We start from the raw sequence: 52694 nt of genomic DNA, 5'->3' as shown, positions 1-52694 counted from the left end.
GCTTAGCTAAGTGTCCAGTCTGACTGGAGCAGATCATAACGTGTTCGATACGCTGCTTTATTTCTTTCCCCGTTAAACCCAACGCACCTTGCCAATAAGTATCAAATATTTCTTTCAAGTACGGAAACTGACAACCTTTGTTTTTGGCACGTCCAGTCGGCTTTGGGCTTATCAAAAAAGCTCCAGCTTCACGAAGTGGCTTAGTATGGAAGCTATGACACTGCCTTCCTATAAAGCTGGAAACACCGCCAGATAAAGTAGGATCTTTTTTAACGTAAATTTTAAACCCAACTTTTGACAACTCCAAAAAAGATGATGAGACGTGATATTCCGGCTCTAGATGGTAAATGCTCTTTTCGTAATCAACTTGATTGAAAAGCAATTTCGAAACATCGGCTTCCAAGATATAGCCTTCCTGAGCGACAACATTCTGGATCTTTATGTGGTCCAAAGGGACGTTGAACTTAGGCTCTATAGTAGCTGCTTGCTTACATACCGCATACTTCAGCTTTACGCCAGTAAACTTAACAACGGAAAGTTTATTTTTAAGGGCCACCTTATGAGACTCATCAACTTCAAAAACGTACTTCGATACAGGTACTGACCTGCATAGGTTCACATCGTCTTCGCCATCAAACAGAAATACTCCTTTAAACGTATTAACCGAAACTTCGTGAGAAGCCGCAAGCTTCTTTAGATCATCAGGATTTAGTTCCAGAAGTTCAACATCACAAAGTTTGGTCGATGAATACAACTCAGATGTATTTATGCGTGGAGCCTCGAATGGATCGAATTCTTGGCCCCAAAAAAAATACCTATTTAGCTGTAATTTCTTAAGTAAAGCGCTTTCACTCAGAACTACATCGGCTTCGGTAAGTTGCTCAAGTTTTGGATCAATAGCCCATACATTGCAGCCATCAGGTACCTTCACGAAAACAGAAATGCCCAAATCATGGCATTTATTTAGTTTATCAGCGATAGCTCTATCAGAGTCTACATCACCCAACATGTAAAACTTTTTGTTCGATAGCCTCATCTAACTACTCCACTTGTCGCTATAAGTCGCTATTAATAGCAGAAATAGCAGCTACTAAATGTTTTCCGGTTCATAGAAATACAATACCCCGTAGGAGAAGGTCTCAATACTCATAATGATCAACACCACAGGAAAGTTGATGATTGAACTGTAACTTACCATCAAGCTAACCACGATGTTGGAGTTTAGGGCTATTAAGACGCAACATATACGCCCTTTAGAAATCATTTATATCGGACACAAATTCATCTACTGCTTGTCGGATATTTAAAGCAAAGACTTCAGCAAGCTTTGACATTGGTTTGTGAGCAGGTGTGAGTATTGCGTGATCATAAGCTATAGCAGGAGCAAATGGACGAAATACAACGTTCCCTTGATTTCCTTTATATAGTTTATAACTAGCGGCACTGATAGGGTCACAGATACAAGCACATAACTGTTGTTCGACAAACTCAAAACCAGAGATGTAGTTTTGAAGCTCAAACCTAGGTCGATAAGTGGCGTTGTATTCTTCAAATAACAGCCTTGTGTGCTCACTTGCTGAATGACGAGTAAACAGCGCTGCTAGGGGGACATTATCTAAGTCTTGTGGAGTAATGAGCGGTTTACTCGCTAAAGGATGATCCTTGTGTAGTGCACATACTCCCTCAAGCTGGATAGGTTCTACATGAAATGAATCTCTGTCCTTAGGCAGCTCTGAATAACCTATATCGTACTGCTGAGATGCAATCCAGTCTTGAACAATAGTAGAACTTCGCATCATCATGGATACTTCAACTTCAGGTCTGTCCTTTACATATTCAGCTATAACATGCGGCATAAAAAATAATGCTGCAGCAGGCATACAAGCAATACGTAACTTCCCTCTAGTCAGGTTTTTCACTTCTGCCATTAACTGAGTTGAACGGGTTAAACGTTCTAAAATCGCATCAGTTTCTTCTAACAAAAAATATGCTTCAGGGTTGGGGATTAAACGCCCCTTTTGTCGTTCAAAAAGTGTCAAACCTAGCTCCTTCTCAAGACCTACGATCATAGAGCTCACTGCTGGTTGAGTTCGGCATAAGGTTTTTGCAGCCACAGTCACCGATCCCGAACGCATTACGGCACGGAACGTTTCTAATTGTTTTATCGAAAGATTGCTCATGACACCCTATAAGTTAAATTTATGACTTTAGAGTAATTTTAAATTTGTTTTTATTGATTGTCACCAATAAAATAACCAAATAATTACAAATACAACAATAAGGAAACATACAGTGGAGCAAAAATTTCGATACTTGCTCACGGCCTTGATTGCATCTGTAGCTCTAATGCAATTTATTCAGGTTGTGACACGATATATTTTTGAGATCCCAATTATGGGACTCGAAGAATCAATGGTCATTCCTACAATCTGGCTATATATGCTTGGGGCCGTTAATGCTTCAAGAGAAAACTCTCAGATACGAGCAAATGTCTTAGAAATTTTCATAAAAAGTGAACGCGGGCACACAATTTTGGCACTAGTCGGAGAAGTAATAAGTTTTATTATTTCAAGCTGGCTTACTTATTGGGCGTGGGACTATGTCAAGTACGCTTGGCGCGTATGGAAAGAAAGCCCTACCCTCTATATCCCTACTTTTTATCATGAATGCTCCGTATTCATCGGACTTCTTCTGATCACTCTTTTTATTGCCATACATATCATAAAGTTGGTTAACCAGCTTAGAACTCCATCGTCTTTCGTAAATAAGGTGAAACAATGATTGAAGTTGCTCTATTAGCCGTCGCAGTTTTGGTCATACTACTAACTATCGGCGTACCCCTTCCATTTTGTTTCGGCGGCGCGTTGATGGTAATGAGTATTGCCAGTGACATGTCGATGAAAGGCAATATGATGTGGGGAGCCGGGCAGTTGATGAACCCCGTATTGTTGGCCATTCCTTTATTTGTTTTAGCTGGGACCATTATGAGTAGGAGCGGGATCGCTGCTAGTTTGTTAGGTTTTGTGAACGTATTTGTCGGTCATATACGTGGTGGGCTAGGTATCGTAGCTTCCGTTAGTTGCGCGATTATCGGGGCAATTTCTGGAAGCGGATTAACCGGTATTGCAGCTATCGGGCCACTACTTATCCCCGAGATGGAAAAACGAGGCTACCCGCGAGCCTATGCGACAGCACTCATTGCTAACTCGTCAATATTAGGTCTACTCATTCCGCCAAGCGTGACAATGATTGTTTATGGTTGGGTTACTGACACATCAATTCTGGCTTGTTTCCTCGCGACACTTGGTCCTGGATTGTTGGTTACGTTCAACTTTGCCGCAATCAATATGTTTATGGCTCGTAAGTTCCCACTTGTTTTAGATGACAAGCTGAGCTTACCAGAGATGTTTAAGAAAGCTTCTAGCCAAACATTTAACGCAGTGCCTGCTTTATTGATGCCAGTAATTATCCTTGGTGGTATTTATGGCGGCATTATGACTCCAACAGAAGCTGCGGCAGTTGCTGTTATCTATGCTGTTCCAGTCGGCTTTATGATCTATAAAGGATTGAGTTGGAAGACATTATTAGAATCCGGCAAAGAATCTGCAACAGCGGTTGGATCTATCATGTTTATGATTTTATTCAGTCTAATTCTTAGCCAAATGTTTGTTGTAGAAGGAATCCCCCAACAATTAGTTGAAGCTATCTTCAATATTACTGATGACAAATTTTTATTACTAATTTTTATTAATCTGTTGTTGTTTGTCGTTGGTATGGTCGTGAACGATTTGACTGCAATCATTCTTATAGCGCCTTTGCTTTTGCCACTAATGACGGCAATTGGCATCAGCCCAATTCAATTTGCTGCAATCATGGGAGTCAATACCGCGATGGGCGGAGTAACCCCACCATATGCGTCAATCCTATACCTTGGTGCTCGCATCGGTAACGTAAAATTCTCTGAAGTTGTTGGGCCTGCAATGCTACTCATTTTATTTGGGTATCTACCTGTCGTAATTCTTACGTCTTTTTGGTCAGAATTATCTCTGTACCTCCCTACTATGTTTGGTTATTAAAAGGAAATTAACAATGTTAAAAACAAGTAAGTTAAAACCATTAAAAACAATAAAAAATGTCACTATGTTGGCATCACTTATGGCCGCCGCCCTAAGTACTTTCCCTGCACATGCTACAACGCTAAAAATCAGTCATGTACGCCCACAAGGTACCGTAGTTGATAATGACATCAAGCAGTTAAGCAACGATCTAAAAGCCTCGACAGATGGCGACCTTAAACTAAGAGTCTATGCTGCTAACGCTTTAGGTGATTACACGTTAGTACAGGAACGAATTTCAATTGGTGCAATTGATATGGCATTGCAACCAGCCTCCACATCTACCGACCGTAGAATGCAAATTGGTTTATTACCTTTCTTAGCAAACGATTGGCAAGAAGCTCAAAGTATCTACGGTTCGAATGCACCAGTACGTGAAGCAATGGAAGAGCTATTTGCTAAACAAGATATAACATTGCTCGCAGCCTACCCTGTTTACTTTGGAGGAATTTCGTTAAACCGTAATGCAGTTGGTGCTGGTGATCCCGATATAACCAAAGGTATTAAGCTTCGTGTACCACCGATCAAGAGTTTCCAGTTATTAGCAGATAACGTCGGCTATATTGGTTCACCCCTACCTTTTTCAGAAGCTTTTACGGCAGTACAAACTGGTGTAGTTGATGGTGTTATTGGTTCTGGAGCTGAAGGCTATTATGCTTCATTCCGTGATGTAACAAAAACCTATATTCCTCTCAATACCCACTTCGAAATCTGGTACCTGATGATCAATTCTGAGCGCTTAGAAGATCTCGATGAAGCAGAGAGAGCAGCTCTCAAAACAGCCGCAGCTCAATTTGAAAACCGTCGTTGGGGCGCTGCACAACTAGACCAGAAAGCCAATGAACAAAAACTGGTAGAAGCTGGTGCAACAATCATAGAAATGACTCCAAGTCAGTTGAGCAAAACAGCTAACAAAGTACGCGCTACAGTATGGCCTCAAATTATTGACGATATCGGTTCTGATTGGAGCCAGCCAATCTTAGACAAAGCGCTTAATTAAGAAACACCAACCAAAGGGGGCACCCCTGCCCCCTCAACGAAAGCATAAGAGAATGTTATGAAACCGGAATATATTGTTGTCGGTGGCGGAATTGTGGGTTGCGCACTAGCTTATGGCCTTCTTAAAGCGGGTCATCAGGTAACAGTACTGGATGGCGGCGACCTCGATCATCGTGCATCTCGTGGCAATTTTGGCTTGGTTTGGTTGTCGAGTAAAGGGCTCGACGCACCTCACTATGCAGCATGGACTCGCCGATCTGTAAAGTTATGGAAAGAGCTCGCAGAAGAATTAGAAAACGTTACCGGACATAAGCTTAACCTAGTGCAAGAAGGGGGATACGATTTCCACTTCTGTGAAGAAGAATTAATGGCTAAAGCTAAGCAGTATGAGCACCTACGTAAGCAATTGAATAGCGACCATCCATATGAAATTTGGGATCGCAAACGCCTAATACAGGAGGAGCCCGAAATTGGCCCTGACGTCGTCGGTGCAATTTACGGAGCAGAAGATGGTCATGTCAATCCATTGAAGTTACTCAATGCGTATACTGCCGCGATCCGAAAGCTCGGTGCTAATTTAATTACTGGAACGAATGTGTCTGATATTAACCAAGATAAGTCGGGAACGTTTCAAGTCACGTTAGAAGATGGGAGGATTTATTCTAGCGACAAAGTTGTTTTGTCTGCAGGTTTAGGAGCAGCTCAATTAGGCCCAAAACTCAACTTCAAAGCATTAGTCTCTCCTCAAAAAGGGCAAGTTTTAATCACTGAAAAGCTCCCCAAAAAGGTGAAGCGCCCCTCCGGTATTATTCGCCAGGTAGATGAAGGTGGTATCCAGATAGGAGACTCTAAGGAGAATGCTGGATTTGACAACAATGACACCATCGAAACTACAGCTGCTATAGCTGAGCGAGCGATTGCTGTTTATCCATTTTTAGAGCACACCAGGCTAATTCGAAGTTGGGGTGCGACTCGGATCGTTTCACCTGATGGCCTACCAATATATCAACAATCAAAAACACATCCAGGAGCTTACCTAGTGAGTTGCCACAGCGGTATTACACTAGCCGCAGTCCATAGTTATTTGTTACCGCATTGGCTTGAGCAATCTACTAACGCACCAGATTTGGAGGTATTCAGTGAAGACAGATTCTAGATTCCAACGACTTGCCTCGGATAAAGAGAAAACATCAATTCAGTTTGAATGGGAAGGTCAATATTACAAGGCGTATGACGGAGATACCATAGCTGCAGCATTGCTAGCAGCAACGGTAGATCATACTCGTACAACGCCTCAATCCGGCTCACCAAGAGCACCGTTTTGTATGATGGGTAGTTGCTTTGAGTGCCGCGTTGAAGTCGATGGAGAACCTAACATTCAAGCTTGCATGAATTTGATTAAAGACGGCATGAAAATTCGCCGACAAACAATGTAATAGGAGGTTTCATGCTGGAACAATCAAACATGAATTTTGATGTGTGTGTGATCGGAGCTGGGCCTGCAGGAATGTCAGCAGCAGTTCAATGCTCTATGGCGGGAGCAAATGTCATGGTTATCGACGAACAAGCTCGTCCAGGAGGCCAAATTTATAGAGCCATACAAGAATCAGGTCACCCACACGGACATATATTTGGGCCAGATTATTTAAGAGGTGCCGAACTCGTTAAAACTTTTAACCAAGCTAACATCTCTTATTTCTCTGGCGCTACGCTATGGCGAATTGATTCAGACAACGCGGTTTATTGGAGTCGCGATGGGAAAGCTCAAAAAGCGACCGCGAAGAAAATCATCATAGCAACGGGGGCGATTGAGAGACCATTCCCATTCTCAGGTTGGACACTACCAGGGGTGATGACTGCAGGGGCTTGCCAAATCATGATGAAAACATCAGGCATTGTCCCTAAAGATGCAATCTTGGTTGGAACAGGTCCCCTTCTCTACCTACTCGCCGTACAGATGAGCGATGCCGGCGCTACACCGAAGGCCATTGTCGATACTCAGCAAAGCGCAAGTTACTTTAAAGCAGCCGGATATTGGTTGAATGCATGGCAAGGACGCAATTACATAGCCAAAGGCTTAACGCTCCTTTCCAAAATTCATAAGCTTGGGATCAAGCGTCATACATCTGCTACTCACATTGAAGCACTAGGTAACCAACATTTAGAAGGTTTAACCTTTCAAAGTTCAGGAAGAACCGTCGAACTTAAAGGTGAAACTGTCTTAGCACATATTGGAGTGATTCCTAACGTCCAACTCACTCGCGCTATGGGGTTGGAACATGTTTGGGATTCATTACAAGTTTGCTGGAAGCCTAAGTTAGACAGTAACAACATGAGTTCACGTTACGGTGTGTTTGTTGCTGGCGACAGCGGGGGCATTGGAGGAGCACTCGTTGCAGAATTACAAGGGGAACTCGTCGCACAAAATACTCTGCAAGATCTTGAGCTTAACGGTAATCCCATAACTAAAAATAACGATAACCCCATAAAAACAATAATAAACAAAGAGCTATCGGTACGACCGTTTCTTGATGCGCTGTACACCCCACCTAAGCAAGCCCTCACCCCCAGCGACCAAACGATCGTTTGTCGGTGTGAAGAAGTAACAGCAAAACAAATCCGCGATCACGTAGATCAGGGAGCCTGTGGGATTAATCAAATAAAAACGTTCACTCGTTGTGGCATGGGCCCGTGTCAAGGACGCCATTGCGGCTCAACGGTGGCCCATATTATTAGTGACAAAGTCGGCATTTCAATGGAAAAAGTAGGCTACTACCGACTACGCAACCCTATTAAACCATTGAAACTTGGAGAGCTAGCAAGTCTCACCCCCGCAAAGAGTTCATTTATTAAAAAGTATAACAAAGGAAATACTAAATATGAGCAAGATACAGAGACTGCATACTAATCAACGTATGAGCAAAATTGTAACCCATAACGACATAGTATATTTATGTGGTCAAGTCGGAGTCCGTGGCACAAGCGTTACGGAGCAAACAAGAGAAGCGCTTACAAGAGTAGAAAGCCTTCTTGTTGAAGCAGGAAGTGATTGTCAGCATGTTTTACAGGTCACAGTATGGCTAGCTGATATGAGCGATTTCAATGAAATGAATGCAGTATGGGATGAATGGTTTGATGAAGGGTTCGCACCTGCGCGCGCTTGTGGCGAAGCGAAACTCGCTAGCCCTGAACTCAAGGTCGAGCTACTTGTGACTGCAGCACGCAAAACCAAAATTTAAAATTTGTAGCGATTATCCACCGGGAGGCCCATGTGTTAACGGTCTAGTTCAATAACTAGACCGTTAACAGAACCATAAATTACATTTTGAAATATATAAGGGCTTATCTAAAACTCTCCCATTAAACGTTTGTACTCCACGTCATCTTCATACATCACTGTTTAAAACGACTTTTAGTTGAGCTTTAAACTTGCCAAGAAATTGTTGATTACTCATTACAGCTCAAGGTATTCCACTAGAGCTTCTGGTAATTTCATCGATTCCTGTATCCAGAGCTGTATGTAATGAAGCTAACCCAACTCAATGCTTTTAAAGCCATTGTTGAATGTCAAACCGTCACTGCCGCGGCAGAGCGCTTATCGCTTAGTCAATCCGCCGTCAGTCGACTATTAGCCAATTTAGAACAAAGAATTGGCTTTCAACTTTTTACTCGTAAACGAAATCGCTTGGAGCTTAGTAATGAGGGAGAAGCCTTCTATATTGAAGTATCCAAAGTCTTTGATGCTGTATCAAGTCTCGATCACGCTGCGCATTCAATTCGCTCGCGCCATTTCGGGACACTGAATATTGCTGCGATGCCTCTTCTCTCAAACGCCTTTTTGCCAAGAATCTTGGCGGTCTTTTTAAAGCAAGCGCCTAAAGTCAAAGTCGGGTTTAAAACATATCGTTCCGAAGAGGTGATTCAGCGGGTTCAAAGTCAAACAACAGACATTGGCTTTGCGTTTATTGATGATCACCTCGCGGGTGTAAAAGCACAAAAAGTAGAATGCGAATGCGTTTGTCTTATCCCCTCCGATTCGCCACTGGCCAAACGCTCGGTCATAGACATCTACGATATTGCGGGTCAAGTGCTCATCCGCCACGAAAAGGATATTACTCAGAGAAGAGTTGATGCATTGTTACGTCGCTATGACCTATCAACGATTGAGCAAATCGAAGTCTCACTGGCAAGCACCGCTGCAACCTTAGTTCGAGAAGGTGTCGGGATCGCGATCACTGACCCATTTACCGCTTACATGGAAAGCGAGCACCCAAAGGTCGTAATGAAACCACTTGTATTCGGCCTGCCGTTTGAATTTGATATCCTCTACCCTTCGTTAAAGCCCATTCACCGAAATGCGGAACAGTTCATTGAGCAATTCATGTTACAAGCTGACGCGATGAATATTCAGCTCAAAATTGGGCCAATGCGAAACCTCAGTGAATATGATTCTGAGTAAGTTCACAATTACAGAGATGCCAGACTACTTTGGTGAAATCAATTTATACTAATAAAGTCAATACCTTGAGATAACACCAGCCTCTCATCATTCCTTTTTTGCATACTAGTCTCCAGCTTAGTCATTGGCGACGAATATGCCTTCTTCCTTAAGCTCTCAACCAGAAAAACAAAAATCAATAAGGAAGAAATTATGAAAACGCGCGTCTCTGTGATTGGCTCCGGTAATGCTGGATTAACAGCGGCCTATCACTTTACCCTACAAGGTGCTGATGTCTGCCTCTATGGCTCGCCAGGTTTTGACCATCCTCTGGCAGACATAGAACAACGAGGAGGGATCTGTGCACTTGAAAGCTTTAATGACGTTGAACTGACTTACAGTGGCTTTCAGGCGTGTGACAAAATCAGCCGCGATTTGGCAGAGACAGTCTCATATGCCGACTTACTCGTCTTACCGGTCCCATCATTTGCGCAAGAGCCACTCTTTACTCAAATGCTGCCTCATTTACGTGATGGCCAAATCATCATGCTTATGCCAGGGAATTATGGCTCATTAGCGCTAAATCAAATTAAAAATGAACAAGGGTTTGCCCATTTAGATATCACTTTTGTTGACGCAATTTCGATTCCCTGGGCAACTCGAATTGTTGGGCCTGCAGAGATCGCTATTTTAGGTATGAAAGAGCACCTTCCTGTCGCCGCTTATCCTGCAGATCGCACGGAAGAGGCTATTGCAGCCTTACAAGCTGTGATGCCTTTACCTCTAACAAGGCTTAGTAATGTCATTGAAGCCGGATTAGAAAACATCAACTTTGGCGGACATCCATTACTAACAACACTCAATATTGGCTTACTAGAAAACTTCGATGGCCAATTCAATTACTACAAAGATTGCTGCTCAGTTTCAACAGCAAAAGCGGCAGCAGTAATGGAGTCAGAGCGTCAATCCATAGGCAAAGCGCTAGGATTACAACTGTTGCCTGAGCTTCAAGCAATGAATGCCCTTTACGGTATGAAATGTGAAAGTGTTTATGAGGTTAACCGCACTTCAGAAACCCACGGCAAACTGAACAGCGCACCCAACTCAGCCAGCAACCGATACATCACGGAAGATGCCGCTTACCTTCTCGTCCCTTGTTACGAGCTCGGTAAACTGGTCGGTATTGACACACCTATGGTGACATCTTGTCTGCACATCGACAATGCGTATAACGAGACCAATTATTTCGAATCTGGAAGAACATTAAAAAAAATGGGACTTGGCGATATGTCCGCGCAACAAATCATGGAATTCGTTAGCTAACGTGAAGGAACAGCTTTTGGGCTAAATCCGACCAATGGGGCTTCGGCCCCATAAGTAATAAAAGGACATCGTAATGACAAAATTTAAATTCCCTTCTGCCTACACAATTTTGATGATACTGACCGTACTAATGGCCATTTTAACTTGGGTTATACCGGCCGGTCAGTACCAGATGGAAACCAATGAGACACTAGGCCGTATGGTGCCAATGGTTGGTACGTATCAAACCGTTGATTCAAACCCTCAAGGTATCGTCGATATTTTAATGGCACCAATTCAAGGCTTCTATGACCCAGGTAGTTACGTGGCGCGTGCAGTGGACGTCGCCCTATTTGTATTGGTTATCGGTGGATTTTTGGCTGTAGTAACCCAAACCGGCGCGATTGATGCAGGCATCGCCGGAACCATGAAACGCCTATCAGGTCGCGAGAAATGGATGATCCCTATTCTAATGGGGTTGTTTGCGCTGGGTGGTACCGTTTACGGCATGGCGGAAGAAACTATTCCTTTTTACGCACTGCTGATACCTGTAATGATCGCAGCAGGTTACGACAGTATCGTTGGCGTTGCTATTATCATGGTTGGTGCTGGTATTGGCTGTTTAGGCTCTACTATTAACCCTTTTGCGACTGTCATTGCCTCTAACGCAGCTGAAATCAATTTTATGGAGGGCTTTGCTCTACGTGCCGTGATCCTTGTTCTTGGTTGGATCGTTTGTGTTATCTATGTCATGCGCTATGCAGAAAAAGTGAAAAACAACCCTGAGCTTTCAATCGTCGCTCACCAGAAAGAGTCAAACTTAGAATATTTCCTGCACAGTAAAAAGCAAGAAACACCAGAGCTAAACAACACACGTAAAGCGGTACTGGCTATCTTCGGTTTAACTTTCGCCGTTATGATGTGGGGCGTATCCGCAGCAGGATGGTGGATGGCTGAACTCTCCGCTCTATTTCTTGGCTCAAGCATTCTTGTTGGCTTCGTTGGCCGGATGTCAGAAGTTGAAATTACCGACAGTTTTGTAAACGGAGCGCGCGATCTTCTGGGAGTGGCCCTGATCATAGCTATTGCTCGTGGCCTTGTGGTCGTCATGGATAACGGCAACATAACCCACACCATTTTGCACTACGCGGAAGGCTTATTAGGCGGGTTAAACGAAATCGCATTCATCAATGCTATCTACTGGGTCGAAGCCGTGATGTGTTTGGTCGTTCCCTCTTCTTCAGGGCTTGCGGTACTCTCAATGCCAGTTCTTGCCCCACTCGCGGATTTTGCTGGTGTTGGCCGTGAACTGGTTGTCACTGCCTACCAATCTGCCTCTGGTTTACCAAACCTTGTGACACCGACATCGGGCGTGGTGATGGGCGGTCTAGCCATTGGGCGAGTCGCTTACTCATCTTGGCTAAAATTCATTGGTCCATTGCTTGGCGTACTTTGTACCATGGTCATGATTCTTCTAAGTATTGGCGTTGTGATCAGCTAATCTGGCTGAAGTATACACCCAACAGCAACGTCAATTAGCTGTAGATTAAAGTTCATCTCGGGGCTGGCTATCCCCTTTAGAGGTGAACTTTGTTTATTCAGCCATTAATGAATAGTGACAAAATTGCATATTGAGTTGCTGATAGATTGATTTAACGCAGTCTTAAGAAAGAGAAACGTCGCTAAGATGCTCTGCTCCCTCCAGTAGAACTGGACACTTCACTAAGCAATTTTCCGATACCAAAAGTTATCCGCATTAATCTAATTTTAGTGATTAATGTAAGAAGATTTTGTCCAGTTTTTAGTCATGATCCCAACGGAACGTGTGTACAATTTTATCGTGACTTGTCAGCAAAGCTGTCAGAATGAGTATGAGCTAGTACAGTTAAAGTATGTAAGTTATACGTTGCTTTTGCACTCCCATACAACTAACCTACGACCTTCAGGCTCTTTTTACCACTCATCGACAAGCTTCCCTTTGCAGCTTCTTCGATATGATCACTCCAGCACGTCATGAGAACTTTACGACGTTCAAGGTAATCAGTGCGGTTGTATGCGCTTCTTACCTTATCTCTGTCTACATGAGAAAGTGCAGCTTCAATAATGTCTGGCTCAAAATTCTGTTCATTTAGAGTGGTACTGGCTAATGCGCGTAAACCGTGAGAGGTTTGCCTACCCTTCATGCCCATTCTTACTAATGCTTTATTTGCTGTCTCTTTGTTGATGTGATTGTTGTTACTTTTGTCTGCAGGGAAAAGGTATTCACTATCACCTGTGATGAAATCAATAGTTTCTAATAGATCTAGAGTTTGTCTTGTTAAAGGGACGGTATGTACTCTCCCCTTTTTCATTCGTTCAGCAGGAATGACCCAAAGCATCTTTTCTTTATCAATTTCATCCCAACGTGCCCCGGCCGTTTCAGTTGGTCTTGTCATGGTATGAAGTTGCCATTCTAGCAAGCAGCGAGTGATGGGTTTAATGGATGCGTAGTTAATTGTTTTGAGAAGCTCTGGAAGCTCATCAGGAGTTAGCGACGCTTGGTTAGTTACCTTAGCAGTCTCAAATGCTTTACCAATGCCAGCAAGCTTGTTGTGTTCAATCACACCCGTGTTCACTGCAAAAGTCATTATCTCATTGAGGTTGCGGCACAAGCGCCCTACTGTTTCTAGCTTACCTTGGTTAGCAATGGGTTTAATTGTTTTGATCGCTTGTGGTGCCGTAATATCACCAAGAGGAAACTTACCAAGATCAGGTAAGAGGTACTTCTCAATACGTTGCTTCAATTTCTTAGCCGTTTGCTCTTTGACGCTTGTTTTCTTAACTTCAATCCAGTCATCAAATACTGCTTGCAATGTGTTTGATAGCTCGAGCTGCTTTGTTCTAAGCGTATTATCACGATGCTCTTTTGGATCAATACCGTCTGCAAGAAGCTCTCTTGCCTCAATAGCTTTAGTTCTTGCTTTGGCTAGGGAGATATCAGGGTACTTACCTAAGGCTAGGTTCAAGCGCTTTCGTGAAATGGGGTGATAATATGAAAAACGCCATAGTTTTGTTCCTATGGGCTTAATCTTCAATGATAATCCATCACCGTCACCTAAATTATATTCTTTCTCTTTAGGCTTTGCTTGTTTGATTTGAGTAGCCGTTAAAGGCTGTACCTTTTTCGCCATCGTAACCCCCTGAAGTAACCTCGAAATTGCTTAGATCTTAAAAGACTACTTCAGAGATTACTTTAAACGGTGGATTTTACAACACATCACGGGATCTCTTGGGACCAAGAAATGGTTAAGAGTCTGATAAAACAAGGAATTACAGGCACAAAAAAGCCCACACTAGGTGGGCTCTTTCGTATAATGTGGTGCCCGCTACTGGACTCGAACCAGTGACACCTTGCATGTCATGCAAGTACTCTAACCAACTGAGCTAAGCGGGCAATGCTGTGAAACTTATCTAACCGCTTTATTAAGTGGCTAACGCTTCAGAACGAGATGGATAATAGCGAGTGATTTGGATACGTGCAAGGATAAATTTGCACAAAACTGTTTGTTTGCTTTTAAAAACAACAATCAGAATAAAATTTAAACACAAAGCAGATCAATGGCTTGAAGTAGATCACATTTAAGTTCAACTTCGATGATTACAGACATCAGCATGCTTCGCGTCTTTTCTCCCTTTAATGAGCACTTCGGCGCAAGGTATTAGTTAGAATCTTCGTCCATATCGAATACGACGTTGTAGTTCTCGGTATAAGTACAGTTAGGTTGACGACTACAAGTAAAGAAACGTCGGCCTTTATAATCGCCATGGCTTGCCAGCTTGATGATCATAGGGCTGCTACATTTCTTACAGAATCGAACTTCTTTAGATGGCTCAATCAAATCGATGTGTGCTGCCAGTAACCTCTTCAAACGGCTCACTTGATAACTGTGCTTAATTGAAGCGCCAATAAGTGGAAGGCCAGCCGATTTACAAACGTGCATCAATAGCTTCTCGCGATCAACCTTTCCTTTATTCAGCTCTTTTCCATTATCCAATTCGATGATTACACGTGGCTCTAACGTTCGCGGGTCGCACACTACAAAGTCAAAATAACTGCGTGAGATTTTGTTGTTCGCAATAAACCAGTTCTTTTTATTGTTCGCCTTAGCGGGGACAACAATGTTAGACATGCTCACTTTAGCAAATACTTCCCCATGGTTACCCACTGCGGATTTGAGTGCGTTATAGAAGGTCGCTTGTTGCGCCGACATTAACGAGCCTTTCTTTTGATAAGCATGATCTTTGGTGTCATCATTTTTTACTAGATAGTTTTGAATAAAGTAAAAGAACACAACCAGAACAATTACAACGATAAAGATATTAGTCATTTTCCAACACAATCACATTTGTATAGGGATTAAGAGAGTGGTTAGCGTATGTAGAAAAGCGTCACGTGGCAAGCAAAAGAAGCAGAGCTGCGAATTGGAATCATGACCTTTGAACGCTTTAATCGCCAGAGGCTGTCTCTTTACCGGCTTCGACAGTTCAAGACGCACATCTCCTATTTAATAATCAAATCATCAATTACATATTAAATTGATTCAGATCAAATCGCACCAAGTTGTGACCAATTAGCATGAAAAACGTTAGGCAAATGTTAATAAGGAAATGACTATGGAACTCAAACAAGACCCAAGATGTTATACCGATGTGTGTGTCGATGGTAAATGGTTCCATTATGACCACTGTGGAACTCAAGCTTATATGTTAAAAGGCGGCGCTTCAGCAGTCATTGAGCTCGCTCGTGAACCAGCAACAGAGAGTGAACTGGTTGAAATGTTGGAAAGTATCGCTAAGTAATACTCTTAATAAATAATATAAAAACTAAGCGAATAGGAGTTGATAACACCCTTATTCGCTTAGTTGCTTAGTTGCTTAGTTGAATGGTTGCTTTAGGTTCTTTTACTCGATTAAATTTAAACGCTTCTGCCTAAGGGGAATGATTCAGATGAGGCTGCCAAGTATTTAAATTACAGGTTCATTTAAGCTGTATTTTCGCACTAAGCTGTATTTTTCGCTAAGCAATGACCACCTGGTTGCGCCCTGATTGTTTTGCTTGATATAAAGCGTCATCTGCTGATTTCAAATGCTGTTTGTAGGTACTGCTATTTAATTCTTGATACGTTAAATGAATGGTCGCACCAATTGATGTAGTTAACGCTAACGGACCGGAATACGTTTCTATCGTTTGATCAGCGATTGTTTGCCTTATCATTTCCAACTGTTTGTTTGGGTCTTGAGTGCCAGCAAGCAGTAAAACGAATTCTTCCCCACCCCATCGAGCCAACACATCGTTTGTTGATAGCGCTCGCTCTATACGCTTAGCAACCTCTACCAAAACTTGATCCCCAATATCATGTCCGTATGTATCATTGACTCGTTTAAATTGGTCTAAGTCCAAAATAGCAAGCGTATACCCGAACGGAGACAAACGGTATGGCATTGGCTGAGTTAACAATTGTTCCAGGTAGCGTCTATTGAATAAACCTGTCAACTCACATCTCGTCGATTGCTTAACCAACTCTTTGTTGGTCTTGTGCATAGTGCATAACCTTACCAGAAGTACAGCAAAGCTTATGATGACCATAACACCGAGTACGACAACAATGCGGTCTTTTAAGCTCTGTTTATCTAGCGTCACCTCTGCGAGCTCTTTTTCTGCATTAAGCAGTTCATTCTCTTTCGCTAATGAAGCCGTAGCAAAGTCTTGTTCTAATAAAAAGATATCACTCTGACGCTTTTCAAATAACAGCGCTTTGTTGCCCTTGTAATAAAGCTTGAAATACCGAAGTCCAATTTCACTGTTGCCTTTAGATTCATAGTATTCTGCAAGCGCTTTGAAACCAAGCACCTTCCAACTACGGCTGCCAACAATATCAAACATCGTAGACGAACGTTTTAGATCAAAGAAAACAAAGTTATCTTGGTTCAAACCGATATTTGCTAAAGCTCTGTTTAAGTAACACTGACCCAGTTGGAGTGTGTACTTTGCAACACCCGGGTAACCAATACATTGGTTTGTTACTTTCCTTGCTAACTCAAAGTTCTTTTCTGCTAGCAGTACTTCACTCTGAGCTTTTAGAAGAAGGATTTTGTATCTTTCACTTACGCTATCATCATTAAATTTGGTGGCACTTTTATAAGCCTCTCGACCTTTTACTAAGTCGCCACTGCGTAGATAAGCAAATGATTCATTAACATATAACACACCGATGGTTGAACCATCGCGTAATCCACTTTTGATATAGAGTTTTTTGGCCTGTTCGATAAGTTTGAGTGCTTTCGGCCAATCTTCCAGATAGATATAAAGCAATGCCATATTCGACATCAACTTACTGTTATAGATATGCCGTGGATATTTCTTGCCAAGATTTAAGCCCTTATGAAAAAAATACTGAGCTTCGGAAAAATCATTTTGGATGTTTTTGATCGACCCCACAGTGTTGTAGGCTTTTATCAACAGTTCTTCATACTGGATTGATTCAGCGATACTTATTGCTGCTTTAACTTGAGATTCAGCCTCTACTAATTCACCTTGACTCATCTGCTCAATCGCTAGTTCAACTAAAGATTGCGCCTTTAACCACCCCATATCTTCACGCTGTGCTAATGCCTTGATCTGTCGTGTGTATTCAGACACAGCCTGTTTATCGAGATCATGCTGTGCGAGATTCGATAAAATCATTAGTTCATAACCACGATAGATGGCTTTATGTTGCGTAGGGCTCGTTGCTTTTAAGGTTTCAAGCTTTTGGGAGGCAAGCTTTGGATCACCGCGAGACACATTAAGGATTTCAATGAGTTCAGCGCCATATTGAGTCGCTGATAACTCTTTTTCGGGACTGTACGCGCCTGGGGTTTCTGGTCGAATAGTCTGTAAATCGTCGTCATAAGTTGGATAGAGTAAATACAATCCTAGTACAACACTGATCAGTACGACGAGAAAAAATGAGCCTAACACTCTGTTGTTATTCATTTATAAGTGCCATTACTGATTGCATACCAATTTAATCGACGGTTACCTTAAGCGGTTTCACATTGTACCCGACACATATGGAGATTTAAATCCTGCACATGGGTCGATCCGCGTAGTATTTTTCTCATAAATTAGAATAATCAGATAATTTTCTTGATTTAACTCAGGCAATGATTCTGTAAAAAGGCGTTATAGTTATTTTCCTGTTCCAGCCTCCGTGACTTCTTTAGAAACAACGGAGCAAAATGAGAATTAACAATGACCCAAATTAATGAACAACGTCTCGTAGAACATTTCTGCGATCTAGTGAAAATTGATAGTGAATCTCGTAACGAAAAAGCGATTGCTGAAGCTTTGGCTGAGCAACTCGGTGAACTGGGTTTTGAAGTTCACAAACTGGCGGTTCCTGAAGAAGTGTCTAACGGTTTCAACATCTACGCTCGTCTAGATGGCACTCTTCCAGGTAGCACAGTATTCAGCTGCCACATGGACACAGTAACGCCAGGTATCGGCATTGAGCCAATCATCGAAGACGGTATCATCCGTTCAAAAGGCAACACAATTCTAGGTGGCGACGACAAGTCTGGTATCGCAGCTATCATGGAAGCAGTTCGTTGCATCAAATCTGAAGGCCAAGAGCACAAAACTATCGAGATTGCATTTACTGTATTCGAAGAAGGCGGTCTGTTCGGTTCTTTAAACTTCGATATGTCTTACATTCAGTCTGAGCACGCTATCGTACTTGATACAGGCGGCCCGATCGGCACTATCGTAAATGCAGCACCTGGCCAACAGAAAATCGTTGCGAAGATCAAAGGTCGCCCTGCTCACGCTGGTTTAGCACCAGAAGAAGGCATCAGTGCCATTCAAGTTGCTGCAGACGCTATCACTAAGATGAATCTACTTCGTATCGATGAAGAAACTACGGCAAACGTCGGTATTGTTGAAGGTGGTCAAGCGACTAACATCGTAATGCCAGAGCTTAAAGTCGTGGCTGAAGCTCGCTCTCTAAACGGAGAAAAGCTAACAGCTCAAGTTGAGCACATGATCTCGACATTCCAAGAGAGTGCAAAACAGTTTGGCGCTGAAGTAGAAATCGAGTCGACTCGTGCTTACGATGCATTCGTTATCGCAGACGATCACCCGCACATTCTTTCTATCAAGTCCGCATTCGAGAAGCTTGGCGTAACAGCGAACACTAAACGCACTGGCGGCGGTAGCGATGCAAACAACTTCAACGCGAAAGGCCTAACAACGGTTAACCTTTCTACAGGTATGGCGAAAGTTCACACCACTGAAGAGTACATTGCAGTGAAAGACATGGTCGCAATCACTGAGTTTGTTGTCGCTTACGTGACTCAATAGTCTTACTGATTAACTAGCCGGCCTTATTTGTTAACAAGCCTGTCTTAGTCGTTGACGAAATAGAAAATGCCATCTAGTTAACGTCAAAAAGCCGAGTTCACATGTAACGTGTGACTCGGTTTTTTTGTTGTCTTAATTTAGACAGAAGTTCCAATCTAAAACCCCCTACGCTTCCAAAACTGCCCTTCGTCTTTCGCAACAAGGTCGAATGTCTTATCAGCAATGATGTTGCCTTTTAGCTCGACGGTCATGCGCCATTTACCGAGTTTGTTGGAGACTGGCGCCCAGATAGTATCGCCTAAGTAAAAATCCCAGTCATTGTTGCCGACATGCTCTTCACCATCGAACGGTTCGAGCACTTCACCCGTGTCTGTGGTGATGTTTGGGTGATAAATGCAGTAACGGATCTTCTCACCTTTGGCTTTTTTGATGTTCAGGATATAGCCAAACTCTACGTCGATTTCAGCATCAACGGTGGTGGTGAACTCTTGGATTTTTGGAAGATCTTTAGATTTGGAATCCCATGTGGAATAGATACCATAAGAAGTCATGTCGACCACAACAGAGCGCTTTGCCATTTCAATCGTTACCTTGAAGTTGTTCTATTAATTTAATTCTATTTGCCATTCAGCCACGCAGCAGAGGAAGAACGAGGCTATTCTTGCCAGTCTCTCGCCATACGCTTAATCACTGACGGTTCAATGTCGTGAATCGTGCCATATTGCTCTCGGCACACTTCGATAATTAATTCTGCTTTATATTTGAGTGCAAGTTGGCGGTAGGCTTTCATTTCCCAATGCTTAATAAATGTATTCGAAACAACCACATCAAGCCCTTGCTTTAATCCATTTTCAGCCGTGTTTTGACACCACTCATGAGCTTGCTGCAACTGCCTTGGGTCAAAATTATAGTCGCCTTGCTCATTCACGTAATACATATCCGCTTCGACATGCAATACATCGTAGTTTTTTGCTTTTGTCGACTTGCCGGAACCGGGCAACCCTCGAATGAGTATTAACTTCATCTGTCACTTTACAGGCTAATTTTAAAACATGAGTTTATCTTAAATAGTGACGAGTTTCTCTGATAACTGCCGTTGCTCAACATCCGAAAACCGAGTCCTTATACTCGACTCAGATAATCACTGAATACAATGAGACTCCCCTCTACGTCGGTGAATGACTTCTGATAGCAAACACAAATAATTTACAACTATCCATTTTGTATATCGACAAGCGTATCAAACTACTATAGATTTAGATGTATAGACGTCTACATATCTAGCTTAGGGAGAAAGCTTTGCCTATTCGCATTCCAGACCAATTGCCAGCATCTGATGTTCTTCGTGAAGAAAACATCTTTATTATGCCGTTATCAAGAGCATCGACACAGGAAATTCGTCCACTTCGAGTCTTGATCCTCAACCTAATGCCAAAGAAGATTGAAACTGAAACTCAATTCTTACGCCTACTATCCAACAGCCCACTGCAAGTCGATGTAGAGCTGTTGCGTATTGATGACCGACCAAGTAAAAACACGCCGACAGAACACCTTGATAACTTCTACCGTCAATTTGAAATGGTCAAAGGGAGAAACTTTGATGGATTGATCATCACTGGTGCGCCACTTGGCTTGGTTCAATTTGAAGACGTTATCTACTGGGATCATCTAAAAACCATCATGGAATGGGCAAACAAGCATGTGACCTCAACCTTGTATGTGTGTTGGGCAGCTCAAGCTGGCTTAAAGCTCTTGTACGATTTACCAAAGCGAACTCGTAAAGATAAGCTTTCTGGGGTTTACAACCACGAGATACATAACCCGTACCACCCAATTTTACGTGGCTTCGACGATACCTTCTTGGCACCGCACTCTCGCTATGCTGATTTCTCTCAGGAATACTTAGCCGAACATACCGACCTTGATGTTCTTGCGACTTCTGATGTGGCGGGCGTATACCTCGCGGCGACTAAAGATAAGCGAAACGTGTTTGTAACTGGTCACCCTGAATACGATGCTCATACACTTCACAACGAATACATTCGTGATTTGGGTGAAGGCATGGAGCCGGTGATACCAATCAACTACTACCCGAACAACAATCCAGACAACAAGCCTGTAGCAAGTTGGCGTAGTCATGGACACTTATTGTTTTCAAACTGGCTAAACTACTGTGTTTACCAACAAACGCCTTACGATCTGGATCACTTCAGCGAAGACAACTTCACCAAGGACGACTAAGTTCTTTCTTCCGATTCACAAACACATTAAGCCGTCTTCCATAGGTTGTTGATAAAACACCAAATGGGACACGGCTTTTTTATGGTGTTTGGGTCGCATTCCATAATCTATCTAACACTTAAATGTGTTCGATTTCATATCATAGGTTTGTGTTCAAAAGGAGCTGCACATGCCTAACAAGTCGCTATTACCAAAATCCACTCTGTTCTCTCAACTCACGCTACTCGCCTCTCTTTCTTTGGCAGGTTGTGTTTCTGTAACCGAAGGTCCACCAAAAATGGCAAGTGATCCAATTGCGATGTCTCAATCACGTATTGAATTGGGTTTGGGCTACATGGGACAAGGTAATATGGTCAAGGCACGTGAAAATCTAGAGCTCGCTATCAAACACGCTCCTAGCTATTACCGCGCCCAACTTTCGATGGCACATTATTACGAGCAAGTTGGCGAAGTAGATGAAGCAAGAACGACTTACCGCAAAGCACTCAGTCTAGATTCAAGAAACGGCAATGTATTGAATAACTACGGTACGTTCTTGTGTAAACAAGGCGAATACGAGCAAGCTGATAAATATTTCAATCGCGCTATTGACCAGCCCTACTACTACCTTGTCTCTGCAAGTTATGAGAATGCGGCATTCTGCGCGTTTAAGGCTGGCAATACCGACCAAGCGAAGTACTACTTCAGCAGAGCGATTGACCACGATCCAAACCGCGTAAAATCGATACTACAATTATCAAAAATTGAAGTGAGTGACGCCGATTACAATGAAGCTCGACTCCGTTTATTCAAATTCCACCAGCGTTATGGCTATCAAATTCCATCGCTTAAAATCTTGGTCGATCTCGAAAATAAAGCAGGCAACAGAGCTCTAGAGCAGAAATATCAGAGCAAGTTAGATGAGTTGCTTTCTGCTTAGCTTATATGCAAAACACAAAAAAATGGGCTTGTTGCGTTAACAACAAGCCCGTCCGTATTTCTGCTTAATATCTTAACTAAGTACAGCCGCTATTTAAGCGCAATCCACTCTTGTCTTTGCTCGTCATCCATAAAGGTCCATGCGATAAAGCGACTCACCTTCTGGCCTTGCGACATCTCAACCACTTTTACTTGTTTAGCTCTTAGCTTACCCAGCTCTGAACGAACCATATCGACGTTGTCTTTCTTAGAAATCAATGTCGTGAACCACAATACTTGAGTAGCAAAAAGTTGGCTCTCTCTCGCCATTTTCATAATGAAAGTAGCTTCGCCACCCGGACACCAAAGTTCAGATTTTTGGCCACCAAAGTTTAAGGTTGGTTTCTCTTGCTTAATCGATTTGGCTGGCTTCTTATTCATCTCGGGCTTGAATGACTTGCCCGCTTTCTTAGCTCGGTTTGCCGCTAAGTTATCCAATTTACGTTGTGATCCCTTTTCCGCCTCTTCTAGAGAACTATGGAATGGAGGGTTACAAATAGTGACATCGTAACGTTCATTATCCTTAATCACGCCCTTAAAGATAGATTCAGAGTCCGCTTGCAGGCGAGCTCGGATCTTACCTTTTAGATTAGGGTTACTTTCAGCAATGAAGTTCGCTGTTTTGATGGAGACTGAATCGACATCAGTACCTGTCCAGCGCCACTTATACTCTGTCGCACCAATGATTGGGTAAATACAGTTTGCACCAACACCAATATCTAGTGCTTTCACAGAAGCATGATTATAAGGTTCACCTTGGCCATCGCTATTAAGGATGTCTGCCACTCTGTGAATATAATCTGCACGGCCAGGAATTGGCGGGCACAAGTAACCAGCAGGAATATCCCAATGCTTAACGCCATAGTGATGCGCCAGTAAAGCCTTGTTAAGTAGCTTAACGGCTAATGGATCAGAGAAATTAATGGTGTCTTCGCCCACCGGGTTCTTGATCAGATGTTCTTTTAGCTCAGGCAAGGCTGCAACCAATAACTCGAAGTCATAACGACCTGTATGTTGGTTTCTTGGGTGCAATCCACCTTGAGGCTTTTCAGTCGAGCGTCTTTTCTGCGCTGCGTTTTTGTTAAAAGCAGTTTTATTAAAAGAACCCTTATTCGATGATCCTTTATTCGCACCCGGTTTACCTTTGCTATCTTTTGCAAAAGGTCGCTTTGCTTTGTTGTTGTCAGCACCTTTGGGAACACTGTTTTTGCGGTCTGATGTGTTCTTTGTAGAAATACGCTTGTCGCTGCTTGGCTTGCCTGCATTTGGCTTAATATCACCGTGCTTACGGTTACCTTGCGTACTATTACCTTCGTTAGCTTGTTTATCTTTTGTTTTTGCTGCGGAGGTACTGTTTTTTGACAGGCTTAGCGTCGTTCTATTTTGTGATTGGCTCATTGGGCTACTTCTTTAAATCTAAATACATCATGAATAAACGGGCATCTAACTCAAGTTGATGATATTCCGGTTCCATGTGACAGCATAGTTGGTAAAAGGCTTTGTCGTGCTCTTTCTCTTTGATGTGCGCCAGTTCGTGTACCACCAACATTCTCAGCAAAGGTTCTGGCGCATTTTTAAAAACACTGGCGATACGAATCTCATTCTTCGATTTGATCTTTCCACCGTGATTCTTCGCGACGTAAGAGTGCAGACCTAATGCATTATTAATTAGGTGTATCTTGCCGTCATAAATCACTTTACTGATCGGTGGTGTTTTTTTCATATAACGATTTTTAATCTCAATCGCATAGTCAAACAGGGCTTTCTCGCTTTTTATTTCATGATTCTTTGGGTAGCGAGCTTCGAACCACGGCACCAACTTTCCCGATTCAACTAGTTGAGTTACCGGGTCGAGAATGTGCTTCGGGTAGCCTTGGATATAGCGTAAAGAAGGATGCATGCTGAAAGACCGTACAAGTTACACCACGACAATACGTTGTGGTCTTGAAAATTGAGCCGCATAGTGTAACTGATCACACTTTTCTAATCACCTAGGATTCGTTACACTTTAGTGAGATTCACCAAGAGCTAGACTCAAAAAGAGATTATAAAAATGAAACGTGTTGTATTGTACGTCGCAGACAAATGCCCGCACTGTAAAGATGCACAGCGCTATTTGGATTCAAAGAAAATTGTTTACCGCCTAACGAATGCAAAGATGCAGCGTGGTCGTAAAGAGTTGCAAGCGATGGGAGCTCGCTCTATCCCCGTACTTAAAATCGGCGACCAGGTGATGGTCGGCTGGAATCAGAAGAACTTCGATAAGATGTATAACTCAAAGAGTACCTAAGTGCTCTAAGCCAGTAATACTTCTATATAATAAAGCCCGAATGTCCAATCTAGGATACTCGGGCTTTGTTGTTCTATATTCATGACAACTTGTATATCGAAAATAAACAGGTCGCATTCTTGCAGTTTCTCTATATTACTAAATCCTTGTCAGACAAGCTTCTCATATAAAAAGTCTTTCGATAAAAAAGTCGATGCACCTAGCCTAGCCTTTGATTTTAAAAGCTGCATTACAATTAGCACATTTGTATTTTTCTTTAATACCAAGGATTCTGTCAAAAATATTACGACGAACTCTAACAATTCTTTGTTCTTTACATTTACACTTCATACTTAATGGCTTCAGTTTTTTTAACGTGGGAGGCGACATATTTAATACCTAATGTAAGTTAACAATCACACGTTCACCAAATAATAATACAACGCACCTCACAGTTTTATATTTAAATAGTGTGATGCTGAGCAATTAATCAGTAAAAGAACGTCATTTAAATGCCATAAAAATCACAAAATAACACATTGAAATGTAGTAGATATTTTACGTTAAATTTTTATTGATAGATAACACAACAAGACAATCACACGTAGCGCTTAACGAAATCAATAAAGGTTCGGTCCGCCTTCGACAAGTACCCTTCCTTTCTCCAAGCCAAAGATAGATTGAGTTTTACAGGATCTTTAAATGGCACCCCCACGACGTCTTCTTCGTATTCTGTGACCAAACTCAGCAGCGCAGTAATGGCAAACTCTCGTTTTACTATAGAAAGAATCATTGGCAATAAGTTGGTTTCGAAGGCGATGGTCATATCGAGATTGTATTTTTTACAGGTCGCATCAATGAAATCACGGTGGAAATAACCCGACTTGAACATAATCAGTTCTTGAGCGAAAAACTCTTCAAAGGTAATGAATGGTTGTGACGCTAATGGGTGTTCTTTACCAACAACAGCTAGCATCTCAGAACTCAACAAGTGATCGGTTTCGAGATCATCTGGGACATTTTCATGATTGATAACCCCGATATCCAGTTCGCCGTTTAACAGCATTTCACGAATCGAAGCGGTACCAGCATCTATAAGCGTCAGTTTTAGGTTTGGGTATTGGCTTTTAAAGGCCATCACCACCTGTGGGAAAAAGTAGCTCCCCATCATACTTGGAGCGCCTAATCGAACCTCGCCTTTTTCTAGTCCCTTTAGCTCATTCATTGCGAGTTGAGCATCATTGAACTGTTGGGCGATTCGCTTCGCATGCTCAAATAACACTTTGCCCTCTTCCGTTAAGGTGACGGATTTATCTCCACGACGAAACAGAATTAACTCCAATGTCTGTTCTAGTTTCTTAATGGAAATACTCAATGCAGGCTGTGCGATATGCAGCGCTTTGGCGGCCTGAGTGAAATTGCCAAACTGAGCAACAGCCAGAAAATGTCGAAGTGGTTTTGATTCAAGCATGTCGATATATTAATTATATAGAGGTGATATTTTTAATATATTTCTTTAATCACTATTGTACTGATAACTTGTTCACAAATAGCTTACTAACTCGCGCAGGCACAACGTAAATGTTTGATAAAGGCAGCCCTCAATACAAACGTATCACCCAATCATTGGCGATTGGATCGTTTATCATTTTCTGTAACCTTTATCTCTTTCAGCCAATCTTGCCGCACATGGCCGAGCACTTCCAAGTATCGGAAACTCAGATCAACTGGCTGTTTGCCGCGACAACACTTGGGCTTTCCATCAGTTTGGTGCCTTGGGCAATCGCATCTGAAACCTTTGGCCGAAAGCCCATCATTCTGTTCAGTCTGTTCGCTATTCCTTTGATTGGACTGAGCATGGTGTTCACGACTACTCTACTACAGCTTGTTATTGCTCGAGCATTCATGGGAATTGCAGTCGCTGCATTTGCAGGTGTGGCTGTTGCCTATATGGTTGAAGAGTTGTCACCTAAGGCATTCGCCATCGCGATTGGTGGGTATATTGCAGCCAACTCATTGGGTGGAATTTTCGGACGTGTATTGGGTGGCTTGATTACGGATTATTTTGACTGGCACGCAACGGTTTTGTTTTTCGTGGTCGGCTCCTTAATCGGCGCTCTCTATATTGCGTATAGTCTGCCTGACCAACAAAACTTCAAACCTCAAAAAGGGTTGTTCTTTCATCATAACCGCTCGGTTGTGATGCACTTAAGAAACCGTACCTTGTGGCTCGCGATGTTGATTGGTGGCGCTAACTTTGCTCTGTTCGTTAACTTGTACTCAGTAATGGGCTTCAGGCTTGTATCTGCACCTCACTCGGTACCCGTTGGTTTAGCTTCGCTGATATTCCTATGTTACTTAGCCGGTACGATAACCTCTAAACTTTCCAATAAATGGACACTTCGTTTTGACCCGTTAAACGGTATATTGATCGGCGTGTGTATCAGCTTAATTGGTATGTTGGTTTCTGCCGTCGACAAAGTCCCATTCATGTTAGCTGGGTTGTTATTGATCAGTGGCGGAGCTTTCTTCGCCCATACCCTAGCCTATTCTTGGGTAAGTCAAAAAGCACCGAGCGCGAAAGCGACAGCAACGGCACTTTACTTAGTTCACTATTACATAGGCGGGAGCTTGGGTGGTTTCTTACTCTTATATTGCTGGCAGTTGTTCGGTTGGAATGGTGTTATCGCCGGTGGTTCTATCTTCTATGTTGCGATATTTGCTTGGGTCTACCAGTTAAAACAACTTCAAGTGTCAGCCTCTAAACTCGCACAAGCATAAGTACGACTGAGGTTGTAACTCAATTATTGCTTTTGATTAACGTCCGTTCTGATATCCTACGCAAAATTTCATTTCGGAACCTGTTATGTCGAACACTCAAAGCTCAGATCTTCAAACCATCCATGACCAAGTAAAACAGTGGTTAGACGATGTCGTTATTGGCCTAAACCTGTGTCCATTTGCAGCTAAGCCACAACGTAATAAACAGATTAAGATCTTTGTGAGTGAAGCGAAAACGGAAGAAGCGTTACTAGAAGACATCATGACGCACTTTGTAGAATTAGATAACACGCCAGTCGCAGAATTAGAGACGACTTTGGTGGTTGTGCCTAACATGCTGCAAGATTTCTTCGACTACAACATGTTCATTGATTGGATTGAAGCCTTGATCAAGCAAGAAGATTGGGAAGGCGTTTATCAAGTGGCAACCTTCCATCCAGACTATTGCTTTGGTGGTGCGGATCCAGAAGACGATGAAAATCTTACTAACCGCTCTCCGTATCCGGTTTACCATTTGATTCGTGAAGCGAGTATGGAAAAAGTGTTGAAGCACTACCCCAACCCTGAAACGATTCCTGATACCAACATCGCGAGAGTTGAATCTTTAACACCCGAAGAGCGTCGTAAGTTGTTCCCTTATCTATTCAGTTAAGAACTAACCTTTGAGCTTTAAGAGCTGACAGCTTCAACTTACGAGTCTGAGTGTTCTTGATGATATGGGCGAGATATAAACTGATCTCGTCCATTTTGTTTAGCAATGTACAGGCATTCATCGGCAACTTTGATTAGCGAGTCTAATGCCGACATTCTCTCCCCTTTGCTATCTCCAGTACTCAACTCAAAATGACACGCACCGATTGATATGGTGATAGGCTTACTATCTAGTGTGATTTTCTTCATTTCTTGTAAAAGAGTCATGAACTTATCTTCAACACCACTTGGTGTACTATTTGGATACCAAAGAATGAACTCTTCACCACCAAAACGCGCCACAAACTCTCCATCTTGAATATTATTGCGCAGAACGTTTGCCACTTTCTTTAAAACAACGTCACCCATTTGGTGACCGTAAGTGTCATTAACGACCTTAAAGAAATCGATGTCTACGACGGCTAGTGTCCCTTTACCTAGAGAGCCTTTTAACTGCTCCACTTCTGCATTCAACGTTTTGAACAAGCAACGTCTATTTGGCAAATGGGTCAGAGGATCGTACATAGCTTGGTACTCTAACTTCTCATTCAGCTCTTTGAGTTTTCGTTCTTGCTGTCTTCTAACCAGTTCCACTTCGATCCATGAGGCCATTAACCGCATAACGTCGATATCGAACTCTTTAAACTCGCGATGATAGGGAGCTGGGCTTGAAAAGTTTAAGGTGCCATAAAGCTCATCATTGACGAAAATCGGGATACCAATATAAGACTCTAGCCCAAAAGATTGGTAGGCAGGATGTGTCGCATACTTATCATGTTTACCGCAATGCTCAATACAAATAGGGCCAACAGATTTGCACGTAATCTCACAATAGGTCGAACTATAGTCGAAGATATCGCCACTATTGAGCTCAACCCCTTCAGGTGTGACAGAGTGTTCAACTAAGTAAGTATTACCCTCGACTTTAGATAAGATACCAATATCAAGGTTGAAGCGTTCAAGCCCCATGATAAGCAGCTGAGCGATCTGAATATCGAACCCTTTTCGATAATCATTGGTGATTTGATACAAACGACGTATAACAACTTCACTTTCATTAGCTTGGTGCATAACTGTGATCCTACGACGGAGAACTGATTGGCAATATTACGTGTGGCCTACTGTAAATTATATATTAATCAATTAGTTTTTATGCAAGATACCTCATTAAACCAATGAATAAAAGTCGACTTTACGTTAGCACCCTATACCCAGCTTTGATAAAATGCACCATTAACGAAACAAAATGGATAGGAAAATGAACCTTTCTCAACTAAGCCAAGAAATCTACGATCACCTTTACCGCGATATTGAAGAGTTCCGTAGTACTTTTGATCTGCCTGTTGCTGCTCCTGAAACAATGGACGAAAAAGGCGATACGCTACACACCTCTCTAGCGATAGAAGAACTAACAGAACTTGCAGAAGCTGACTCTAAAATCGAACAAGCGGACGCTATTGTAGACAGCGTTTATGTTTTGATGGGACGTTTAGTTCACCTTGGCCAAGCTAAGGTAGAAGACAACCTAGCAATCAGCTACCTGATCGACCTGCTGTTGAATGTTTCTAAAAACCGCTCAATTGACTTCTTACCTTGCTGGGACGAAGTACACTCAAGCAACATGAGCAAAGTATGTCGCAACGAAACTGAATACGCTGAAACAGAAGCTTTCTATGCTGAGCAAAACATCAAGCTGATGGCTGTTCAAAAAGGCGAATACATCATCGCTAAGTGTGCGGAAGATTTCGTTTCTGAAGGCAAGACAGTTCGCCAAGGTAAAGTACTAAAATCAGTACACTACCGCCCTGCGAACCTTGAGCCTCTAACGGCTTAAGTAAGGCTACAACTGAAGCACTTTAAAGCCGCAGTTGACTGAAATCGAAAACGCCACGTTATTTTAACGTGGCGTTTTATTATCTATTAGAAAACCCTAGCTGTGGTAATTGGAGCCTTGTATTAGAAGCAGAACACTATACCAGTCGTGCCATGTGATAAGCCGCCACATATTCGCCATTTCTGAAAGCGAACCCAGCCGACTCTCCTTCAATAACAAAACCGAATTTCTTGTAGAGACTGATCGCTCTTTCGTTATCGGTGTACACCGTTAGCTCCAGTCGTTTGATGTTAATCCAGTTATCACACAAGTCGATCGCGGTCGCGAGCAGTTGACTACCGACACCTTTGCCTAATACATCATCTTTAACACCCATACCGAATGAAGCAACATGACGCCTTCTCGGGTTTACACACACTTCCATTCCCAAATTACCAACAATCTCATCGTCGATCATCGCGACATACGAGTACACGTTGTCGGGCATATTTGAGATTCGTTTCTGCCAGCTTTCCAGAGATGGATTTGGGAGTTGCAGCGTACCGGTATAAGCATTAGTGCATTCGTAAACTTCTTTGATTCCCTTTGCATCTGACGGTTCAGACCGTCTCACTATAATACTCATCGCAACTCCTACTATTTTCATCGCTAAATATGAAACACATCCTTAATGTGCACCTAGACACACTATCAAATAGTAAATATTTAACAATAGGTTAGATAAAATTGTTTTTATTAAATCTTATATAGAGTTGAGATATAGGTGTACTTAAAAGAATGCAGCTCACTCGATTTAAGTCTTACCATCTTTTACCTCGAAGGAAGAACCAAATCTTACGCTTTAGGAAGGCTCATAAAAAGACCAGAGCATCATGCTTCTGGTCTCTTTATGAATCAAAGGTCAATCAGAACTCAGTTTCTGAGTCACTTTTCTCTAGGCTGATGACATTCAAAACTGCAAATGCAGAGGCTAGAAATAAGCCTAATATCCAAACAAAATACCACATGAGAAACTCCTTAATACAGTGAATTGCCGTTGCGTTCGACATACTCGTTATCAAGTCGTCCAAACATGGTTCGGTAGCTGAACGCGGTATAACAAAGAATGATAGGCACCATCACAAACGCGACACCTGTCATGATGTTCAAGGTCAGTTCGCTAGAGGTTGAATCCCAAAGGGTTAAGCTATGGCTTGGATTAACACTCGACGGGATAATGAACGGGAACATCGAGAAACCCGCCGTTAAGATGATGCAAGCGTTAGTCAGGCTTGAACTAATAAAAGCAATCGTATCCCATTTCAACCTTGCGCCAATCAAAGCCAGCAATGGAATGGTCACGCTGCCGATCGGTGCAAACCACATCCAAGGGTACGTATCGAAGTTGGTTAACCAAGCGCCTGCTTGTGTGACGACTTCTTTGTTCAAAGGATTCGAAGCCGAGCTATGATCCATCGCACTGACTATCAGATACCCGTCAATATGGTTTATCGCCATACAGCCAATCACCATAAGGAAAGCGACAAATACAGCACTCGCCTGCGTCACTGTTCTTGCCTTTTTGTACACTGCGTCTGTGGTTTTCATCATCAACCACGCACCGCCTTGTAACAGCGCCATCAATAACCCGACTAGACCACACAAAAGCGCGAATGGGTTGATCAAATCGATAAACGAACCATGGTACTCAACCATCAAGAAGCTATTGAGCGTAAAAGGTAAGCCTTGCATCAAATTGCCAAACGCCACCCCAAACAAGATAGGTGGGAAGAAGCCTGAAAACGAAATAGCTAAATCACACACTTTTCGCCATTGGTCGTTGTCTATCTTAGCTCGGTATTCAAGAGCTAAAGGACGTAACCATAACGAGATAAGAGCCAAGTACATCGCAACATATAAGCTTGAAAACGATGTCGCATACACTAACGGCCAAGCTGCAAACAAAGCGCCACCTGCGGTAATTAACCACACCTGGTTTCCGTCCCAATGGGGTGCAATGGAGTTAATCATCACTCGTCTTTCAGAATTGGTTTTACCGATAAACGGTAACAACGCTCCAACTCCCATATCGAAGCCATCGGTGATCATAAAACCAATCAGCAACACACCGATTAGCACCCACCAAATTAAACGCAATGTGTCATATTCAAACATGAGTTAGTCACCTTATTGTTGAACTTGTTGTGCCAATTTGGCTTCAAGTGATGTTGTTGTTTGTTCATAGTGATAACGCCCCGTTTTCAAACAGCTTGGGCCTTTTTTAGCGACGGTAATCATCAAGTAACTTTCAACAATGATGAAGACCGTATAGAGGCCAATAATTAGCGCGAGAGACGTAAGTAAATTTTCAACGGTTTGCGAAGAAGCCGCGACCGCAACAGGGAGGATTTCACCGACCGCCCATGGCTGACGACCATACTCCGCAACAAACCAACCTGCTTCGATTGCCACCCAAGGCAACGGAATTGACCAAAGTGCCGCCTTCAATAACCAAGGCTTTTGCGTAATGTTTTTACGGTAGGTTTGTAAGAAAGCCGCACCAAAGACAAACAACATAATGAAGCCACAACCCACCATGATTCTGAATGACCAGAACAGAGGCCACACAGTTGGGATTGAATCATCGGCTGCTTGTTGGATTTGTTGTTCAGTCGCGTCAGTCACTGTATCGGTGTAACGCTTAAGTAATAAGCCATAGCCGAGATCGTGCTTGGTTTGATCGAAAGCTTGCTCTGTCTCATGTGAGGTATCGCCAGATCGCAAACGCTCTAGCAATTCATAAGCAATAATACCGTTTCGAATACGCACTAAATGTTGGTCACGCAAGTCATGAAGCCCTGTCACTTGCTCGTCCAAAGATCGCGTTGCAATAATCCCCATCACATAGGGAATTTTCACAGCAAAGTCGGTTTTGCCTTCTTCTTGATTTGGTAATCCAAACAAAGTAAACGCCGCAGGTGCCGGTTCGGTGTGCCATTCAGCTTCAATCGCCGCAAGTTTCACTTTCTGGACGTCACCCAGTTCATAACCAGATTCATCGCCAAGTACGATTACGGAGATAATCGATGCGATACCAAAAGATGCCGCTACAGCGAAAGAACGCTTGGCAAAGGCAATATCTCGACCTTTCAGCAAGTAGTATGAACTCACGCCAAGGATAAACATCGCACCGCAGGTATAAGCCGAAGCGACTGTGTGTAAGAACTTAACCTGAGCAACTGGGTTGAGCACCACTTCGGCGAAGCTAGTCATTTCCATACGCATGGTTTGGTAATTAAACTCCGATCCAATCGGATTTTGCATCCAACCGTTAGCAACCAGAATCCATAACGCAGAGAAGCTAGAGCCCAACGCCACCAGCCAAGTCACCACAAGGTGTTGGCGTTTTGATAGCCTTTCCCAACCGAAGAAGAACAGTCCAACAAAGGTGGATTCTAGGAAGAACGCGACAAGCGCTTCGATGGCTAAAGGTGCACCGAAAATATCGCCGACATAGTGAGAATAATAAGACCAGTTGGTGCCAAACTGGAATTCCATGGTTAAACCAGTCGTGACACCCAAGGCAAAGTTAATGCCGAACAGTTTGCCCCAGAAGCGGGTCATGTCCTGATAGATTTGTTTACCGGTGAGTACATAGATCGACTCCATGATCGCCAGTAAGCACGACATACCGATAGTCAGAGGGACGAAAAGAAAGTGGAACATAGCGGTTAGCGCAAACTGTAAACGCGACAATTCAACTACATCAAACATTTAAGCTCCAAACATCATAATGATGGCTTTCATATTAAGAATTGGAGCGTATTTCAGCACAGTTCTCACGAACCAAACTAGAACAGATTAATCATTAAAAAACAGAACAGATTTACTTATTAGACGAACGACTAGTCAGAGTTTAGCTGCAACTATTGGCTTGCAATTCCATTGCCTGAATCAAGCCGCCTAGCGTTCGAATGGCTTCTGCTATTTTGTCGTCACAAGCATACGAACAGTTGAGTCGAATGTGATGAGAGAACTTTTTGTCACTGCTGAATATGATTCCCGGTGCGACAGAGATGTTTTGTTCAAGGGCTAGCTCATACAGCTTCTCAACACAAACAGAGTGCGGCAGTTCTATCCAAATGAAGTAACCACCTTGGCTTTTATGAATCAGAGCACTCTTAGGCAAACTGGATTCTAACAATGCTATATGCGCCTTCTTCCTTTCATTCAAAAGCTTGCGAAGTTTTTTAAGATGGTTGTCATAACTATAAAACGTCAGGTAGTGAGACAGCCCAAGTTGGATAGGAATACTGCTCGAGAGCGTCGAAAGGTGCTGCAATCTCTGAATCTTTAACGCTTGTTTCCTTGCAACTACCCAACCGATTCGAAAGCCCGGCGACAGTGATTTAGAAAACGAACTACACAACATGATTTGCTCGCCAGTGTCATAGGCTTTAGCAGGCAAAGAGCTTTGATTACCGACGTGAAGTTCTCGGTATACATCGTCTTCGATCATCGGGATCTTGTGTTGATTCACCAATTCGGCCAGTCGTTGCTTGTTGCTGTCGCTCATAGAATAACCAACTGGGTTTTGCGATTCTGTCATGAACCAACACGCTTTGATGTCCATTGAAGCGAACACCGATTCCAACACATCAAGATCGATTCCGGTTTCTGGGTCTGTAGGTATCTCAACTGCCGTCAGGTTTAGCCTTTCAATGGTCTGCAACACGCCATAGAACGCAGGATACCCAATAGCGACTAAGTCACCCGGTTCGGTACAGGATTGCAGGCATAAGTTAAGTGCTTCCATTGCCCCAGATGTGATCACAATATCGTCGGGCAATACATCTAGCCCACCAGTTTGATAACGTTGAGCGATTTGCCTGCGAAGTGTTTCACTGCCCGGAGGAAGATTAGTAAGCATGCTGTTATCGGGCATTTGGCGACTGGCATTGGCTAAACTGCGCGACAATGCTTGATGCGGAAACAAGGCAGGGTCTGGAAATGCCGAGCTGAGTGGAATGATGCTAGGGTCTTTGGCTCGTTGAAGCACATCGTAAAGCAGGTCACTGATTTTAACGGGATACGGCTTGATGGCTTTTTGTTGCGTGTGTTCTGAGGTGAATACATTTCTGCGTGGTAACACGAAATAACCAGACTTGGGCTTTGAGCGCACATAGCCTTGATCCTCAAGCTGCTGATAGGCTTGCAGTACCGTCTCGATACTGAGTTTATAGCGCTTACACGCATCTCTAATTGATGGGATCTTCTCACCACTCAACCAGATGTTTTGTTCTATCTGATTCTTGATTGTATTGGCGAGTATCTGAGATTTTTTCATCAAAAAGTCTTTTCTATCTAATGTGTAAAAGATTACTAAACCGTGGATATTCGAAGCATTCGGACATTCAGGTATAACAGAGCCCTACCCTAAACCCAATTACCCTCACGGTCGACTTGTTTATCTCTCCCATAAGAAAAGACACCGCACTCATCAATCGAGTGTGGTGTCTTAATTACTGAGCTACTTAGCTACTTAGTTACTTAGTTACTTAGTTACTTAGTTTAACTAGCCGACTAGTTAGCTGGACGCCACACGCCCCATTGATCATTTTCGTAGGTCGCTTTAGGGTTTGTACCACCTTGAACCCACCATTGCGCTTTCCAAAACTGGTTCGAGTAAGTCACGACTTCGCCACCAAGGTAAGTCGCTGATGAATCCCATGTGCCTGGGTCAGGAGTCGGATCTGGATCCGGCGTTGGATCTGGGTCTGGTGTTACGCCACCGTCATCAGCAATTACTTCAAAAGTGAAGGTTTCAACACTTTCGCTTTCAATCGAGCTAGCCATAAACGATAGAGTTTCGTTTGCAGTGATGCCAGTGGTATCAACTACGATAGAAGCCGCGCCGTTATTTTGAATGCTTACTGAAGAACCTTGAGTTTGAGTTAATGTCGCCGCTTCACTTGTTGCAATCACAACTTTGTCGCCAGCATTCACTACGTTGTCACTCTTCACTAGCTCGTAGATGTCGCCTTTCAATGGTTCAACACCACCGTCGCCACCATCAATCAGCGTTAACTGACCAGAAGCACGGCTATCTTTTGAGTTGAAGAAGTTACGTGAAGGATCGTTTTGGAAATACATGTAGTGCTGCATTTCAGCGTGCCAGTCACCAATGAAGATCGCGCCATCTTTAAACTCTTCATGCCAGCCGTTAATCTCTGAAGCCAACAAGCGAGCCCAATCGTTAACGTTTGAAGCATCGATAACGATGTCGAAGCTACGCGCTACTTCACCGTACTTGTTGATGATGTCATATTTAACCGTATCACCAATTCCTGGCGTACCAAACTGGTCAGAAACAAACAGGTCGCCACGGACTAGATCAGGCACCGGACCCGGCTCTGGTGGAGGAGTTGTTCCCCCCGCGATAGTGATGTCTGAACAGTTGTAGAAGCCTTCACCTGCTGCATCGTCACGTTGCCAACGTACATATAGAATTGCGTCGCCAGAGCGGTCTGAAGGAATCGTTACGTTGATGCGGTATTTGCCACCACTTACAGGAACATTCCCAACTTCTTGGATAAGATCTAAATCACCCCACGCTAGGCCTTTGCTCAGGTCGGCGTTTGGTTTTGTTAGGTAGAACTCCCAGAATGACGGGTTGTGTGGTGCAGTCGCGTTGAATACATATTCAAATGTACCAGTGCTTAGCTCGGTGCGAGTCCAACCTGTATGAGGTGCTCCCATACCACGTTTTTGCGAATCATTGGCATAACACAAAGTGCCGTCTGGAATCGCAGCCTTTACAGCATTGATGTTGTTGAAGTCTTCAATGTTTTTGGCGTATTCGTTGCGTTGAACGAACGGGTATGACCCAGAAATCTCTTTTGCTTGAGCACACGCCGCATTTGGTGGCGTACCCGACCAAACCCCGCCTTGTTCATAACACGTATTCTGACGTGCACTTGGAAATTCAGACCAGCCATGAGCGTTTGCTACTGATGGTACGCTGGATAGCATAGCCATCCCCACTGCTATTTTAAGAATATTATTATTTGCTGTTTTCACTTTCCCACTCTCTATTATTTTACCCCCGTATGCAATATTGATTGGACATTGACTAATCAAGATTGCAGTTCGAGGGTTTATAGTTTCTGACTTAAAGAACACGGAAAATATATACGTCATAACTATCAATAAAAGTGGGATTTATTTTGAAAGGAATCAGAGTCACACAACTCAAAGAAATGCGTTAGAGATAGATGATATCGCTTCGAATTATCAATTTTTACCGACACAAATTACACATACCCCAGGAAAATAGCTCACTAGGAAGGTATTTTTTTGTTGAATTAATTCGAGTGAAGCGCTCGCATAAATAATGATATTGAGTGCTTTCTATCATTATTACTTTGTTGAGACTGTTGCAAAGTCGCTAAGCTATTAAGCGTATACGTTTATAAATCGACAAATCCTTAGACGTTAATTTAAACGAGCTAAACTAGTAGCGGCTATTCATGCCAAATCGATTCGACATATCATCGTCCATACGACCGCCCTTCCAACCGCCACCGCCTAACAAATTAAGTACATCACGCGCGTTATAATCCTCACCACCGAAGAAGTCATTAGACACATCATTGCGCAGCAATTGAATGGCTGGAGCAATTTCAGCAGCAAGGTCTTGTGGATCAGCAAACAATGCTAAGGCAACCAGTTGTTGGCGCTTACTCAATTCACATGAACTCGTTTCTACTTGCCCAATAGAGAAAAAATCACTGCTTCCGTACGCTTTCACCAACTTTGCAGAAAGTGATTTGATTACTTTCTTGATTCGTCGTCGTTGAATATATCTAAACATAGAGATTGCTTTGTATTGATGAGCCTAAATTAACCAAACAATAGGTAAGTTTGATTGTCGACCGAGATGCTTTTTACTTGCGTGTTAAATACGGATTCTAGCTGTTCAGGCACAAGCACTTGCTCTGCACTGCCTGATGCTTGTAGTACGCCCTTTTCGAGCAGCAGTACTTGGTCGGCATGCCTCAAGGTTCGGTTCAGGTCGTGGTTAGCCATAATAACCGCAATGCCCTTCTCAGCCACTCGTTCGATAAGCTTATACAGCAACGCTTCTTGAGCAATATCTAACGGCGCTGCAGGTTCGTCTAGGATCAGAAGCTTTGCGTAATGATTAAGCGTCGGCCAAATTTGCAGGCACATTCCCGCTAAACGAACGCGTTGCCATTCACCACCAGACAGTGTCTGAATGGAACGATGAAGTTTGTCTGCAATGTCTAGCATCTGGCTGATTTCGTCCAAAGCTGCGTTGATTTCAATATCAAGTCCGTGTGATGAACTTGGCAGTGACAACGCAAGGTATTGGAACACTTCTAAGTTGAAGGCAGGTCTTGCACTTTGACAAAGATAAGCACGATGCAATGACAAATCTTGCAGTGATAATACTGACAAGTCTTGTCCGTCGAGCTTTATATCACCTTTGTAGCCATCACCAACGCCAGATATCGCTTCTAATAAGGTACTTTTCCCACTGCCATTAGGACCGATGACATGAGTCACCTGTCCTTGCTTGAGCTCAAACGATAGAGGTAATAAGCGAGCGCCGACGCTCAGGCTCTTAATTTGAATCATGATTTTTAATTAACATCCAAATGAAGATTGGTGCACCGATACTGGTTGTCATCACACCCAAGGGTAATTCTGCAGAATCGAGTAATGTACGTGCGCAAATATCAGCAAACACCAGTAACGCGGCACCGGCAACGGCAGACAAAGGAAGAAGGTATCGGTTGTCGGTACCAATCGCTAAACGCAGTAAGTGTGGCACCACCAAACCCACAAAGCTGATCACGCCACCTAACGCTACTGCGCAGCCGACTAAAATAGACACAGCGAAGATTAGACGCCAACGTAATCTCGGAACGTTCACGCCTAACTGCGCAGCATGGGTCTCGCCAATCATGAGTTTGTCTAGCTTGCTACCTTGCAGGCACAGCCAGATAATCACGGGGATCATTACTAAGGTGAGCGAGTGTTGGTACCAAGTGACGCCACCTAAGCTGCCCATCAGCCAATACATCAATAAGCGTAGGCTGAGGTCATCACTAAAATAGAACGCCCACGTCACCATCGCGCCAGAAAGAATGCCTAACGCAACACCCACCAGCAATAACTTGGCCGTAGTCAGTCGCATCGTTTTAACCATGCTCACTAGAATCACGGTAAAACAGAGTGACCCTAAAACGGCGGCAATCATGAACAGTTCTGGTGTAGGAGCAAACGGTAAGAAGAACAGCACGATCACCATCGCTAAGCTTGCACCACCAGAAATGCCGAGCACACCGGGCTCTGCTAACACGTTACCCAATAAGACTTGTAAGCTTGCGCCAGATACGGCTAACCCTGCCCCGATAGCAATAGCCGCCAATAGTCGAGGTAAGCGTAAATCAATCAGTAGTTTTTGTTCTAACGTGGACAAGGTGCCCAAAGGGGAAATGAAAAGATCGCCAACCATTAGGTAAATCGCACTCAGCGCGACAAGCAGTGCTGCCATCAGATAAATGGCTCGGGTCCATTTGCGCTGTTTTTGGTGAAGAAGTTGTTGGAAATCCATATCAAGCTACTTTGAAATTGTTCGCGTAACCTTACCTGTATCCCCAAATAAACTCAAGGCTCACACCGTAATGTGAACCTTGATATTTCAACCAGTTGAGCGGTTGTTTTGGCCGTTCTAGTTCGACTGGATATTAATCGTAAACAAGCTGACCGTGATCGAATCGCGTTTCAACTTCACACACCATTAAGGCCGCTCGTTGACCGATAGCAACGTTGCGATTTGGGAATACCACGGCTTCGTTTTCATTCTTCGCCATCAATGGCTTATCACCATCATGACCAAACACTTCACCGTGCTTGAAGGCCGTAAAGTTTTCAACGGCATCAGAGAACATGAAATCAAAATCATCATGCAAACGAACAATGGTTCGGCTTACGCGATAAGTAATGGTTTTCTTTGGTAAATGCTCTGGTTCTATTTCAGCAATCAAATTGCGCATTGCCAAATCGAAAGCCGTTAACTTATCAAGCTGGTTCTCACCAATTCTTGCTACCTGTCCTAGCTCCATTGTCAGTGCTTGGGCTTCAAAGTTTTCAGCGCTGTACCAACTGAAAGTACTCGTTGGCGCATTGGACAGCAACACAGCTTCAACGTGAGCACTGTTAATGAAATCGAACAAGGCTTTACTGCGAACTTCGTGGCGAACCTTAGGGCTTACGGCGAAAGAGTAATGCTTAGACAAACGGATCGCACAGTGCAGATCTAAGTGCCAGCGAGTGGCAGGCACCGTTTCCTTGTAAAACTCAGTAACCAAGTACTTAAGGTTCTTCGCGATGTCCACTTCTCGATTACTCTCGTACTGTTTTTCATCAAACAGACGGTTCATATTCACATCAAGAAAACGCGTATGCGCATTGGTCGCTTCTGGGTGAGCAATGATGAACAAACATCTTGCTGTCACGACTTGGAAGCCGGTTTCAATATCCTCAATGAGCTTATCAATCAGCTCCATTGGTGAAGTTTCGTCGCCATGAACACCTGTTGAAAAGATGATGTTCTTGGTCTCAGAATTATACTCTGCGGGAATCACTTCCAATACACCGCGTTGATGAAGCTTAATTTGAACACCGTTACTCAGTACGGTCTGTCCTGCAACCACTTCTTGCTCAAGATCTAGGCTGTCAAAAAGAAATGATTGGCGAAAGAGGGTCTTCGTCATGCGCTACTCCTTAATTGCACGGCCGTATGTTAATAAATTGTACATAGAAATTGTGTTGCTAGGATCGCACTTATCAATAGAAACTCCGTTATCACTCACAAATACTACCCATATATTTTTGTATTACCTGCTGATTTTACTAACCGACATCTGTTCCAAATAACTTTCTCTATTTAGAGCAGCTTTTGGTAGCCTCTGGTGATCTCAGCAAGATAAGAGCCACGTAAGCTAACACAGCTCTTACCTGCCATGAACAGATTGAGATCAATTAATCTTCCTGATCGAGCAATCTTTCAAATTCATCGATTTGAACTTTGACCATGTCGATGCTTTGTTGCCAAAAATCCGCTTGAGTCAGGTCCATACCAAGGTGCTTTTGAACCACGTCTTCCGCCATCATGCTGCCTGTATCACGAAGCAACGACACGTAATCGCCGTAGAATTGCTCGCCTTTCGCATCACGCTGAGCGTAAACACCTTTACTGAACAGATAACCGAACAAATATGGGTAGTTGTAGAAGCTCACTTGAGAGATGCTGAAGTGCAGTTTGCTCGCCCAGAAGTAAGGGTCGGCTTCTGTCATTGCATCGCCGTACCACTCTTTCCAAGTCGTTTCCATCAAGTCACACAGCTGCTGAGCCGTTAGCTCGCCTTTTTCACGCTGCTCGTAGAAGGCTTTCTCAAACTCAAAACGAACGGGAATGTTCACCATTAATGCCAAAGAAGAAGAAAGCTCTTCCCATAGCATTTCAAGTTTCTCATTGCGTGTTTGTGCTTGTTTTAACAAGTGGTCACGAACGATATTTTCAGCAAAGATCGAAGCCGTTTCTGCTAGCGTCATTGGGTAGCGTGTTTGACACAAAGGCATGTCTTTCATCACCCAGTTGTGGAACGCGTGGCCTAGCTCGTGTGCCAATGTCATTAAATCTGAGCGGCTACCGCTCCATGTCATGAACACAAGCGGGGTGCGTGTCGCAGCAAATTTAGTGCAGTACGCACCTAGACGTTTATTGGCTGCTGGAGCGGCATCAATCCAACCGTTCTCAACCATTAATGCGACGAAATCAGCCATCTCTGGATTTACTTCAGCGAAGGCGGTTTTAATCACTTCGATCGCTTCATCAAATGGGTAAACCTTAGATTCAGCATCACCAAGTGGTGGCATGGCTGCTAAATGATTCCAAGGCTTCATTTCATCGAGCCCGTGAACTCTTGCCATTAACAGGCCTGCTTTCTGGCCTACTGCTCGATTTGCCTTTGCTACCGACATCATGGTGTCTAGCGTTTCAGGTACGATGCGGCTGCCGTGTAGGCTTGGATCTAGGAAATGTACATCGCTAATCTTCGAGCGCTTTTTGTTTTCAGTCAGTCGCCAACCCGCCAATGCATTTAGGATCGAAGCAAAAGACTCTTGATGCGTTTTCATCGCGCCTTGAACGGCGCGCCATGCCGGTTCTTGTTTGTCGAATTCGCTACCGTACAACAGGCTCGCGGCTTGTGAAAAACCTAGAGCTTCGTCTTCACCGTCCAGCTTTAGCGACAGTTTTAAAGAACCGGTTAGGTTGTCGTATAAACGCCCCCACCCATCACGGCCATCAACCTTCATCGCCGCTAACAACTGCTCTTCAGCAACACTGAGTCGGCTGCTTGATAACTTACGTGAGCTTTCGATAGCAAAGCGTTGCCCTGCAACATCCGCGCTCTCATGCTCTAATACTGCATCGATAAATTCTGGTTCTGCGTGAATTAGCGTGTCTTCGTAAGGGCTGAATGCTTGAGACATTTCAGAGTTCAGCTTCGCTACACGACCAAGTAGTGCTTTGGCTTCTGTGTGCGTCGCGTCTACCGATGCGTGGCAATTAGCGAAGGTGTTGATTGTGCTCAGTAACGTGCCTGCCGCTTCAGAAGTTTGAATGGCGTTTTGCATCGCTAGGATAATATGACGCTTTTCAACGTGTAGGTACAACAGCTCAATGCACTGCTGGATGAGTTCAATGTCCTGCTCGATTTTTGCATCATCAAGATCACGATAAGCAATGCTTAGATCCCAATTCGGTGTTGTCATGACTAAATTCCTTTCACGTAGGTAGTAATACCAATCTGGTATAGCGGCTGTAAACGCCGCTTTATACTTCTATTTCTGGTTCTATTTCTATTTCTATTTCTGGTTCTATTTCTATTTCTGTTTCTGTTTCAATTTCTATTTACAGGTCCAATAGATTGTTAACTCTTAAACTGTGTTTTTTGAACACTCAGAGAACAGGTAGCCCTATCGATTTGACACTGGTAAAGCTCTGCGCAAACTGAGTGATTTGAATATGAGTTATCGACGCGTTTTCTATCGATAGCTTCGAGTACAAACTCGGATTTTTCCAATCGATATCAAGGCAGTGCGCTAACAATATGCGAATCACACCACCATGAGTAACCAATAATAGATTGTCACTTGGATCGTCCAAAAGTTGCGACCAAGCTTGAGTTACTCTGTCGTGGAAGCTCTGTAAACTTTCTGCACCAGTCAGTTGATGATTAGCAGGATCTTGCCAAAAGGTTTCTAGCATTCCCCACTTGTCTTCAAGCTTATCAAATGGGACACCATCAACGTCACCGAAGTTCATTTCCTGAAAGTCTGGTGCTACAGATAAAGTCCCAGACATACGCTGTGCGTATCTGTTTGCGAGGTCGCTGCATCGCCTTAATGGTGAGGTAACCACGCAATCAAAGGCAATATCTTGTTTTATCAGCGCCCCACATATCCGATCTTGAAGATCAGGATTAACCAACACATCAGATAAACCATTAAGTGCCGCTTCGCCTTCGACTTTGCCATGTCTTAGTAAATAGATGTTCTTGGTTGTTCCATTTTCCATTTGTTCAACTAACCTTTGATACCAATCTAATTATGAGTCGAGCTTTGAGTCGAATGGCTCGACAGTTTTAAGCTCAATGGTAATCCTGCTGCAACCAGCGTAACGCGTTCAACTACGCGAGCTAGCGCTTGATTCATGCGACCCGCATTGTCGACAAATAGGCGCGACACTTTACCTAGCGGCACCACACCTAAACCGACTTCGTTAGAAACCATGATAATTTGCGCTGGGCTTTGCTCTACGCTTTTCACTAAAACTTCAACCACGGCCTCAACCTGTTCATTGGTCGCATCATCACCCAACTCAAAAATAATGTTGTTCAACCACAAAGTTAGGCAGTCAATCAACACCACATCGTTTTGACCAAAAGACAGCAGTTTTTCGGCTAATTCAACAGGGGCTTCATGCTCAATCCACAGCTCACCACGACGTTGTTTATGGTGCACAATTCTCTCACGCATTTCGTCGTCCAAATAAGTGGCCGTTGCAATATAATTGAGGCGTCCATTTGAACATGCTGCAAGCGAACATAATGCCTGTTGTTCTGCAAAACTCGACTTACCAGAACGAGCCCCACCCAATACCAAATGGCTATTTCGCTGACTTACTTGATTAATTTGATTAGCTTGATTCGTGTTTGTCATAGGAACCTGTTATAGAAAACCATTGTAAAAAGCAGTAATGAACACAAGGTAAGTCAGCAACTCCATCAACTGTTGAGCCGCACCCAAACAGTCGCCAGTAAAGCCACCAATTCGAGCCGTTAACCATTTTTTGAAACCTAATCTAAACAGATAGGCGAAGAAAGATAAAACCAAAGCGAGCTCAAGACCAAACCACAGGCTAGGCAACACACCTACAAACAATAAAAAGACAAGTTCACCTTTAGTTTGCTTGTTCGCCAATGGCTTACTTTTACTGGTATCTAAATCACTGACATAAGGCATATCAAAAATAAGTGATGCGGCAATCGCGCGGCTAAACGTATAACTGGTCACGATAGCCATAAACAAATTTGTCATATTCGCTAGTTCGTTTAATAGAACCCACTTGCCAAGCAGAGCCATAACCAGTGCAGACGCGCCATAAGTACCAATTCGACTGTCTTTCATGATGGTCAAACGGCGTTCTAAGGTCATACCGCCGCCAATACCATCCGCCATATCGGTTAAGCCGTCTTCATGGAAAGCACCGGTTAGCATCAAGCTAAAGCTCATCATCAAAAAGATGGCCACTGCACTCGGCAGTATGGCATCGAGTAGCAAGAACACACCGCCACACAGAACACCAAGTAACAAACCAACCGTTGAAAAGTAGCGACCAGAACGGTTCATTCGCTCTTCTGAATAAGGCGTATTCTTCGGCATCGGCAAACGAGAAAAGAAACCCATCGCCAACGAAAAAAGTTCCCATTGGTATGTGATGCTATCTTTCAACGATCTTTCTGATGCATCACTCATTAAACCGTGACTCCAGCACTCTCAAAACTCGCCATGTTGTTATAAAACTCGGCCGCCGCACGAATTATTGGCATAGCTAGCGCAGCACCTGTGCCCTCGCCTAATCTCAAACCAAGATCGAGCAGTGGCTCAGCGTCTAGCAGCTCTAAGAGAATTTTGTGACCAGACTCTTCAGAGCGATGAGCAAAGATCATGTAATCACGGCAACTCGGTTCAATTAAAGTCGCGACATACGCCGCAACCGACACGATAAAGCCATCGACCAATACTGGTGTTCTGTTTTGATAAGCGCCAAGGAAACCACCCACCATTTGAACGATTTCATAGCCACCGACTTGTGCTAGTACCTCTTTGATATCTTTAAGCCCTTTAATAGCTGTAAGATCTGCAAGCTCTTTAACTTCTTTAAGCTCTAAACCTTTGCAACGCGCAACACCTTGCTCAACCACAGCCAATTTACGTGCAAGCTGTTCATTGTTGATGCCAGTGCCTAGGCCGACACACTCCGCTGCAGCACGATTCGCTAATGCACTTAAGATCGCTGATGCGCTGCTGGTATTTCCGATACCCATTTCACCAAACATGATGATATTCGTGCCATTCGAAATGGTTCTAGATACAAGCTCAGTTCCCAGTTCAATCCCACGTTCAACAGTTTCTAAACTCATTGCCGCTTCATTGGCAAAGTTATTGGTTCGCGTACCTAAGCGCTGAGAAATCAACATGTCGCTGTCAGATTCAACAGGCAACAAAATCCCAGTGTCCACGACTGTAATTTCGACGTTGTTTACCGCACAAAAGCAATTAATCGCTGCGCCACCGCTTAAGAAGTTCAACACCATCTGTTGCGTGACGGCACTTGGAGCAATACTCACACCTTCATCTGCTATGCCATGGTCGCCAGCAAAAATGATGATACGTGGCTTATTCAATTCGATGTGCTCAACCGCAGTTTCTTTGCCTTGGCTCTGAATCAATGCCAGTTGATGTGCGACTTTTTCTAGTAAGCCAAGCGCACCGAGTGGCTTGGTTTTTTGGTCAATTCGGTGTTGGATGTACTGCGAGTATTGGGTATCTAACATAAGTTTAGGAACACTTAAATTTAAGGTAATGGATTTCTAGGGCTGCGATTCTGCTTAAGCTAAATCGTTACACTATTTAGGGCGTGCAACAGAGAACACATTGGAAAGCGTCGCGTATTCACCGCCACCAAGTCGAGATAAAGGGTCCAATGCCAACGCGTCAATCTTAAGACGTTCACTCTCTTGATCAATCACATCTTCGGAGATGTACACAGTTTCGACTTGAGCAAAGATAAGGCTTTGTGGCACCTCTCCCACTTCTTTTACTTCGTACAAGGTGCAACCAAAAGCGACCGCGCACTCTTTTGCTCTCGGTAAAGAAAAGCCCTCGAATTCAACCAGTTCAATATTATTCGCGGTAACTTCAGAGTCACCATGATCGAGTGTTGCTGCTGTTGCCGTCATTATTTCTGCAGAACTTGAAGAAGCAATGTGAATCACTAGCTTACCCGTTTCAAGGGCATTACGGGTGGTATCTTTGATTTCGCCCGACGGCTTTTTCCCAACTGATAACATCAGTAGCGGCGGATTGCTGGAAACAGGCGTGAAATAAGAGAAAGGCGCTAGGTTGTACTCTTGATCAGAAGATTCCGTCAATGCCCACGCAATAGGGCGAGGAACAACGGTTTGTGTCATCAGGTGATAAATCTGAGTGGGAGCAAGAGTATCAAGCTTGAGGTTCATAGCACGTCCTTGGTCTATGTGAATTACGGTTCAGTTTACGTGTTAAGCAATGCTGTATCTATGCCTAATCAACAGAAACGGTAGAGAGTGTTCTTAATTTGAACAGATCACACCGGTATTTTCTCAAATTGACAGTCAAATTGACGAACCCGAAACACCTACAATACTGATAATAGATTTATCAATAACTTACATTTTGGCATCGTTTATGCTTTATCTAAAGTGCTTGTTAATCTCTCCATTGATGAGTGCCCATACTGTGAATACCCACATCGCAGTTGCTTTAAAAGAAAACAATCGATTGAAAGACAAAACCAAACAATGATTTAGGAGGTGAAATGATTCCAAACACAAGTAAAAGAAAACCAAATAAATCGAGTAAGAAAACCAGCAAAAAGGTAAGGAAAATCCCACTCTCCTTCACCTAATAGTTGTCGAAGCAATAAGACAACAAAGTAGCAAACTAGCAAAGTAAGTAACAAAGCCCGTCGCCCAGCGGGCTTTGTTATCTTTAACACCTTAATTGAGGTTTACCTAGCTAAGCACATACCTTCCGTATAAAAGCCCATCATCAAACCCCATCTTCCTAACGCTCATTCATGAAACTTTTGTTCGCTTAAAATTCAAACACTGTTTATATTAAACAATCACTTGTAGAGCGAGTAAGGAATATAATGAGTATTTATGGAGATAAAACATCGGTTGTTATAGCTGGTGCGTCAGGGCTAATTGGTCATCATGTCCTGAGACTGCTTATTAACGAGCCCGCTGTAGAACACATCTATGCTTTGTCACGAAGAGCATTAGGTGAAGAATTTCACTCCAACAAACTCGATACACTCATCCACAACGATCTACAAGTAACGAGTTGGGACGACACCAAAGCGACGCCCAACTTAGGCATTATCTGCTTAGGCACAACCAAGAAAAAAGCAGGTTCAAAAGAAGCGCTGCGAAAGATCGATGTGGAACTGGTTAGCCAAGTGGCACAGTCGATGAAATTCCTTGGAGTTCAACGTGTCGCAGTCGTTTCTAGCTATGGCGCTTCGCCAGACTCCTATTCACACTATCTGCGCTGTAAGGGACAAATGGAGCAAAACCTAAAACGTATTGGCTTCAAGCAGCTCTTCATCGCTCGTCCAGGCCCGCTGGTGGGTGAACGTGCCGAACCCAGAACTGATGAAAAGCTCCTACAAAGAGTCTTCCCTTTAATATCTCCGTTAATGTTTGGAAAATTCAAAAACCTACGCCCTATCCAATCGGAAGATGTAGCGAAAGCAATATTATTCCGATTGTTCGAAAATAATTTCCAAAGTATCGAAATCTACACCTCGACTGACATGCTTAATTTATTAGCGAAATATCATTAAAACGTCTATCTATTCACCACAATGTTGAATATCCATCCAACCCATTGGGTGGATATTACTAATCGTTCTAATAAATTACTTTTCCTTATTTTACGTTTTGTTACAGGTCGCTATTTTAGCTAACAGTATTTGCGCCCATATATCTAAGCGCCCTATCGATTCATGGTTATTCATAAGGAAAAACAATGTCATTTTCAGCTATCGCTGCCTTAGCGGTATTCACTGGTATCCTCTTTTTTCTCTACGGACAGCAGAAAAAAGAAAACACACTTTCTCGCCTCGTTTTACTCGGTTTAGTTTTCGGTAGTGCTTTTGGCCTTGGTCTTCAACTGCTATTTGGTGAAGGCAATCCTATTATCAAAGAGACGCTCGACTGGGTAAACATTGTGGGTCGTGGTTACGTTGGCCTACTAAAAATGGTCATCATGCCATTAGTGTTAGTTTCAATGATTGCGGCAGTAGTGAAGCTTGAGAAAGGCGGCTCACTAGGTAAGATTTCCGGCATCACCATTTCTGTGTTGCTAGCAACAACGGCAATTTCTGCGATTGTTGGTATTGTTGTAACACAAGCATTCGGCTTGTCGGCTGAAGGTTTAACTGAAGGCGCTCGTGAAACAGCACGTATCGCAACACTAGAAAGCCGCATCGGCAGCGTTTCAGATCTAACGATTCCACAAATGCTGGTTAGCTTTATTCCGACTAACCCATTTGCAGACCTAACAGGGGCTCGCTCTACTTCTATCATCGCGGTAGTTATCTTTGGCGTGCTAACGGGTATTGCTGCTCGTAAGGTGATGGCAGAGAAAGAAGAATTAGAATCTCCAATCCGTACGTTCGTTGAAGCGGCTCAATCTATCGTTATGCGCTTAGTTAAGATGATCATGGCACTAACGCCATACGGCATCGCAGCATTAATGGCGAAGGTAGTCGCAACGTCAAGTGCTTCTGACATCCTAAGCCTATTGGGCTTCATCGTTGCTTCTTACGTCGCTATTATCCTGATGTTCGTCGTTCACGGTGTGTTGGTTTCTTTTGTTGGTGTCAACCCGAAAGAGTACTTCCAAAAGATCTGGCCAGTACTGACGTTCGCTTTCACGTCTCGTAGCTCTGCAGCAACTATTCCCCTGAACGTTGAAGCTCAAATCACTAAGTTAAACGTGCCACCAGCGATTGCTAACCTGTCTGCGTCTTTCGGTGCAACAATAGGTCAAAATGGTTGTGCGGGTATTTACCCTGCAATGCTTGCAGTTATGGTTGCGCCTACGGTTGGTATCGACCCAATGGACATCAACTTCATTCTGTCTCTCATTGCTATTATTACGGTGAGCTCATTCGGTATCGCGGGTGTGGGTGGCGGTGCAACTTTCGCGGCACTTATCGTACTACCCGCGATGGGTCTACCTGTGACTATCGCAGCACTGCTTATCTCTATCGAACCACTTATCGATATGGCACGTACTGCGCTTAACGTATCTGGTGCAATGACAGCTGGTACAATCACAAGCCGCCTATTGGCTAAAAAGGACAAACAGCAAGATTTGGAACAAGCGAACGCTTAATGGGTTCGATTGATCCAATAACTTGAGTCTCGTTAAACAAAAACCGATGCACATGCGTCGGTTTTTTATTGCTTATTAGTTTTGTTTATTACTTTACGACCATCCACATTCTATAACGCAAAACTCTATATTTGTTCAATAGTACAATAAGTTAGCCATGAAACATCAGCCAAGCTGATATATGATGCACCGCTTCAATATGTCACATCATTCTGGCACCCGTTCGATAACAGGATCCTCATGAGCTTTATTATATTATTACTTCTTCTAGTCTTCGTTGGCGTTACACGTTTATTTCAGTGGCGAAAAACCTCTAGTTTTATCAAACTTCTTCTTCTCTCTTTATTCATATTGATTGGTTCGGGTTTAATCCCTCGCTATCTACTAAACGACCTGCAAGCCAATTATGAGCGCAAACCTGACATTCAGTGGACCTCTCACAATGCCATTGTCTTGCTTGGTGCTGGTACTCAACTCATCGCAAGTACACAAGAATTTGAGCCGACCTTTTTCTCGTTCGGTCGCATCAATGAAACGGCAAGCCAATATAAAAACTGTGCGAAGGCTCAAACCATATGCAAAGTGATTGTTAGTGGTGGAGATGCACAAAATAATGGTGTAACCGAAGCGGAAGTTTATCAACAGCAGTTGCTTAGACTCGGCGTTCCACTAGCCGATATCATTCAAGAATCGAATAGCGTCAACACTTGGAAAAACGCGCAGCTCACCAGTGACCTAATGAAGCATCACCAGTTCGACAACATTGTTCTTGTTTCATCAGGCCTACATATTCGTCGTAGTGAACTCTACTTTAATCATTTTGGATTAAACGTCGTCCCAGTACGAGCCGACTACATGGCTGCTCAAATTTCATGGTTACCATTATGGTACAACTTCGCAGTTACAGACTTTGCATTGCATGAACAATTGGGTTTTGCTCGTTACAACCTTTACAACTTTATGGGTTGGAACAGCAAACGTGAGAAGCCCGGTGACGCCTGATCGCTTCAACCATGATCTAACTAGTTAGTTATTTAGTTATTTAGTTATTTAGCTATTTGGCTAGTGGTCATTTAGTATCTAGAAGATTCACAGCTCATAAACAAAAAAATGCAGCCACAATCGAAGGATTGTCAGCTGCATTTTTAATTCGTGCTTCTACTCAGTACTAACGGGCAATTACCACATTAGATCATCTGGGATCACGAAGTCTTTGTACGGGTCATCTTCGTCTACTTCATCTGAGCTTGAAGCTTGCGTATCAACGATAGATTCTTCGTCACGCATTGCGATCTTGTTTGCTACTGCTGTTGGGATAACAACATAGCTTTCGCCTTGGCGCGCAATACTTAGAATGCCTTTACTTAGTTGCTTTTGAGTCAGCTCTTCAACGTAAAGGTATTTAACTAGCGTACCGTCGGTGAAGTTGTATTTGATCTCACCGTTCTTCTGTTCGATCTTGTTCATCTCAATCAGTTGCTTCACTTGAGCTTTAATTTCTTTGCTCAACTGCTGTTCTTTCAACTGTTGGTTTAACTCTTTGTCTTTCGCTTGCTGCGCCAGTTTAGTTTCTTCTGCTGCCGCTTTTGCTTCACGAGACTGAACGCGAGACTTTTTAGAGCCTTTCTTCGCCTTCTTTAATTTTTTCTCATTTACCAAGCCAGCTTTAAGCATTTGCTCTTGGAGTGTTAACTTTGCCATGACTTTCCCAGTTCAGGATTAAAAACGGCACTATCATACCTGTTTTTGAGGAATCTGTTTACTGAACAAGAACAAATTACAGAACAATCGCAAAATTTGCGCTGATAGATCTAAGCTGTCGCCATAATCCCTTCTAGTTGCTCAGAACCTCCACTTTTCCACGAAATACCGTTTATACGCACATCGAGCCAATTACCCAGAAGCACTCAATCTGCCACGAAACTGTGCCGGTGTTTTATTTAGCCAGCTTTTGAATGCTCGTCTGAAATTTGCGGGGTCGCTATAACCGAGCCTTTCACCGATGTCATCGATACTCATGGTTGTGCCGAGTAACAGCTCTTTGGCCAGTTCCACTCGAACTTCGGTAAGCAACACTTGATAACTGGAATCATAGGTCACTAGCTCTCTCCTGAGCGTACGAGAGCTACAACCAAACTCATCCGCGAGTTGCTCTATATTCGGGAAACTGCCTGCGGTTTGATAAAAGATCGTTTTGATCTGGTTAGTCAGCAGGTGCTCAGAGTCCAGCGTTTCGACTATCGACTGGCAAGACGCAAGATAGCGCTTCAGTGTCGCGGCATCATGACTCAATAAGGTTTGTGATAAAACCGAGGCATCAAAACGCAGTTCACAATGGTTTTGTTCAAAAGTCACCGGGCACTGGAAACGCTCGTCATAAAGCTTGGTGTAATTAGGGCGAGCATAAGGCAAAGCCAAAGTATGAATATCCAACTCATGACCAGTCAGTTCTTTGAACAAAGAGACGATTGAACTCAAGAAATACTCACTGCAGAAAGGTAGGAGATCACCCACTTCCAAGGTGTTCTCAATCTGAATCACTGCTTGCTCGGAATCTAGAAACAATTTAACCGAGAAGATAGGACCGTTCAGGCGCAGATATTTAAAGCCCGACTTGATGGCCTCCCCGACATTTTGACTGGTCGATAGCGCATAACCCAACACACCAAAGTGGCTCAAGCTAGCGTGGTCCCCCAGCCAAAGCCCTAAGCCATCGTGAGGAAAGCTCTGATTCGCCACGCTAAATAACGCAAGTTTATCAGCGTAAGTCAGCTTTCCATTCGGGTCTCGCCAATCCATGTTCGGCAAACCCACATCATTGAGTTAATGCCGTTCGGATAAGCATTATTGCTTGAACCTGAACGGATATTTGGCTGGGA

Annotated in this window: 49 protein-coding genes, 1 tRNA gene and 1 pseudogene; 21 read left to right on the top strand and 30 right to left on the bottom strand. The window is 43.4% G+C overall.

Going from position 1 to position 52694, the window contains the following annotated elements:
• Both AB6D07_RS14735 and AB6D07_RS14730 read right to left on the bottom strand, forming a co-directional pair.
• On the bottom strand, nt 1–1036 hold a 1036-nt coding region (locus tag AB6D07_RS14735; RefSeq protein ID WP_372140726.1), incomplete at its 3' end, for a hypothetical protein.
• Between the two features lie 217 nt (nt 1037–1253).
• Nucleotides 1254–2180 (bottom strand): LysR substrate-binding domain-containing protein, encoded by a 927-nt coding sequence (locus AB6D07_RS14730; protein WP_371696006.1) that lies wholly within the window; start codon nt 2178–2180, stop codon nt 1254–1256.
• Between the two features lie 112 nt (nt 2181–2292).
• Here AB6D07_RS14730 and AB6D07_RS14725 point away from each other — a divergent pair, with 112 nt between their 5' ends.
• From AB6D07_RS14725 to AB6D07_RS14680, 10 genes are all read left to right on the top strand, one after another.
• Nucleotides 2293–2781: a TRAP transporter small permease gene (locus AB6D07_RS14725; RefSeq protein ID WP_016800854.1), complete on the top strand. Its 489-nt coding sequence runs from the start codon at nt 2293–2295 to the stop codon at nt 2779–2781.
• A complete protein-coding gene (locus tag AB6D07_RS14720; protein ID WP_372091982.1) occupies nt 2778–4076 on the top strand; it encodes a TRAP transporter large permease in 1299 nt (432 codons plus the stop codon). Before AB6D07_RS14725 ends, AB6D07_RS14720 begins: the two co-directional genes overlap by 4 nt.
• A gap of 13 nt (nt 4077–4089) precedes the next feature.
• Nucleotides 4090–5115, top strand: coding sequence for a TRAP transporter substrate-binding protein DctP (gene dctP / locus AB6D07_RS14715; RefSeq protein WP_371696008.1), 1026 nt, complete (start codon nt 4090–4092; stop codon nt 5113–5115).
• A gap of 57 nt (nt 5116–5172) precedes the next feature.
• Nucleotides 5173–6270 carry an NAD(P)/FAD-dependent oxidoreductase gene (locus tag AB6D07_RS14710; RefSeq protein ID WP_371696009.1) on the top strand — a complete coding sequence of 366 codons (1098 nt, stop codon included), beginning with the start codon at nt 5173–5175 and terminating at the stop codon, nt 6268–6270.
• Entirely contained in the window at nt 6254–6550 is a 297-nt protein-coding gene (locus tag AB6D07_RS14705) for a (2Fe-2S)-binding protein (RefSeq protein ID WP_372091980.1), read from the top strand. Before AB6D07_RS14710 ends, AB6D07_RS14705 begins: the two co-directional genes overlap by 17 nt.
• An 11-nt stretch (nt 6551–6561) precedes the next feature.
• The gene (locus tag AB6D07_RS14700; protein WP_102489615.1) at nt 6562–8022 is read left to right on the top strand and encodes an NAD(P)/FAD-dependent oxidoreductase; all 1461 of its coding nucleotides are present in this window, start codon (nt 6562–6564) and stop codon (nt 8020–8022) included.
• Complete coding sequence (locus AB6D07_RS14695; protein WP_372091978.1) at nt 7994–8353, top strand: RidA family protein; 360 nt, start codon at nt 7994–7996, stop codon at nt 8351–8353. The genes AB6D07_RS14700 and AB6D07_RS14695 overlap by 29 nt, the downstream gene beginning before the upstream one ends.
• A gap of 284 nt (nt 8354–8637) precedes the next feature.
• The gene (locus AB6D07_RS14690) at nt 8638–9573 is read left to right on the top strand and encodes a LysR family transcriptional regulator (RefSeq protein WP_017065546.1); all 936 of its coding nucleotides are present in this window, start codon (nt 8638–8640) and stop codon (nt 9571–9573) included.
• A 192-nt stretch (nt 9574–9765) separates the two neighbouring features.
• A complete protein-coding gene (locus AB6D07_RS14685; RefSeq protein WP_048611920.1) occupies nt 9766–10875 on the top strand; it encodes an NAD/NADP octopine/nopaline dehydrogenase family protein in 1110 nt (369 codons plus the stop codon).
• A gap of 73 nt (nt 10876–10948) precedes the next feature.
• Nucleotides 10949–12355 carry a YfcC family protein gene (locus tag AB6D07_RS14680; RefSeq protein ID WP_048611918.1) on the top strand — a complete coding sequence of 469 codons (1407 nt, stop codon included), beginning with the start codon at nt 10949–10951 and terminating at the stop codon, nt 12353–12355.
• Between the two features lie 427 nt (nt 12356–12782).
• On the opposite strand, the gene AB6D07_RS14675 is transcribed toward AB6D07_RS14680, so the two are convergent.
• The 3 genes from AB6D07_RS14675 to AB6D07_RS14665 all read right to left on the bottom strand — a co-directional run bounded on the left by AB6D07_RS14675 (nt 12783) and on the right by AB6D07_RS14665 (nt 15221).
• On the bottom strand, nt 12783–14024 hold the full coding sequence (locus AB6D07_RS14675; protein ID WP_372091974.1) for an integrase domain-containing protein: 1242 nt from the start codon (nt 14022–14024) through the stop codon (nt 12783–12785).
• Nucleotides 14025–14210: 186 nt separating this feature from the next.
• Nucleotides 14211–14287: transfer RNA gene (locus tag AB6D07_RS14670), tRNA-Val, on the bottom strand.
• A gap of 265 nt (nt 14288–14552) precedes the next feature.
• Nucleotides 14553–15221: a DUF2726 domain-containing protein gene (locus AB6D07_RS14665; RefSeq protein WP_029223195.1), complete on the bottom strand. Its 669-nt coding sequence runs from the start codon at nt 15219–15221 to the stop codon at nt 14553–14555.
• A 286-nt stretch (nt 15222–15507) separates the two neighbouring features.
• Here AB6D07_RS14665 and AB6D07_RS14660 point away from each other — a divergent pair, with 286 nt between their 5' ends.
• Complete coding sequence (locus tag AB6D07_RS14660) at nt 15508–15693, top strand: hypothetical protein (RefSeq protein WP_009846910.1); 186 nt, start codon at nt 15508–15510, stop codon at nt 15691–15693.
• A 217-nt stretch (nt 15694–15910) separates the two neighbouring features.
• On the opposite strand, the gene AB6D07_RS14655 is transcribed toward AB6D07_RS14660, so the two are convergent.
• Nucleotides 15911–17869, bottom strand: coding sequence for a tetratricopeptide repeat-containing diguanylate cyclase (locus tag AB6D07_RS14655; RefSeq protein ID WP_017104410.1), 1959 nt, complete (start codon nt 17867–17869; stop codon nt 15911–15913).
• A 258-nt stretch (nt 17870–18127) separates the two neighbouring features.
• Between AB6D07_RS14655 and AB6D07_RS14650 the strand changes: the two genes are divergently transcribed.
• Entirely contained in the window at nt 18128–19234 is a 1107-nt protein-coding gene (locus tag AB6D07_RS14650) for a M20/M25/M40 family metallo-hydrolase (RefSeq protein ID WP_017104411.1), read from the top strand.
• A gap of 155 nt (nt 19235–19389) precedes the next feature.
• On the opposite strand, the gene AB6D07_RS14645 is transcribed toward AB6D07_RS14650, so the two are convergent.
• Together AB6D07_RS14645 and AB6D07_RS14640 are read right to left on the bottom strand one after the other, a co-directional pair.
• Nucleotides 19390–19812: a DUF3859 domain-containing protein gene (locus tag AB6D07_RS14645; RefSeq protein ID WP_017104412.1), complete on the bottom strand. Its 423-nt coding sequence runs from the start codon at nt 19810–19812 to the stop codon at nt 19390–19392.
• Between the two features lie 77 nt (nt 19813–19889).
• Nucleotides 19890–20258, bottom strand: a complete 369-nt coding sequence (locus tag AB6D07_RS14640) for an ATP-binding protein (protein ID WP_017104413.1) — start codon at nt 20256–20258, stop codon at nt 19890–19892.
• 275 nt (nt 20259–20533) lie between these two features.
• On the opposite strand from AB6D07_RS14640, the gene metA reads away from it, so the two are divergent.
• The gene (gene metA / locus AB6D07_RS14635) at nt 20534–21475 is read left to right on the top strand and encodes a homoserine O-succinyltransferase (protein ID WP_012604106.1); all 942 of its coding nucleotides are present in this window, start codon (nt 20534–20536) and stop codon (nt 21473–21475) included.
• Nucleotides 21476–21644: 169 nt separating this feature from the next.
• Nucleotides 21645–22394: a type IV pilus biogenesis/stability protein PilW gene (gene pilW, locus AB6D07_RS14630; RefSeq protein ID WP_372091971.1), complete on the top strand. Its 750-nt coding sequence runs from the start codon at nt 21645–21647 to the stop codon at nt 22392–22394.
• An 89-nt stretch (nt 22395–22483) separates the two neighbouring features.
• Here pilW and rlmF read toward each other — a convergent pair whose 3' ends face one another.
• Complete coding sequence (rlmF, locus tag AB6D07_RS14625; RefSeq protein ID WP_017104415.1) at nt 22484–23830, bottom strand: 23S rRNA (adenine(1618)-N(6))-methyltransferase RlmF; 1347 nt, start codon at nt 23828–23830, stop codon at nt 22484–22486.
• A 4-nt stretch (nt 23831–23834) separates the two neighbouring features.
• Nucleotides 23835–24332 (bottom strand): YgjP-like metallopeptidase domain-containing protein, encoded by a 498-nt coding sequence (locus AB6D07_RS14620; RefSeq protein WP_004734935.1) that lies wholly within the window; start codon nt 24330–24332, stop codon nt 23835–23837.
• 153 nt (nt 24333–24485) lie between these two features.
• Between AB6D07_RS14620 and AB6D07_RS14615 the strand changes: the two genes are divergently transcribed.
• Nucleotides 24486–24722, top strand: a complete 237-nt coding sequence (locus AB6D07_RS14615; RefSeq protein WP_012604109.1) for a glutaredoxin family protein — start codon at nt 24486–24488, stop codon at nt 24720–24722.
• A gap of 577 nt (nt 24723–25299) precedes the next feature.
• On the opposite strand, the gene AB6D07_RS14610 is transcribed toward AB6D07_RS14615, so the two are convergent.
• A complete protein-coding gene (locus AB6D07_RS14610) occupies nt 25300–26172 on the bottom strand; it encodes a LysR family transcriptional regulator (RefSeq protein ID WP_017104416.1) in 873 nt (290 codons plus the stop codon).
• A gap of 110 nt (nt 26173–26282) precedes the next feature.
• Between AB6D07_RS14610 and AB6D07_RS14605 the strand changes: the two genes are divergently transcribed.
• Both AB6D07_RS14605 and AB6D07_RS14600 read left to right on the top strand, forming a co-directional pair.
• Nucleotides 26283–27482 (top strand): MFS transporter, encoded by a 1200-nt coding sequence (locus tag AB6D07_RS14605; protein WP_017104417.1) that lies wholly within the window; start codon nt 26283–26285, stop codon nt 27480–27482.
• Nucleotides 27483–27567: 85 nt separating this feature from the next.
• Nucleotides 27568–28134, top strand: a complete 567-nt coding sequence (locus AB6D07_RS14600) for a DUF1415 domain-containing protein (RefSeq protein ID WP_012604112.1) — start codon at nt 27568–27570, stop codon at nt 28132–28134.
• A gap of 38 nt (nt 28135–28172) precedes the next feature.
• Here the strand turns inward: AB6D07_RS14600 and AB6D07_RS14595 are convergent, their stop codons facing one another.
• Nucleotides 28173–29243 (bottom strand): diguanylate cyclase, encoded by a 1071-nt coding sequence (locus AB6D07_RS14595; RefSeq protein WP_017104418.1) that lies wholly within the window; start codon nt 29241–29243, stop codon nt 28173–28175.
• A 187-nt stretch (nt 29244–29430) separates the two neighbouring features.
• Between AB6D07_RS14595 and AB6D07_RS14590 the strand changes: the two genes are divergently transcribed.
• Nucleotides 29431–30006, top strand: a complete 576-nt coding sequence (locus AB6D07_RS14590; RefSeq protein WP_017059167.1) for a nucleoside triphosphate pyrophosphohydrolase family protein — start codon at nt 29431–29433, stop codon at nt 30004–30006.
• A 136-nt stretch (nt 30007–30142) separates the two neighbouring features.
• On the opposite strand, the gene AB6D07_RS14585 is transcribed toward AB6D07_RS14590, so the two are convergent.
• The 16 genes from AB6D07_RS14585 to AB6D07_RS14510 form a co-directional block, all read right to left on the bottom strand.
• Nucleotides 30143–30631, bottom strand: coding sequence for a GNAT family N-acetyltransferase (locus AB6D07_RS14585; protein ID WP_017109820.1), 489 nt, complete (start codon nt 30629–30631; stop codon nt 30143–30145).
• A gap of 280 nt (nt 30632–30911) precedes the next feature.
• Complete coding sequence (cydX, locus tag AB6D07_RS14580) at nt 30912–31013, bottom strand: cytochrome bd-I oxidase subunit CydX (RefSeq protein ID WP_004734907.1); 102 nt, start codon at nt 31011–31013, stop codon at nt 30912–30914.
• 10 nt (nt 31014–31023) lie between these two features.
• Nucleotides 31024–32160 (bottom strand): cytochrome d ubiquinol oxidase subunit II, encoded by a 1137-nt coding sequence (gene cydB, locus AB6D07_RS14575; protein ID WP_017104419.1) that lies wholly within the window; start codon nt 32158–32160, stop codon nt 31024–31026.
• Between the two features lie 12 nt (nt 32161–32172).
• On the bottom strand, nt 32173–33759 hold the full coding sequence (locus AB6D07_RS14570; RefSeq protein ID WP_372091967.1) for a cytochrome ubiquinol oxidase subunit I: 1587 nt from the start codon (nt 33757–33759) through the stop codon (nt 32173–32175).
• 142 nt (nt 33760–33901) lie between these two features.
• Nucleotides 33902–35332, bottom strand: coding sequence for a PLP-dependent aminotransferase family protein (locus AB6D07_RS14565; RefSeq protein ID WP_029222780.1), 1431 nt, complete (start codon nt 35330–35332; stop codon nt 33902–33904).
• Between the two features lie 236 nt (nt 35333–35568).
• Nucleotides 35569–37023 carry a lytic polysaccharide monooxygenase gene (locus tag AB6D07_RS14560; protein ID WP_029222781.1) on the bottom strand — a complete coding sequence of 485 codons (1455 nt, stop codon included), beginning with the start codon at nt 37021–37023 and terminating at the stop codon, nt 35569–35571.
• A gap of 475 nt (nt 37024–37498) precedes the next feature.
• Nucleotides 37499–37858, bottom strand: coding sequence for a DUF6559 family protein (locus AB6D07_RS14555; protein ID WP_017102182.1), 360 nt, complete (start codon nt 37856–37858; stop codon nt 37499–37501).
• Nucleotides 37859–37887: 29 nt separating this feature from the next.
• Entirely contained in the window at nt 37888–38646 is a 759-nt protein-coding gene (gene btuD / locus AB6D07_RS14550; protein WP_372091963.1) for a vitamin B12 ABC transporter ATP-binding protein BtuD, read from the bottom strand.
• The gene (gene btuC / locus AB6D07_RS14545) at nt 38633–39628 is read right to left on the bottom strand and encodes a vitamin B12 ABC transporter permease BtuC (RefSeq protein WP_004734896.1); all 996 of its coding nucleotides are present in this window, start codon (nt 39626–39628) and stop codon (nt 38633–38635) included. Before btuC ends, btuD begins: the two co-directional genes overlap by 14 nt.
• 133 nt (nt 39629–39761) lie before the next feature.
• The gene (locus AB6D07_RS14540; protein WP_017102184.1) at nt 39762–40790 is read right to left on the bottom strand and encodes a succinylglutamate desuccinylase; all 1029 of its coding nucleotides are present in this window, start codon (nt 40788–40790) and stop codon (nt 39762–39764) included.
• Nucleotides 40791–41058: 268 nt separating this feature from the next.
• On the bottom strand, nt 41059–42855 hold the full coding sequence (locus tag AB6D07_RS14535) for a M3 family oligoendopeptidase (protein ID WP_017102185.1): 1797 nt from the start codon (nt 42853–42855) through the stop codon (nt 41059–41061).
• A 187-nt stretch (nt 42856–43042) separates the two neighbouring features.
• Complete coding sequence (locus tag AB6D07_RS14530; protein ID WP_017102186.1) at nt 43043–43660, bottom strand: histidine phosphatase family protein; 618 nt, start codon at nt 43658–43660, stop codon at nt 43043–43045.
• Between the two features lie 26 nt (nt 43661–43686).
• The gene (cobU, locus tag AB6D07_RS14525; RefSeq protein WP_017102187.1) at nt 43687–44304 is read right to left on the bottom strand and encodes a bifunctional adenosylcobinamide kinase/adenosylcobinamide-phosphate guanylyltransferase; all 618 of its coding nucleotides are present in this window, start codon (nt 44302–44304) and stop codon (nt 43687–43689) included.
• Between the two features lie 9 nt (nt 44305–44313).
• The gene (locus AB6D07_RS14520) at nt 44314–45120 is read right to left on the bottom strand and encodes an adenosylcobinamide-GDP ribazoletransferase (protein WP_017102188.1); all 807 of its coding nucleotides are present in this window, start codon (nt 45118–45120) and stop codon (nt 44314–44316) included.
• Complete coding sequence (gene cobT / locus AB6D07_RS14515) at nt 45120–46202, bottom strand: nicotinate-nucleotide--dimethylbenzimidazole phosphoribosyltransferase (protein ID WP_017102189.1); 1083 nt, start codon at nt 46200–46202, stop codon at nt 45120–45122. The genes AB6D07_RS14520 and cobT overlap by 1 nt, the downstream gene beginning before the upstream one ends.
• 72 nt (nt 46203–46274) lie before the next feature.
• Nucleotides 46275–46886 (bottom strand): flavin reductase family protein, encoded by a 612-nt coding sequence (locus AB6D07_RS14510; RefSeq protein ID WP_017102190.1) that lies wholly within the window; start codon nt 46884–46886, stop codon nt 46275–46277.
• A 674-nt stretch (nt 46887–47560) separates the two neighbouring features.
• Between AB6D07_RS14510 and AB6D07_RS14505 the strand changes: the two genes are divergently transcribed.
• From AB6D07_RS14505 to AB6D07_RS14495, 3 genes are all read left to right on the top strand, one after another.
• Complete coding sequence (locus AB6D07_RS14505) at nt 47561–48256, top strand: NAD-dependent epimerase/dehydratase family protein (protein WP_017102191.1); 696 nt, start codon at nt 47561–47563, stop codon at nt 48254–48256.
• A 185-nt stretch (nt 48257–48441) separates the two neighbouring features.
• Nucleotides 48442–49815: an L-cystine transporter gene (locus AB6D07_RS14500; protein WP_009846939.1), complete on the top strand. Its 1374-nt coding sequence runs from the start codon at nt 48442–48444 to the stop codon at nt 49813–49815.
• A gap of 240 nt (nt 49816–50055) precedes the next feature.
• Nucleotides 50056–50817 (top strand): YdcF family protein, encoded by a 762-nt coding sequence (locus AB6D07_RS14495; RefSeq protein WP_017102192.1) that lies wholly within the window; start codon nt 50056–50058, stop codon nt 50815–50817.
• A gap of 177 nt (nt 50818–50994) precedes the next feature.
• Here the strand turns inward: AB6D07_RS14495 and AB6D07_RS14490 are convergent, their stop codons facing one another.
• Together AB6D07_RS14490 and AB6D07_RS14485 are read right to left on the bottom strand one after the other, a co-directional pair.
• On the bottom strand, nt 50995–51516 hold the full coding sequence (locus AB6D07_RS14490; protein WP_012604134.1) for a DUF2058 domain-containing protein: 522 nt from the start codon (nt 51514–51516) through the stop codon (nt 50995–50997).
• 192 nt (nt 51517–51708) lie between these two features.
• Nucleotides 51709–52638, bottom strand: a pseudogene (locus AB6D07_RS14485) (AraC family transcriptional regulator); the annotation flags it as partial.
• Nucleotides 52639–52694: the final 56 nt, after the last annotated feature.

It is taken from the genome of Vibrio sp. 10N.239.312.C11 (assembly GCF_041466065.1).
GTDB lineage: Bacteria > Pseudomonadota > Gammaproteobacteria > Enterobacterales > Vibrionaceae > Vibrio > Vibrio tasmaniensis_A.
Note: the sequence above shows the minus strand (reverse complement) of the source record. Positions and strands in the feature narration are given on the sequence as shown.

Bases quoted from the DNA above. Each gene is read 5' to 3' on its own strand.
- AB6D07_RS14730 (WP_371696006.1), bottom strand. From the start codon at position 2,180: ATGAGCAATCTTTCGATAAAACAATTAGAAACGTTCCGTGCCGTAATG.
- AB6D07_RS14720 (WP_372091982.1), top strand. From the start codon at position 2,778: ATGATTGAAGTTGCTCTATTAGCCGTCGCAGTTTTGGTCATACTACTA.
- dctP (WP_371696008.1), top strand. From the start codon at position 4,090: ATGTTAAAAACAAGTAAGTTAAAACCATTAAAAACAATAAAAAATGTC.
- AB6D07_RS14710 (WP_371696009.1), top strand. From the start codon at position 5,173: ATGAAACCGGAATATATTGTTGTCGGTGGCGGAATTGTGGGTTGCGCA.
- AB6D07_RS14700 (WP_102489615.1), top strand. From the start codon at position 6,562: ATGCTGGAACAATCAAACATGAATTTTGATGTGTGTGTGATCGGAGCT.
- AB6D07_RS14695 (WP_372091978.1), top strand. From the start codon at position 7,994: ATGAGCAAGATACAGAGACTGCATACTAATCAACGTATGAGCAAAATT.
- AB6D07_RS14690 (WP_017065546.1), top strand. From the start codon at position 8,638: ATGAAGCTAACCCAACTCAATGCTTTTAAAGCCATTGTTGAATGTCAA.
- AB6D07_RS14685 (WP_048611920.1), top strand. From the start codon at position 9,766: ATGAAAACGCGCGTCTCTGTGATTGGCTCCGGTAATGCTGGATTAACA.
- AB6D07_RS14680 (WP_048611918.1), top strand. From the start codon at position 10,949: ATGACAAAATTTAAATTCCCTTCTGCCTACACAATTTTGATGATACTG.
- AB6D07_RS14675 (WP_372091974.1), bottom strand. From the start codon at position 14,024: ATGGCGAAAAAGGTACAGCCTTTAACGGCTACTCAAATCAAACAAGCA.
- AB6D07_RS14665 (WP_029223195.1), bottom strand. From the start codon at position 15,221: ATGACTAATATCTTTATCGTTGTAATTGTTCTGGTTGTGTTCTTTTAC.
- AB6D07_RS14660 (WP_009846910.1), top strand. From the start codon at position 15,508: ATGGAACTCAAACAAGACCCAAGATGTTATACCGATGTGTGTGTCGAT.
- AB6D07_RS14655 (WP_017104410.1), bottom strand. From the start codon at position 17,869: ATGAATAACAACAGAGTGTTAGGCTCATTTTTTCTCGTCGTACTGATC.
- AB6D07_RS14650 (WP_017104411.1), top strand. From the start codon at position 18,128: ATGACCCAAATTAATGAACAACGTCTCGTAGAACATTTCTGCGATCTA.
- AB6D07_RS14645 (WP_017104412.1), bottom strand. From the start codon at position 19,812: ATGGCAAAGCGCTCTGTTGTGGTCGACATGACTTCTTATGGTATCTAT.
- AB6D07_RS14640 (WP_017104413.1), bottom strand. From the start codon at position 20,258: ATGAAGTTAATACTCATTCGAGGGTTGCCCGGTTCCGGCAAGTCGACA.
- pilW (WP_372091971.1), top strand. From the start codon at position 21,645: ATGCCTAACAAGTCGCTATTACCAAAATCCACTCTGTTCTCTCAACTC.
- rlmF (WP_017104415.1), bottom strand. From the start codon at position 23,830: ATGAGCCAATCACAAAATAGAACGACGCTAAGCCTGTCAAAAAACAGT.
- AB6D07_RS14620 (WP_004734935.1), bottom strand. From the start codon at position 24,332: ATGCATCCTTCTTTACGCTATATCCAAGGCTACCCGAAGCACATTCTC.
- AB6D07_RS14615 (WP_012604109.1), top strand. From the start codon at position 24,486: ATGAAACGTGTTGTATTGTACGTCGCAGACAAATGCCCGCACTGTAAA.
- AB6D07_RS14610 (WP_017104416.1), bottom strand. From the start codon at position 26,172: ATGCTTGAATCAAAACCACTTCGACATTTTCTGGCTGTTGCTCAGTTT.
- AB6D07_RS14605 (WP_017104417.1), top strand. From the start codon at position 26,283: ATGTTTGATAAAGGCAGCCCTCAATACAAACGTATCACCCAATCATTG.
- AB6D07_RS14600 (WP_012604112.1), top strand. From the start codon at position 27,568: ATGTCGAACACTCAAAGCTCAGATCTTCAAACCATCCATGACCAAGTA.
- AB6D07_RS14595 (WP_017104418.1), bottom strand. From the start codon at position 29,243: ATGCACCAAGCTAATGAAAGTGAAGTTGTTATACGTCGTTTGTATCAA.
- AB6D07_RS14590 (WP_017059167.1), top strand. From the start codon at position 29,431: ATGAACCTTTCTCAACTAAGCCAAGAAATCTACGATCACCTTTACCGC.
- AB6D07_RS14585 (WP_017109820.1), bottom strand. From the start codon at position 30,631: ATGAGTATTATAGTGAGACGGTCTGAACCGTCAGATGCAAAGGGAATC.
- cydX (WP_004734907.1), bottom strand. From the start codon at position 31,013: ATGTGGTATTTTGTTTGGATATTAGGCTTATTTCTAGCCTCTGCATTT.
- cydB (WP_017104419.1), bottom strand. From the start codon at position 32,160: ATGTTTGAATATGACACATTGCGTTTAATTTGGTGGGTGCTAATCGGT.
- AB6D07_RS14570 (WP_372091967.1), bottom strand. From the start codon at position 33,759: ATGTTTGATGTAGTTGAATTGTCGCGTTTACAGTTTGCGCTAACCGCT.
- AB6D07_RS14565 (WP_029222780.1), bottom strand. From the start codon at position 35,332: ATGAAAAAATCTCAGATACTCGCCAATACAATCAAGAATCAGATAGAA.
- AB6D07_RS14560 (WP_029222781.1), bottom strand. From the start codon at position 37,023: ATGGCTATGCTATCCAGCGTACCATCAGTAGCAAACGCTCATGGCTGG.
- AB6D07_RS14555 (WP_017102182.1), bottom strand. From the start codon at position 37,858: ATGTTTAGATATATTCAACGACGACGAATCAAGAAAGTAATCAAATCA.
- btuD (WP_372091963.1), bottom strand. From the start codon at position 38,646: ATGATTCAAATTAAGAGCCTGAGCGTCGGCGCTCGCTTATTACCTCTA.
- btuC (WP_004734896.1), bottom strand. From the start codon at position 39,628: ATGGATTTCCAACAACTTCTTCACCAAAAACAGCGCAAATGGACCCGA.
- AB6D07_RS14540 (WP_017102184.1), bottom strand. From the start codon at position 40,790: ATGACGAAGACCCTCTTTCGCCAATCATTTCTTTTTGACAGCCTAGAT.
- AB6D07_RS14535 (WP_017102185.1), bottom strand. From the start codon at position 42,855: ATGACAACACCGAATTGGGATCTAAGCATTGCTTATCGTGATCTTGAT.
- AB6D07_RS14530 (WP_017102186.1), bottom strand. From the start codon at position 43,660: ATGGAAAATGGAACAACCAAGAACATCTATTTACTAAGACATGGCAAA.
- cobU (WP_017102187.1), bottom strand. From the start codon at position 44,304: ATGACAAACACGAATCAAGCTAATCAAATTAATCAAGTAAGTCAGCGA.
- AB6D07_RS14520 (WP_017102188.1), bottom strand. From the start codon at position 45,120: ATGAGTGATGCATCAGAAAGATCGTTGAAAGATAGCATCACATACCAA.
- cobT (WP_017102189.1), bottom strand. From the start codon at position 46,202: ATGTTAGATACCCAATACTCGCAGTACATCCAACACCGAATTGACCAA.
- AB6D07_RS14510 (WP_017102190.1), bottom strand. From the start codon at position 46,886: ATGAACCTCAAGCTTGATACTCTTGCTCCCACTCAGATTTATCACCTG.
- AB6D07_RS14505 (WP_017102191.1), top strand. From the start codon at position 47,561: ATGAGTATTTATGGAGATAAAACATCGGTTGTTATAGCTGGTGCGTCA.
- AB6D07_RS14500 (WP_009846939.1), top strand. From the start codon at position 48,442: ATGTCATTTTCAGCTATCGCTGCCTTAGCGGTATTCACTGGTATCCTC.
- AB6D07_RS14495 (WP_017102192.1), top strand. From the start codon at position 50,056: ATGAGCTTTATTATATTATTACTTCTTCTAGTCTTCGTTGGCGTTACA.
- AB6D07_RS14490 (WP_012604134.1), bottom strand. From the start codon at position 51,516: ATGGCAAAGTTAACACTCCAAGAGCAAATGCTTAAAGCTGGCTTGGTA.